The 44652-nt window shown below is 61.1% G+C and carries 40 protein-coding genes, 1 tRNA gene and 1 pseudogene (1 of these 42 only partly in view); 19 read left to right on the top strand and 23 right to left on the bottom strand.

Annotated elements, in window-relative coordinates; translation table 11 throughout:
- The 4 genes from JQC81_RS09905 to JQC81_RS09920 all read right to left on the bottom strand — a co-directional run.
- On the bottom strand, window positions 1-860 hold the beginning of the coding sequence (locus JQC81_RS09905; RefSeq protein WP_203271656.1) for a type I secretion system permease/ATPase. The gene continues 862 nt to the left of window position 1, outside the view; the window shows 860 of its 1722 coding nt (coding positions 1-860); it begins with the start codon at window positions 858-860; its stop codon lies off the left edge, out of view.
- 43 nt (window positions 861-903) lie between these two features.
- Window positions 904-2862, bottom strand: coding sequence for a hypothetical protein (locus JQC81_RS09910; protein ID WP_203271657.1), 1959 nt, complete (start codon window positions 2860-2862; stop codon window positions 904-906).
- A gap of 39 nt (window positions 2863-2901) precedes the next feature.
- Window positions 2902-3888, bottom strand: coding sequence for a calcium-binding protein (locus JQC81_RS09915; RefSeq protein WP_203271658.1), 987 nt, complete (start codon window positions 3886-3888; stop codon window positions 2902-2904).
- A 347-nt stretch (window positions 3889-4235) separates the two neighbouring features.
- A protein-coding gene (locus tag JQC81_RS09920) for an IS5 family transposase (protein ID WP_203271659.1) occupies window positions 4236-4987 on the bottom strand; the annotation gives its coding sequence in 2 pieces (ribosomal slippage) (window positions 4236-4654 and window positions 4654-4987; 753 coding nt in all).
- Window positions 4988-5844: 857 nt separating this feature from the next.
- Between JQC81_RS09920 and JQC81_RS09925 the strand changes: the two genes are divergently transcribed.
- The 12 genes and pseudogenes from JQC81_RS09925 to JQC81_RS09975 all read left to right on the top strand — a co-directional run bounded on the left by JQC81_RS09925 (window position 5845) and on the right by JQC81_RS09975 (window position 18348).
- Window positions 5845-6261 (top strand): hypothetical protein, encoded by a 417-nt coding sequence (locus tag JQC81_RS09925; protein ID WP_203271660.1) that lies wholly within the window; start codon window positions 5845-5847, stop codon window positions 6259-6261.
- Window position 6262: 1 nt separating this feature from the next.
- Window positions 6263-8047: a glycosyltransferase family 2 protein gene (locus JQC81_RS09930; RefSeq protein WP_203271661.1), complete on the top strand. Its 1785-nt coding sequence runs from the start codon at window positions 6263-6265 to the stop codon at window positions 8045-8047.
- Window positions 8048-8110: 63 nt separating this feature from the next.
- Window positions 8111-9382, top strand: a complete 1272-nt coding sequence (locus JQC81_RS09935; RefSeq protein ID WP_203271662.1) for a glycosyltransferase family 4 protein — start codon at window positions 8111-8113, stop codon at window positions 9380-9382.
- A 402-nt stretch (window positions 9383-9784) separates the two neighbouring features.
- Window positions 9785-10696: a beta-1,6-N-acetylglucosaminyltransferase gene (locus tag JQC81_RS09940; protein ID WP_203271663.1), complete on the top strand. Its 912-nt coding sequence runs from the start codon at window positions 9785-9787 to the stop codon at window positions 10694-10696.
- A gap of 428 nt (window positions 10697-11124) precedes the next feature.
- A complete protein-coding gene (locus JQC81_RS09945; RefSeq protein WP_203271664.1) occupies window positions 11125-11952 on the top strand; it encodes a polysaccharide pyruvyl transferase family protein in 828 nt (275 codons plus the stop codon).
- 704 nt (window positions 11953-12656) lie between these two features.
- Entirely contained in the window at window positions 12657-13871 is a 1215-nt protein-coding gene (locus JQC81_RS09950) for a glycosyltransferase family 61 protein (protein WP_203271665.1), read from the top strand.
- 246 nt (window positions 13872-14117) lie between these two features.
- Entirely contained in the window at window positions 14118-15245 is a 1128-nt protein-coding gene (locus JQC81_RS09955) for a toprim domain-containing protein (protein WP_203271666.1), read from the top strand.
- Window positions 15246-15345: 100 nt separating this feature from the next.
- A pseudogene (locus JQC81_RS33035) lies at window positions 15346-15447 on the top strand (transposase); the annotation flags it as partial.
- Between the two features lie 46 nt (window positions 15448-15493).
- Window positions 15494-15826: a hypothetical protein gene (locus tag JQC81_RS09960; RefSeq protein WP_203271667.1), complete on the top strand. Its 333-nt coding sequence runs from the start codon at window positions 15494-15496 to the stop codon at window positions 15824-15826.
- Window positions 15823-16287, top strand: coding sequence for a hypothetical protein (locus JQC81_RS09965; protein ID WP_203271668.1), 465 nt, complete (start codon window positions 15823-15825; stop codon window positions 16285-16287). Before JQC81_RS09960 ends, JQC81_RS09965 begins: the two co-directional genes overlap by 4 nt.
- A gap of 969 nt (window positions 16288-17256) precedes the next feature.
- A complete protein-coding gene (locus tag JQC81_RS09970) occupies window positions 17257-17514 on the top strand; it encodes a hypothetical protein (RefSeq protein WP_203271669.1) in 258 nt (85 codons plus the stop codon).
- A gap of 249 nt (window positions 17515-17763) precedes the next feature.
- Window positions 17764-18348, top strand: a complete 585-nt coding sequence (locus JQC81_RS09975; RefSeq protein WP_203271670.1) for an NUDIX domain-containing protein — start codon at window positions 17764-17766, stop codon at window positions 18346-18348.
- 7 nt (window positions 18349-18355) lie between these two features.
- Here JQC81_RS09975 and JQC81_RS09980 read toward each other — a convergent pair whose 3' ends face one another.
- Window positions 18356-20620 carry an AfsR/SARP family transcriptional regulator gene (locus tag JQC81_RS09980; RefSeq protein ID WP_203271671.1) on the bottom strand — a complete coding sequence of 755 codons (2265 nt, stop codon included), beginning with the start codon at window positions 20618-20620 and terminating at the stop codon, window positions 18356-18358.
- Window positions 20621-20995: 375 nt separating this feature from the next.
- Here JQC81_RS09980 and JQC81_RS09985 point away from each other — a divergent pair, with 375 nt between their 5' ends.
- A complete protein-coding gene (locus tag JQC81_RS09985) occupies window positions 20996-21271 on the top strand; it encodes a hypothetical protein (RefSeq protein WP_203271672.1) in 276 nt (91 codons plus the stop codon).
- Window positions 21272-21913: 642 nt separating this feature from the next.
- On the opposite strand, the gene JQC81_RS09990 is transcribed toward JQC81_RS09985, so the two are convergent.
- The 8 genes from JQC81_RS09990 to JQC81_RS10025 form a co-directional block, all read right to left on the bottom strand.
- The gene (locus tag JQC81_RS09990) at window positions 21914-22684 is read right to left on the bottom strand and encodes a nucleotidyltransferase family protein (protein WP_203271673.1); all 771 of its coding nucleotides are present in this window, start codon (window positions 22682-22684) and stop codon (window positions 21914-21916) included.
- Window positions 22685-22805: 121 nt separating this feature from the next.
- Window positions 22806-22881, bottom strand: a tRNA-Phe gene (locus JQC81_RS09995).
- A 102-nt stretch (window positions 22882-22983) separates the two neighbouring features.
- Window positions 22984-23187, bottom strand: coding sequence for a DNA gyrase inhibitor YacG (yacG, locus tag JQC81_RS10000; protein WP_203271674.1), 204 nt, complete (start codon window positions 23185-23187; stop codon window positions 22984-22986).
- 85 nt (window positions 23188-23272) lie between these two features.
- Window positions 23273-23923 carry a Maf-like protein gene (locus JQC81_RS10005; RefSeq protein ID WP_203271675.1) on the bottom strand — a complete coding sequence of 217 codons (651 nt, stop codon included), beginning with the start codon at window positions 23921-23923 and terminating at the stop codon, window positions 23273-23275.
- Between the two features lie 70 nt (window positions 23924-23993).
- On the bottom strand, window positions 23994-24833 hold the full coding sequence (gene pssA, locus JQC81_RS10010; protein WP_203271676.1) for a CDP-diacylglycerol--serine O-phosphatidyltransferase: 840 nt from the start codon (window positions 24831-24833) through the stop codon (window positions 23994-23996).
- A 110-nt stretch (window positions 24834-24943) separates the two neighbouring features.
- Window positions 24944-25645: a phosphatidylserine decarboxylase gene (locus JQC81_RS10015; protein WP_203271677.1), complete on the bottom strand. Its 702-nt coding sequence runs from the start codon at window positions 25643-25645 to the stop codon at window positions 24944-24946.
- 57 nt (window positions 25646-25702) lie between these two features.
- Window positions 25703-27616 carry an ABCB family ABC transporter ATP-binding protein/permease gene (locus JQC81_RS10020; protein ID WP_203271678.1) on the bottom strand — a complete coding sequence of 638 codons (1914 nt, stop codon included), beginning with the start codon at window positions 27614-27616 and terminating at the stop codon, window positions 25703-25705.
- Between the two features lie 121 nt (window positions 27617-27737).
- Complete coding sequence (locus JQC81_RS10025; RefSeq protein WP_203271679.1) at window positions 27738-29072, bottom strand: LysM peptidoglycan-binding domain-containing protein; 1335 nt, start codon at window positions 29070-29072, stop codon at window positions 27738-27740.
- Between the two features lie 129 nt (window positions 29073-29201).
- On the opposite strand from JQC81_RS10025, the gene JQC81_RS10030 reads away from it, so the two are divergent.
- A complete protein-coding gene (locus JQC81_RS10030) occupies window positions 29202-29810 on the top strand; it encodes an LOG family protein (RefSeq protein WP_203271680.1) in 609 nt (202 codons plus the stop codon).
- A gap of 9 nt (window positions 29811-29819) precedes the next feature.
- Here the strand turns inward: JQC81_RS10030 and JQC81_RS10035 are convergent, their stop codons facing one another.
- The 4 genes from JQC81_RS10035 to cysS form a co-directional block, all read right to left on the bottom strand.
- On the bottom strand, window positions 29820-30269 hold the full coding sequence (locus JQC81_RS10035; RefSeq protein ID WP_203271681.1) for a DMT family transporter: 450 nt from the start codon (window positions 30267-30269) through the stop codon (window positions 29820-29822).
- A gap of 156 nt (window positions 30270-30425) precedes the next feature.
- Window positions 30426-32021: a citramalate synthase gene (cimA, locus tag JQC81_RS10040; protein WP_203271682.1), complete on the bottom strand. Its 1596-nt coding sequence runs from the start codon at window positions 32019-32021 to the stop codon at window positions 30426-30428.
- On the bottom strand, window positions 32018-32527 hold the full coding sequence (locus tag JQC81_RS10045) for a GNAT family N-acetyltransferase (protein WP_203271683.1): 510 nt from the start codon (window positions 32525-32527) through the stop codon (window positions 32018-32020). The genes cimA and JQC81_RS10045 overlap by 4 nt, the downstream gene beginning before the upstream one ends.
- A gap of 136 nt (window positions 32528-32663) precedes the next feature.
- A complete protein-coding gene (gene cysS / locus JQC81_RS10050) occupies window positions 32664-34133 on the bottom strand; it encodes a cysteine--tRNA ligase (RefSeq protein WP_203271684.1) in 1470 nt (489 codons plus the stop codon).
- A gap of 107 nt (window positions 34134-34240) precedes the next feature.
- Here cysS and JQC81_RS33040 point away from each other — a divergent pair, with 107 nt between their 5' ends.
- Window positions 34241-34750, top strand: a complete 510-nt coding sequence (locus tag JQC81_RS33040) for a hypothetical protein (RefSeq protein WP_246520335.1) — start codon at window positions 34241-34243, stop codon at window positions 34748-34750.
- A 6-nt stretch (window positions 34751-34756) separates the two neighbouring features.
- Here the strand turns inward: JQC81_RS33040 and JQC81_RS10060 are convergent, their stop codons facing one another.
- Complete coding sequence (locus JQC81_RS10060) at window positions 34757-35653, bottom strand: LysR family transcriptional regulator ArgP (protein ID WP_203271685.1); 897 nt, start codon at window positions 35651-35653, stop codon at window positions 34757-34759.
- Window positions 35654-35747: 94 nt separating this feature from the next.
- Here JQC81_RS10060 and JQC81_RS10065 point away from each other — a divergent pair, with 94 nt between their 5' ends.
- A complete protein-coding gene (locus JQC81_RS10065; RefSeq protein ID WP_203271686.1) occupies window positions 35748-36359 on the top strand; it encodes a LysE/ArgO family amino acid transporter in 612 nt (203 codons plus the stop codon).
- A 5-nt stretch (window positions 36360-36364) separates the two neighbouring features.
- Here the strand turns inward: JQC81_RS10065 and JQC81_RS10070 are convergent, their stop codons facing one another.
- Together JQC81_RS10070 and JQC81_RS10075 are read right to left on the bottom strand one after the other, a co-directional pair.
- On the bottom strand, window positions 36365-36871 hold the full coding sequence (locus tag JQC81_RS10070) for a CreA family protein (RefSeq protein ID WP_203271687.1): 507 nt from the start codon (window positions 36869-36871) through the stop codon (window positions 36365-36367).
- A 62-nt stretch (window positions 36872-36933) separates the two neighbouring features.
- On the bottom strand, window positions 36934-37317 hold the full coding sequence (locus tag JQC81_RS10075) for a VOC family protein (RefSeq protein ID WP_203271688.1): 384 nt from the start codon (window positions 37315-37317) through the stop codon (window positions 36934-36936).
- A gap of 156 nt (window positions 37318-37473) precedes the next feature.
- On the opposite strand from JQC81_RS10075, the gene JQC81_RS10080 reads away from it, so the two are divergent.
- From JQC81_RS10080 to JQC81_RS10090, 3 genes are all read left to right on the top strand, one after another.
- On the top strand, window positions 37474-38592 hold the full coding sequence (locus tag JQC81_RS10080) for a DUF2865 domain-containing protein (protein ID WP_203271689.1): 1119 nt from the start codon (window positions 37474-37476) through the stop codon (window positions 38590-38592).
- Between the two features lie 141 nt (window positions 38593-38733).
- Window positions 38734-39681 carry an ABC transporter ATP-binding protein gene (locus JQC81_RS10085; protein ID WP_376772387.1) on the top strand — a complete coding sequence of 316 codons (948 nt, stop codon included), beginning with the start codon at window positions 38734-38736 and terminating at the stop codon, window positions 39679-39681.
- Window positions 39678-40439, top strand: a complete 762-nt coding sequence (locus tag JQC81_RS10090; protein WP_203271690.1) for an ABC transporter permease — start codon at window positions 39678-39680, stop codon at window positions 40437-40439. The genes JQC81_RS10085 and JQC81_RS10090 overlap by 4 nt, the downstream gene beginning before the upstream one ends.
- 115 nt (window positions 40440-40554) lie before the next feature.
- Here the strand turns inward: JQC81_RS10090 and gltX are convergent, their stop codons facing one another.
- The 3 genes from gltX to JQC81_RS10105 form a co-directional block, all read right to left on the bottom strand.
- Window positions 40555-41895, bottom strand: a complete 1341-nt coding sequence (gene gltX / locus JQC81_RS10095; RefSeq protein ID WP_203271691.1) for a glutamate--tRNA ligase — start codon at window positions 41893-41895, stop codon at window positions 40555-40557.
- Between the two features lie 262 nt (window positions 41896-42157).
- On the bottom strand, window positions 42158-43891 hold the full coding sequence (locus tag JQC81_RS10100) for an NAD+ synthase (RefSeq protein ID WP_203271692.1): 1734 nt from the start codon (window positions 43889-43891) through the stop codon (window positions 42158-42160).
- A 389-nt stretch (window positions 43892-44280) separates the two neighbouring features.
- Window positions 44281-44652 (bottom strand): 3-deoxy-7-phosphoheptulonate synthase (locus JQC81_RS10105; RefSeq protein WP_203271693.1); only part of this gene is annotated, 372 nt, incomplete at its 5' end.

Genomic DNA, 44652 nt, shown 5'->3' on the forward strand with positions numbered 1-44652 from the left:
GCGAAGTTGAAGATAAAGATTGCCGCAAAGACAACGCCAAAGGGGACCTCGCCATTGATCACCTGAACGGCGCCCACGGCCAGGAGCGTGCCCTGCATCAGGATGCGGGCCGAGCCGAGAAAAGAGGAGAGGAGGACACCGCGGCCGCTGGCAATCAATTGTTCCTGTAGAGCCTTGTTACGCTCCCGGCGCCACCGGGCCACCACGGCATCCAGCATCCCGAGGCCTAAGACGGCGCCAGCGGATCGGGTCGTTGCTTCGCTGAAGAGGTACGAGGCGTTGCCGACGACATTGGCCTTGATCAGCGCGCGCTTGGTCAGCACCGAGTTGACGATGGTTGCCGCTGCGGAAATGGCAAGACAGATCGCAGCCGTCACGCCGATCGCAAAATTAAGAACGAACAGAATGCCCAGGAACAGAAAGCCCCACGGCATCTCCATCACTGCCAGCCCGCCCTTGCCCGTGACAAACTGCCGCCAGCTGTCGAGGTCACGAACGAGCTGCGCATTCGCAGGCCCGACCCCGCTCGCAGAACGCTGAACCACCACGGCAAACAGCCGATCGGCGAGCCGCCCCTCAATGCGGGCCGAGGCCCGCAGCAGCAACGCCCCCCGCACCCACTGGAAAATCCCGTTCGCTCCGCCGGCGATGAGCAGGCCGACGAGGAGCGCCACCAGCGTCTCCCAGCTCTTCGCCGGAAGGACACGCTCATACACCTGCATCATGAAGATCGGGGAGGCTAGGAGGAGAACGTTGACGAAGCAGCCGAACGCGAACGCAAACACGAAGTGCTGGCGGCATGCCCGCAGGGCCGCCTTGACGTCGTCATCGCGGTATCGGGTGTCACTGTGCTGGCTCATGGATCGATGTCTTTGATGCCCGGTTTCGAAGGCCTGGCGCTCGTCAGCGCGCGGTCCGGCCACGGACCACGCGCCACCGGCGGGCTCCAGCAGAGAAGGATTGGACGAGCGTTTGCAAGCTGTATGCGTCCAGTCTTGCGCCAAACTCGTCGATTGTGGATGTCGTGCCACTCTGCACAAAGCGAGGGGCAGCGGCAATGGACAACACTGTCGCGTCGCGGGTCTCGCGCAGAACCTGTGCGAGGACAAAAGCCTCGAACGTATAGAAGCGCGGCAAGCCGGTGAGGTCAGGTGCGCCATCAGCGGAGATGGCGCCAGCAGCGACACGCCTCTGCCAACCACCCTCGGTCTCGGTGGTTGTCAAGCTCTCGAACGAATCATCAGCGGCGTCACTCGCACGTCGGTCGTGGGCACGCAGAACGAGTGTTGTCCGTCCCATTGCGAGGGAGGCGAAAACGGACTCCAGCCAGCTGCTGTCACCAGGAACCGCGCCGGCGCGACAGAAGAGCCGCGGACGGTCCCCCTCAAACACGGCACGGGCCACTTGAGCCTCCGACGTGCGGGAGCTGTAGCAGGTGATGGCAAGCGACAGTTCATAGCGTCGCGCCCACACCTGCGCGGCGGGACTTAAGGTGCTCATGAAGCGGGGATCGAAGACACACAAGCAAACGTTCAGTGTTGCCCCGCCGGAGGTCAAGGCGAGTGCCAGCAACGTGCGGTGAAGCGCCTCGAGATCGTTGCCAACGAAGACGAAAATGTCGGCGTCAGCGTCATCGGTTAGCCCGTAATCGACCACCTGCACAATGCCTGGCGGAACATCGTGGTTCGGCGCCGTAGCCAGCGGGTGCAGAACCGTTGAGAAGACATCGGCCCTGACCTGGGCCACCGGCAAGTACTCCCGCGCCAGGCCAACCCAGTCCGGGGTCGCGTCACCGGACGCGCGGATCCAGACAGCGTGATGCTGCCCGGCGCTGCTCCAGGACACGCGATAGCATCCGGTGGATGACTCGACCTGAGGGGCTCGCAGGATGATCTTCTGCTGCAGAGGCCGGTTCTCATCCTCAACATCACACGCGATGACGTCCAGCGTTTCGGGATCTCGCGAGCCGAAGACGGTCATGTCAAACGAGTGGACATGGTCGACCGTACCTGACACGTCAATGAAGATCGCTGCGTCTTGGGTGGGCAAGCGGACGGCCCGGCGGATGTCGACGGTCGTGTGCTCCGTTGAAACACGGACCTGTGGTTGACACAGGCCGGCGATCCAGGCCGTCAGCTCAGCGGACGGGCTCTCAACGGCCCTGTACAGCGCCTCTGCAATGGCTGATCCGTCGGTTCCAACGCTTGAAGAAGTCGGCTCTGGATATGACGCACCGGAGGCATGCAGGCGGGCCTGAACCAGCGCGCCGGCGACCTCCAGATAGAGGTGCTGGATGTCGGATTGCCCGATCCAGAGCAGCAGCGTGCCATTGTGCTGCACTAGCGGCTGAACCGTCATCCGTTCAAAGCTGTGGGATGTGATGGCGTAGGCGTTGGGCTCGGTGCGGGCGCCGTCAAGATCGACGGCCACGACGCAGCCGTCCGGGAACATGGCATCGAGACGGGCCGGTGCCTGCCATGCGCAGGTAAAGGTGAGATACCGCTCGAGGATCTGACGCGGCTCGGCCTGGGCGGGGCGGCTTGCGATCAGCTTCAACACCGCGCGTGTGTCAGGCTCGGCCCAGCGGGCGAGCCGCGCCGAGGTCCGCACGACGTCGACATCGCCGGCTGCCGATGTGACTTCGAGCGCGCACGTGGCGCCGTCGCGGAGGATCACCCCTCCGACGAGCAAGGCCTCCAGCCGTGCGCCCGGGCGGAAGAGCTTTTTGCGTTCGAGGATCGTGACGGTCGCATCGCCAACCTGAAGCGCGCTGATAGCGCCGCTCTCAGCGAGCGGGCACCAGACGAACGCCGTGTCCGACGAATACGGGATCACGAAAAGAGGGGGAGCGTCCCGGTCCATGACCGGGAGCCCCCCCTTCGATGACTGAAGGTTCATGCCTTAGAAGGTGAAGAAGCTGTCGTTGACGTCGTCCGGCGCATAGCCGATCAGCTTGAACTTGGTGTTGTCCGGCAGGGTGATGATCGTGTCCTGACCATCGGCCTCAATGACCAGATTGTCAAAGGTCGTCACACCAGCCTCGGACAGATCAATCACGTCTTCGAGCGCATCAAAGTCCGTGATGACGTCGATAGCACCCGCATCTCCGTTGTCCACCACAAAGGTGTCAGCGCCCGTACCACCGGTCATGGTGTCCGACCCGGGTCCACCGAACAGCGTGTCGGATCCAAGACCACCGAACAGCTCGTCGTCGCCCGCCATACCGAGGAGATCGTCATCGCCGGCGTCGCCGAAGAGCGTGTCATCGCCTAGTCCACCGTTCAACTCGTCGTCGCCGGCTTCACCCCAGAGGGTGTCATTGCCCGCGTCGCCCGACAGCGTGTCGCTGCCGTCACCGCCCGAGAGCTTGTCGTCGCCCGCGCCGCCATGCAGTTCGTCGTCGCCCGCGCCACCCAGCAGGACGTCGTTGCCGGCATCGCCGAAGAGGGTATCGTCGCCGATCCCACCATCAAGGCGGTCATTGCCGTCGCCACCCGCGATGACGTCGGCTCCGGCGCCGCCCTTGAGGCCGTTATTGCCGCTGTTGCCGGCAATGACGTTGTTCTCGCTGCTACCCGTGGCACCGATGTTCTTGTCGCCCGTCAGCACAACACCATCGAAGCCTGTGCCTTCGAGATTGACGGCTGCCTCGGCCTGAACCACGTCAAAGCCGTCGGACGGGCCGGCAAACTTATCAAGCCGGTCGCCGAGGCCCAGTGTGACGTAGTCAGAACCAGCGGTTCCGCCAACGCGCTCACCCGGATTCGCCGTGTAATCACGCGAAACCATATCCTGGGCACTCGCGCCAGATGCAGCCACTGCAGCTAGGAACGAAGCATAGGCATCAGACGAAACCTTGCCGTCGTAGGCGCTACCAATTGTTGCCATATTATTACCCCTTGCAGGACCTAAAGAGCCCCAAACAGTCTTATGGAGATTTGGGGGTATACCGGATTAGGTAGCCCAATTCCGTCACAGATGGATCACAGGCGCGGTTTCAATCAAAATCTTCGGCTGCTGAGGATGGTGTTGTCTCATTGCCACGGTGCCCCTTAGTTCGAGTGCAGGGCGATCTGAACTCTTATTGTGAGCACCTCCGCTACTGATCAGCGGGTGAGCGCCTGCACTCGCCCCATTACCACACTCGCGAAACATTACGTTATGTCATTATCGCGGTTCCAACGTACCTGTTGAGGAAGCCAAGATGGGTTCATGCAATTAAGGCGTGTGGACATTCATTTGAGGGCCCTGAAACTGGCGGCGAGATAGATCATGGCTGAGAAGCTCAGATCCGTCTTGTCGTAGCGCGTGGCGATGCGGCGGAACTGCTTCAAGTCACAGAAGAAGTTCTCGACCAGGTGACGCCAGCGGTACATGGCGAAGTCACACGCAATCTGGCGCGCACGATTGGATTTGGGCGGGATGACGGCAGTGGCGCCACGGACATCGAGCTCCTGGCGTAGCGCATCATTGTCGAAGCCCTTGTCGGCGATCAGAGCGCCAATCTCGATCCCATCGATTAGGGGTTCTGCCCCGACGCTGTCATGGCGCTGCCCCGGCAGAAGCAGAAAGTGCGCCAGATTACCCAACGCATCCACTAAGGCGACAATCTTGGTAGTCAGGCCGCCGCGCGAGCGCCCGATGGCCTGATGACAAGTCCCCCTTTAGCGCCCGTCCCGTGTTGATGGACGCGGATGATGGTGCCATCGATGAGCGCGTATTCGAAATCGGGATCCCCGGACAGCGCCTGGAAGAGCTGCTCGAAGATGCTGGTCTGAGCCCACCGGCTAAAGCGGCGGAAGACTGTATTCCAGTTCCCAAACATCGCGGGCAGATCACGCCAGGGCGCCCCTGTGCGGACCATCCAGAGCACTGCCTCCAGGAACAGCCGGTTATCCGCTCCCGAGCGGCCGGGATCACCGGCCTTGCCGGGCAGCAACGGTGCGACGCGGGCCCACTGCTCATCCTTCAGCACCAAACGATTCAAGTCTGACCTCCAGTTTGCAGTCTTGAATCAAAGTTCGAATGCGATGGGAATCCCTCAGGTTGTCTGAATGTCCACAGGCCTTAGTGCAGCGAAGAATAAAGGTACGCCTGAAATGACCAGAGGGCTGACGCTCAAAGACTGATCACAGATGCGCCCCTGCAACAGCTTGGAGATCCTGATATTTCAGGAAATCGTTTCCACCACTTAGCCCAATCCGATCAAGAGATACTGCTGCCTAAGTATGCCAGTTAGTCGAGTTGATGAGGCCAAAACAGCTTGACGAGAGCATGTGCGCTGTGGTGCCACACCACTAATCTGTGACGTATCCGTGACAGGATCTTCGCATTCCATGCCCTATATGTGCGCCGAAATCAGCCTGAACTTCAGCACCAATACTTCTGACTGATAGCAATAAGTGCGTCGTTCAAGGGCTGAACGGAAACCTAAACAACTGACGCGCCGGCTTAAGCACGTGTGTGGCGGTGGGGCAGCATTACAGGCGTTTTCTCGGGATTCACAGGATGTGTTGATCCGAACCGACTGCGCTGCCTCTCTTTCAGGGAGCGACCAGTGGCTGTCTCAGTAGCGCAGCGTATGACCCTAAGGCCCGATGATCTCGCCCATAGCGGTGCCTATGGGGGTTGGAGGCAGGCGAGGACTGACAGTGCTTTGCGGGACTGGTACACGTCCGTCTCGCGGCCCACCTATAGATCTACACCAGCAAATCTTAATTGTGTGTTGCGTCATGCGCCAATGCGTGAACCCGCAGCAGGAGAGCGCTCAGCTGTTATGAAGCTGACGGGTTGATGAGATACTGATAAAAAAGCAATTGGATTGCATTTCATCGGGGGCTATGAATGTCTTTTCAGACTTTTGCATCGCTGCAGAATCAGCGGATTCTGATTCTGGGCCAAACCTCAAAGTATGTTGCTGTGGCAACGGAACACCTGTACGCGCTCTTGAGGCCAGATATCTCGCGCATACGGGTCGACGCCGATTGGTATCTCTCAAAGCACCCAGATGTCCGGGAGGCCGTCGAGCGGGGCGAGGTTTCAAGCGCGGAGGAGCACTACCATACGTCTGGGTACTTCGAGCATCGCATGCCATACCCAATAGTCGTCGATGAGAGGTGGTATCTCGAACAATACCCTGACATTCAAAACGCAGTGTCTGAGGGGATCTTCGACTCGGGTCAGCACCATTTCGATGTCGCTGGCTATCGCGAAGGCCGGTATCCGTTTGCGCAGTTCAGACTAGAGCAGGCACAAGAGTAAAATGGAAATTGATGAACACCTCAAAGCGCTCCTGAGCGAGGGCGGTGTCGGCTCGAGTCTCGACGTTCATGCCTCTGGAGGGCATCAGTCGGCCGTGGTGCCGGCGCAGGAGCCATTTGGGCCCATAGAGTTTAACGAAGATCTCTACCTCTCAATTTATCCCGACGTTCTCTATGCCATAAGAGCGGGAGAGTTCGGCTCAGGGCTCGATCACTATGTTCGGAAGGGTAAAGGCGACGACCTTCTCCTGTCCGATGAGTACCTGGCAGGCCTTGGCTACCGCTCCCGGTCAAGCGCCAGTGCCGTTCAGGTTCCATCCGGCATTGACGCGGCACTGGTCTCAGAAAGCGGCCAAGCATTCATCGTCGGGTGGGTCGATGACCGGCAGCGGGCCATCAGAAGCATTTCTGTGGTTTCCGGAGCGGAGGGTTGCAACACCCGCGCCTTTGGACGGTGCCGCCGCGCCGATGTTGAAGACGTGCTCAAAGCGCCCGCAGGCCACTCCTTCGGCTTTTGGACGGTGCTTCAGCTTGTGCCGGGACAATACCTGACCAAGCCCTGGACCGTTCGGCTTTTGTTTGACGACGGCACCTTTGCAACGGCAGAGGTCCATGCCCGGTTGCTCTCTGAGACGGAGTTGCGGAGCACCATCCTCGGGCACTTTGCGGTCGCACAGTACTACGGCAACCGGGATATTGAGTCCTTCCATGCCCTCGACAGTGGCGTTGGACGTGAGCTGATTCAGCTCAACCGCCGCATTTCGTCCTCGATTTGCTCCGCCGCTTATGTGGAACGTTTCGGGTCCCGCGATCGACGGTTTCGAGCATCGCTGATCGTGTGTCTGTACGGCAAGCACGAGTTCCTGTTCCTGCAGAATGCCCTCTTTGCGAGGACGAAGGGCCTTTCCGACTACGAATTTATCTATGTCTCCAACAGCCCGGAGCTATCCGAGCAATTGCACAAAGAAGCTCGCATCGCAGAGCGCGTTTATGGGATCAGCCTCACACTTGTAACCCTGCCGGGTAATGCGGGCTTCAGTGCAGCGAACAATGTTGCCGCCCGATTCGCCTCAAGCGATCGTGTCGTCTTCGTGAACCCGGACGTATTCCCGATCGACATGGACTGGGCCGAGAAGCACCACAGTCTTGTGACGACTTTGCCGAAGGAGCAGACGGCCCTGTTCGGCACAACGCTCTACTATGATGACGGGTCATTGATGCACGGTGGCATGTATTTCGAGATCGACCGCGGCCTTTCGATCAAGCCGACTAGCATTGCCTCGAGAGAGATGGTCCGGGTCGAGCACTTCGGGAAAGGCGCGCCGTCCTGGTCCGATCAGTATACCCGCGCCCGACCCGTGCCCGCCGTCACAGGTGCCTTCATCTCAGCAGATCGCGCTTGGTTTGAGGATCTTGGCGGCTTCAACGAGGCTCACCTGTTCGGGCACTATGAGGACGCGGACCTGTGCCTGAAAAGCCTTTCCCGCGGTGTTCCTGTCTGGATACACGATATTCGTTTCTGGCACCTCGAGGGAAAGGGATCCATCAAGCGCCCGGAGCACGAAGGGGGATCCCTCGTCAATCGGTGGCTGTTCACGCGGAACTGGGGTGACACGATACAAACCACGATGGACGGGAAGCATCCCACTCATCCCTTGCTTAACCCTGAGGCGAGTGCTGTTGCGTCTAGTCAACTGACGGAGCAGGCATCCAGTGGCGAGCCGGCCACCTCGCGCCGCGCCAAACGGGGACCACTCGTGCGTCGCCGCGCTGCCTCCTTAAACTAACAGCTATTGACCAAGATGATTCAGTACAACGAACGATCCCCGTTGCCTGAGCAGAGGCAAATCGTGAGCCGCCAGAAGGTGCTGCTCGTGAGCCTGTTCCATCCCGAACTCATCCGGGGCGGTGCACAACAGATCTGCTACGAGCTGTTTGAGGGCCTGAAAGAGGAGCCGGGTATCGAACCGATACTGCTGGCATCCGTCACCAGCGACACCTACCCTGCCCTCTTCAAGAGTGGTGCCCGGATCACCGGATTTGACGGCCGACCAGGAGAGTTCCTGTTCCTGACGCAGGAATACGACTACTGGTGGCACAAGACCTCCTCCTCGGTGATGGTCGAGGCATTCGCCGAGTTTCTCGAGCTGATCCAGCCGGATGTGGTGCACTTCCACCATTTCTTCACGTACGGGATCGATCTGATTTCCCTGACCCGGAGGGTCCTGCCGAACTGCCGCATTATCTTCACGTTTCACGAATTCATGAGTATCTGCGCTGCGGACGGGCAGATGGTGCGCCGCACCGATCGATCCCTGTGCACACAGGCAAGCCAGGTCCGCTGCCATCAATGTTTCCCGGAGCGTGCGCCTGAAGAGTTTCTCGTGCGCAAGATGTGGCTTCAGGCTCACCTAGGGCATGTAGACGCGTTCACATGCCCCAGTCAGTTCATGATCGAGCATTATGTACGATGGGGTATCGCGCGCAATATGATCCGACATGTCACCAACGGACAGCGGGTGTACGGTGACCCTGCTGCTATTCCTGCTGCCGAGGGGCCGAAGAAGAGATTTGGCTTCTTCGGTCAACTGGTCGACAATAAGGGGGTGCACATCCTGCTGAGGGCAGTTCAGATTCTACGCTCAGAGGGGTTTACTGACTTTGTTGTCGAGATCAACGGTGACAATCTCCGGTATGCGTCCCCAACAGTCCGGGATGAAATCACAGCGTTCTTGGCCAATGAGCAAACCCTGCCACCTAATGAGCAGATTGTGTTCGATAACGGTTCGTACCACGTGGACGAGTTGCAGAGTCGGATGAGTCGCGTCGATTGGTGCGTCGTTCCTTCGATCTGGTGGGAAATTTTCGGTCTTGTTATCTCCGAGGCATGGATGTTCAGGCGGCCCGTCATCTGCTCGAACATCGGAGGGCCTGCGGAGCGCGTGCAGGATGATATATTCGGCCTACATTTCCAAGTCGGCGACCCACGTTCGCTCGCAAGCGTCATTCGTCGCGCGTGTACTGAACAAGGACTTTGGAACCGGCTCTCCGCGTCTATCCCACAGCCCCCGTCTAGGAGCGACATGATCGCCGGATTTCGGTCGTTATACGGATCAACGTGAGACGAGGATGCAATTTTGCTAGCCAGAGGATATTGAGGCAGCTTCAAACCTGCTTTGATTACTGTTTAGTCAGTGCGTAGCCCCTGCCATCACTACATCGCTGACTGAGCCCACTTTGGTCACCTCAAACTCCGCTTGAAGCTGAAACCACATTCAGATCCCACGATTTTCGGGATTTCAAGGAGCACTCAGATGTTCTGAGGATTGATTACTTGCCTTCTGTAGTCATTTTCTCCCTTTAGCGTTGGATGGCTACCACCTTTAAATGGTGGGACTATATAGGTTTGTTTCCACCACAGATCCGTTGTAGAGCCACCGAACCCCCACCTCGTGGGTCCGGTAAGTAGGGTATAATGAGAACGATGATCTACTCAATGCCCCGCCTGGAGAGATGATGGTACAATGAGAAAGATTGCGCTATTGGTGCTGGGTGCTTCAGCCCCGAGGATTGCTGGAAAGCTGGGCGCAGCGTTCGTTGATAAGGACCGCTACTCCATATATGTTCACGTGGATGCCAAACAGGACCTGGCGCGATATACGGCCGAAGCGGGCTCAGTTGCGAACCTTCGCTATCTAGAGACGCGTTTCAACGTGTTCTGGGCAGGATTCAACATGATCAAGGCCACTATGGCTTTGATGGATACTGCCCTGCGGGACCCAGATAACAAGTACTTTGTGCTGATGTCCGACGACACGTGTCCTCTGATGTCCCCTGGTGCTATGTACGAGCGCATCGTAACGCACGATATGGCATGGATCCATTGCTGGCCTGTCCCTCAAAATCACATCTTCCATTATCGGTATGAGCGCTTTTTTTACATGGACAGCAAATTCTCCAATCCACGTTGGTTCGAGAATGAGGAGCGTTTCTTCTCTGATGACGACGCTCAAGCGATAAGCGATCTTACAACTTTACAAGCAAGGGGAAAGAAGCCTCTGCGTCAGCTCTATGCTGGTAAACAATGGTGGATTTTGAAACGAATTCACATCGCAAGTATTCTGCAGGCCTATAAAGAGGACGAGCACTTGCGCGAGTCGTTTCGTTTTTCCGCTGTGCCCGACGAGACCTATATTCATACTATTTTCAAGATTAACTTCCCCAAGGAGGATACGTTCGGAACGCAAGTTTATGACGACTTCACCCGAAATCCAAAGCCTTATATCTTCAAATCCCGCGAACAGATCGATGCCGCCGCTCTGACTAAATACCTTATGATGCGCAAGATTGATCCAAATGCAGTTGAACTCTACGACGCGCTCGCGGGGCCAACCGGACTGGTCGCAGTCGAGGGTTTCGAAGGAATCGATGTTTGATAGGTGATGGGCTTATGGATGTCCGCCCTCGATGCGTAGCTCCCTCACAGCCAAACGTGAATTCTCTGTTATGCCGTCTAAATGTAACTCTAAGAGCGGAGACCATAAAGATCTCCGATCTGTAGTACCAGGATACCATGCTCTTGCAAGCCTCGGTCTGCGCTGAAAACGCGTAAGTGGTTGTACCCGTGGCTACACTAACCAAGCTGCTTTAATGGCTCCACTTCCTGAGAACCTTCTCATTCGAACTCAGAACGTCATATGTCTGCCAGCATTTGGCGGCGCAAGGGGAAGTTGCTTCATGTCCGACCGAGCTTATATTAGAACGTCCTACAAGCCTGCATTTCTAGCTGCATTAAAGATCGCATTCATTGAAGTGAGATTGGCGGACGACCACAATACCTTTGAGAAAACCGAGGTATAACAAGTTGAAACAAGACCCGATAGCTTATCTAAAATCTAGATTCGGCACCCAGTTTCACTTCCGGTACATGCCCAACGGTGGCAACTTGGGAGATAACCTGATTGCTGCTGCAACAGTGCAGGCACTCGACGCAAGCGGATTAGACTGGGAGTTCTTCCGGGATGACGAGCGCGGCAATACTGATGACCGTCGAGTTTTTATTTATGGAGGGGGAGGAAGTCTCGTTGATCTCTATGCTGGCGGCATTAATTGTATCAAGCACCTGATGAAATTTAGTAGGCCGATTGTCGTTCTACCCCAGACAATTCGCGGCCATAGTGACTTTTGGAGTCATGCTCCGAACATCACAGTATTTGCCCGAGACCTACAGTCATATGAATATGCGTTGAAATTCCCGCAGCTAACGTGCCTCCCGGCGGACGATATGGCAACGAACTTCAACATGTTGGAGCCGGCTTTTGCTGCCATACGACGCTACCATCATTCGATGACTGCAACCGCGCCGATCTCCATCGCTTTGAATGCCTTCCGTGAGGATGATGAGAGCAGGCGAGAACCCGATAGGATCAGGGGCTGCTCAATCGATCTATCGAATCTCATGCATCCGACATTAAAGAATCGAGCCGACATATATACTGCGGCCGTGTTGTTTCTAATGAGCGTCTCTGGTTTCCGTCTTGTAAGAACAGATCGCCTTCATGTGAGCGTTGCAGCAGCGTTAGTTGGTGCGAGCGTGGAGCTATTCGATAACTCGTACGGGAAGAATCAAGCAGTATTTGATTTTACTCTTAGGCAAAGGTTCCCCAACATCCGGTTCATGGGTGTGAAATAATGGCGATGTAGAACACTGTAGTTCGCCGACTACCACTCGTTACAGTAACGTAGAGACTCCTAGGTGAACGTGTTCGGGAAAGTGGAGAACCTCACATTATGTAGAAGGAATCCTGCGTCAAGCTTCTCAGACGCTCCACGCAGGAGTTTCAGAGGAGGCTGTAAGTCTTGCCCCGACGAGCGGCCAGAGCCAGTGCGAGGTCATCCCCCAGAGGAGATAACAGCCGAACTGAAGCGGCTGCGAGGTTCCAGCTCATCGCTTTAGCGATTGACGGCTTCCCCTTCCAGCCCATCTGCCAGACTCTCGATGCGAGTCCAAGGGGATCTCGCTTGGCAATGTCGTCCAGTGAGATGCCGCCTGCGCGGGATTGTGGTCCCTTTAGTCGTATCCTCTCCGCTCTTACATGTTCCAACAGGACATCGTCCGAAGGTCCGAATTAAAAGTAGCGGGACGGACCTCTCGTACGTGCGGATCCGCTAGGGCTAGCTGTATCTGACTACGTCCTGAATCTGTTCGCTCGTTGGCGCTTGGCTGGATCGCAGGCCGAGCTTTCCAGCGTGTAAGCCCACTCCAACACACTAGGCTGAGAAGGAATTGCACTCCTCTAGGGCGGATCCTCGCCAAGTGGTTGCATGCATGTCGACGCCAGTTGAAAAGCAGTTCTGCATGTTCAATAAGGCCACGAGTGGTACGGGAATTATACAATGTTCAATCCATCTCAAATTCAGGAGCTTCGGGAGGCTCTTACTAAGGATCCAACACTCAAGGGCTTTGCGGGGGCTCACTTGAACAAAGCCTCTGTGGTATATGGAGAAAGGCCGGAAATAGTCTGGACCGCTCCAGCGAGCTCTGGAGCAATGCGTGCTCCTGCACGTGTTTTCGGGTCTCCTGAGTATCCGTCATGTATGCATGGGATCATTGACGGGTTCTTGGCTCTGCCGGCTCCCATTATTCAGGCCGTTGATCACGCTCGGGTTATAGGCAATTCGGCCGTTATAGATGCTGACGGCAGATTATATCTTCCCAAATTAGTCACCAATGAAGATGACATACGTCACCTCATGGATAAGCGCAGCTGGATTGAGGACGGCTTTCTCGTCGAAGATGGTCTCTCTGGGCCACAGGCTGTATTTTGGGCGCCCTTTGATGAATCTATAATCAAAAAGACTGCGTTGTTTCTACATAACCTTGAGCCCGCGAACTACGGCTCGTTCCTGATCCGACAACTTCCTCAGATGCTCTTGGCGCGGCAGGCTGGGCTTGCCTTCGACTGCTATGTAACACCCACCCGGACGTCCTGGTTCATGGAGGCCCTCCGTGAAACCGGGCTCCCCGAGCTCCCTGTCTTCAGTGCGAGAGAAGTTGCAGGGCGCCCATTCCAAAAGATCCTGCTACCGTCAGCATTTGATGCCGAAGGCTTCTACTCCCCCGAGATGGCAGCAGAGATTAACGGCTTTGCGGAATCACTCGGTGGTGCACAAAGACCACCTAAGAGATTCTACGCGTCTAGACTCATGTCTAGCACATCGCGGCGGTGGTACCGCGTATTGCAAAATGAGCCGGAGATTGAGCGGATAGCGCACCGGGCGGGGTTCGAAGTGTTCTACCCTGAGACCCTATCATTTCGCGAACAGGTGCGAACTTTTGCTTCAGCCACTCAGATCTTTGGGCCTTCTGGGTCCGGGCTACTAAATGCCATCTTTACACAGAAAGGCGGCCGAGTCGTCGACCTTGAGAGCTTCCACGTGACGGTACGGCAGCACGCGAAGGTCTACGCCAGTACTGGGAAGATATACGGGTTCGGCTTCGGCCATTTCATCCCTGGGACTGAAGATAAGCAGCGCCATCATCGGCCGTGGGTGATGCCAGAGGATGATATTAATGCAATAATCGATTGGCTGGGAGCTAGTATAGATTAGTTTCATATTTGGTTATCTTAAAGAGCCTGTTGGACAATGGGCGACACATCCAACATGAAGGGGTGTATACCGAACCCAGACCTCGAGGTGTTGTGCCTAGAGTGAGTTCTCAAGAGGGCTCTTACGATCTTTAGAGCGGATGATAGCGACGTGCCAATGCCTTAGTCCAAAACGACCAAGCTTAGCTTGATCCCATCGATTAGTAGAACTCAAGTTCCTTTCCGACCACCAATAGAACACTTAAACATGGGCTTCGCGAAAATGAACGCGCTTACTGTCTGGTACGAACACAAGAGGATATCTTCTGATCGGAAGAAAGACTCTTTCATTGTTGAGGACTATACAACAGGCCGGCGGCTGGGGCAGCTAGACTTCGAATCTTTCGGCTCTAATCTTCGTAATCTCAGTTCCTTCAATGCCGCAGCAGTTGGTCTCGTCTTTTATGGCATGATACATAAGCAGGATATCCGATTTCGCGGCTTAGTGTCTAAACGCCTGCTCGAAAACCTCGAAGAGTTTCAAGCTGCATGGGGGAAGTGGCGTCCTGCATGGAGCCGAATTGGCCTCTCAGCGGACGTTGAGGGGTCGACGGATACTATCCGTGAGACAGAAGACGCTATTTGCACGTTCTCAGGCGGAGTTGATGCGACGTTTTCACTGTGGCGGCACCACTTCAAGAAGGAAGGACGGCACCATAAGACGATCAAGTCCGCAGTGATGGTTCAGGGGTTTGATATTGCCGGTGGCGACGAGACTGGGATGCAGGCTGCCCTCCGGTCAGCGCGCAATATGCTGGATCCTTTAGGGATCGAACTTTACCGTGTTCGCACAAACCTCAAAGACAAGTGGTTACCTGACTGGAATATGAACTTTGGCGCTGGCTGCGCTACTGTTCTTCATCTCTTCAGCCACGGACATAGTTTTGGGATAATAGGTGGAGACGAACCCTATGATCGTTTGATCACGCCTTGGGGATCGAACCCGATCACTAATCATCTCCTATCGAGCCAAGTATTCAAAATCCTTTACGATGGCAATGGCTTTAGCCGGACCGAAAAGATCGAGCGTTTGGTCAGCTGGCCTGAGGCAGTTAATAATCTAAGAGTGTGTTGGGAAGGTAATACGCCCGGCAAAAACTGCGGTTCGTGCGAGAAGTGTCGGCGGACAAAGCTAAATTTCTTGGCCGTGGGAATTGATCAGCCCGGATGTTTTGCTGAGCCTATACAAGCCGAGGACGTCCGTACCATTAAGATTTCGAATCATGCCGTTCGAACAATGTATGAAGAAATCCTTGAGGCAGCTGAGCGACGCAAAATCTCTGCGCCTTGGGTAACTGAAGTTCGTCAACTTCTTCAAAGGAGTATAAGAGGCTAGTGAGCAATTCTACTGCTCGATCCAAGTGATTGATTCACCCTCAGTTTGGAGCTGGCTGCTGCTGCGGATGTGGGCGGTTTGACGGTTCAGGAGCCCCGCCATGGATGTCAGTTCCTATGCCAGCGATCTCAACGATGCCGAGTGGGCACTGCTTGAGCCCCTCGTCCCCCGCAGCCATCCAGCGGGACGGCGGCAGACCGATGCAGCGCCTCCGGCGTTGGAAGACCGCGCTGCTTGTGACAGCACGCGTGCGCGTTCTGCAAAAGACCACCAAAGTGTCCCCTACCCTGATGGCTCGGTGGCAGGAGGGGGATCCTGATGCCCCCGCAACCGTTGAGGCCGCACTGGCGCAACAAGGCCTGACCTGGGATGCGGTCATGGGCGAGGTTCTGGTCAGCAACCTCACCGAGTTCGAGCAGATCGAGCGCCTGATTGCGAGCACCGATGCCCGCTGGGAACGGGCGCTCAGCAACATTGCGCGGCGACAGGAGGCCTTAGCGCAAAGCTTACGCCACATGGCCGGCTGTGCCCGTCAACGCTCCCATGAGCCCACTCTAAAGGGAGCGGGGAGCGTCCCATGACCACGGCAACCAGACAAGCCGCCAACCGCGCCAATGCCCGGCAAAGCACAGGTCCCCGCACGGTGGCGGGGAAGGCCCGCAGTCGCCTGAATGCACTCAGACACGGCCTCGCTGTTCCGACGGCGGCCATGCCCGAATGGACCGCAACCGTGGCAGCCCTCACTGACGCCATCGTGGGCGCCAACCCCACGGATGCCGCCATCCGCACCGCGGCCATGCAGGTGGCCGAGTCCACGGTGGACCTCGTGCGGGTGCGGACGGCCCAGCTGATTCTCCTCGAGCGCATTGCCCGTCACGGAGAAACGTCACCACAAGACGCAGGATCACAGGCGCCTCCGGAGAGGCCAACTCGCCTGAAGGTCTCCATGGCCACGCGCGTGAAAGCCTTCCGGGACGGCACACGCGGCGTTACGCCAAGCGGAGTTGGCGCAGATTGCTGCAGACCTGCAGTACGAGGCTGAGACCGCGCGCCTCAGGAAGCAGCAGGCGAAGGCCCGCGAGAGCAAACGACAGCACGCCTCAGACTGGGACCAACTCAGCAGGCTTGATCGTTATGAACGGCGAGCGTTGTCCCGTCCGGCTCGGGCCGTCGGGGTCTTCGATAGGGCCGCAGCCGCCCATTCAGCCTCGTCCTGGCAATAACCATGAGCCGGCCCCTTGTGCCAAACCGAGGACCACCCGACGGACCGGCCCGCGCTCCATCGCAAGCAAGGCCCGCTCACGCGTTAACGCGTTCAAGCATGGCCTGGCCCTCCCCACCTCCGCGCTTCCTGAGCTGGCGCCGGATGTGGCGCAGCTGGCACAAGCACTGGCTGGAGCAGCGGCTGACGAAGAGGCCGCCGCACGCGTGGCGGAGGCGGCGCTGTATATGTTGCCCGCCCGCCACGCCAAGACGGCCCAGCTCGAGCGCCCGGTGGATGAACTGGAGCGTTCGCCATCGGCTGAGACACCGCCGCCTACGCGCTCCGAACCACCGAAATACTCCAGAGCCGCTCACGCGCGCGCCATCCTCAATGGCACAGAGGAGGAGTGGCTGGATGCTTACTTCGCGGCGCAGGCCCTGCCCGCGCAACACCGCAGCCAGACCCAACTCGCCAAGCTTGACCGTTATCGACGGCGCGCCCTGTCCCGCCGCAATACAGCAATCATGGCGCTTGATGAGGTGCTCGCGGCCATTCTGCCAAGCCCTCTGCTCCAATCTGGCAGAACGAACCCAACGAGCCGAACACCGCCCCTGAGCCTCCGCTCACCGATCCATGCAGTTCCCCGTCCTTGCTCCGCAGGGCCGGCTATCAGGCTGACATCAATCGCTGTCCGCTCAGGAGGGCTCCGGAGAGGGACCGTGACGATCCGGACAGGGCTGTATTTGACGAACGGCCTCGCCTCGGCCACACGCGAGGATCCCACACTCTCTCACTAGGGAGAACTCCATGATGGTGCTCGGTCCAAGGTATGATTTTGCCTGTGGCTCCTGCGGCAGCCCGTCCATCCGGTTCCCGGATGACATTCATGATGCAGCCGAGCTGCACTGTGCCGGCTGCGGGACGGGACTTGGATCCTGGTCCGCATTCAAAGAGCGTGCCCGCCAAGTTATCCTGGAGGAAATCGCTAAGGGCCAGATCTCCGCCACGCCCGCCTGCAGTGACACTCTCATCGTGTTCGAAGGCCTGGACCTGTCCGCCCGCTGACGCCACGGACAGCCGGAGAACGTCCGTGCAATCGTGCTGCCGGAGGGATCCTCAAGGTCCTTTTTTCGTTTCACTGTGGTTGATGAATGACCTTTCCTCACCAGAGAGGGCTCATCCCGAACAGCAAGACAGGACTGCCATCGCAACCGACCTGATCATCCCAGCCTCGACGGCATCAGGAGCGCTGCGGCTGAACTCGGTGTGTGTTGAGGAACACTCCATAACAGCCTTCCTTTCAACAGGTTTACTATGCCTGATCCGAGCAACCCCTGGACAACCCTGTCCACCCAGCGTTTCTACGAAAGCCGCTACGTCGATGTGGATCAGGACGAGGTCCGACATCGTTCCGGCACGGACCACCCCTACACCGCGCTCCGCTTCCGCATCTACGGCATTGCCGTGCTTCCCATCTTCGCTGACGGCACCACCTATCTCATCGGTCAGTACCGCTATCTCGCCCAACGCTACAGCTGGGAGCTCCCGCGCGGATCCGGCCTCAAGAGCGCCGTGCCACTCGAGACGGCTAAGCGGGAGCTGAAAGAAGAAACCGGCGCCGTAGCCGGACAATGGCTTGAGGTGCTCCGCCTGATGGTGTCGCCCGGCATCACCGACGAACTCGCCCCCTGCTTCGTGGCCTGGGACCTGGAGCAGGGAACGGCGGAGCCCGACCCGCAGGAAGATCTCGCCGTCCGGCGATTGCCATTCGGCGAGGCCGTGGCCGCCGCGCTCGACGGAACGATTAGCGATGCGGCCAGCGTTGCCACCCTTCTCGCAGTGCAGGCTCGTGCAGCGGCCAACACCCTGCCGGCCGATCTCCTGACGCGTCTACGGTGACGGGCCTTCAGCGAGCGGCCGCTCGCTTCGTCTGAGCCGCCGTCGGCCAAAGCTGAGCGATCGTATCGGGCAGCCTCACATGGGGGAAAGCCGTTTGCAGGCGGTGCACGCGGAGCACCGTAGTGGGACTCGCGGGGTCACGCGCGATCAGGAAGCCAATGGCCTTGTTCACGACAATGCGCTCGAGCCGCTCCCGCTCCTCTGACACCTTGTCGACGGCCACCCCGGGCAAGAACGGACCGCGATACAGCCGCAGGGCCTGATCAAAGGCTGCCATTCGCTCAGCTTCCCGGAGGTGATCCGCACGCAATCGCCCCAAAGCCGCCAGCAGCCGCCCGAAGTCGGTGGCAACATGCTTCGGGTTGAGACGGATGTGATCGTCCTCCTGCAGGATCGCATCAGCCCCGAGGAGCTTGCGCAACCGATAAACAGTTGTGCGCAGCGTGTGCATGGCGCGATCGCCATCGAGCTCCGGCCAAAGCTGATCAGCGAGCAGATCCTGCGAAACGCCCTGCTCATGGGCCGGAATCAGAGACCACAGCAACTCCAGCGGCTTGCGCTGCGCCTTCCCCTGCCCGCCCCGAATTTTTTCGCCGTTGATCTTAATCACAAAGCCGCCCAAGCACTCGATCTCAACCGGAAAAGGCCATAGCTCATGAACAATGTCCCCCTCGGGCGGGCTCAAGGACCAAAGATCGATGAGGCGGCGCGTGATCGCAATATCGGCCCCCACACCCAGTGCGGCACTGGCCAATCGGCTTAAAGACGGAGCGTTCATGCCGGTGATCCGGCGGAAGCTCAAGGCACAGGCGGCTTTTGCTGTGCGCTCCCAATGCCCGACAAAATCGCTCATCCGCCCTTGAGCATGTGCCAGATAAGCCTCCGCCAAGGTTGCGTGCAGGGCGAAAATCGCATTGCGCGCGCTCTCCGCTAGATTGCGAAGCTCATCGATAGACGACCGCGCGCCCTCGTGACCCGTGGCAGCCATAGCCAGGGCCAGAAGCGAAATCTGGTTGCCAATCTCCTGGGACGATCCTGTGGCAATCGCGAGCTGGTAGGCTTTCTGGGCTTCCGCAATCGCCTGCCTATGATCTCCAGCACTGAGAGCCAAAGCGGCTCTCAAAGTGCGCGGGCCGGGATACTCAACCCGCCGGCTATGGTTGATGATCCTTTCGTACTGGTGCAGCGCTACCACCGCATCGTCGTGGCGACTGTCCGCTGCCAAAGCCTGAGAGAGAACCCAGTAGACGGTCGAAAGCCGATGGCTGATGCCCCATTTGTGCGCAAAGGCTTGTGCCTCGTCGGTGAGGCACCGCAGGGTCTCGCCATCGCCGTCACGGAAGGTCGCCGTCACGGCAGCATAATACCAGCTCAGGGTTGACAACGGCGGAATGTCGGCGCGTCCGACCAGCGGCCGCAGCGCATCGATCTGAAACCGACCGGCCTCGAGATCGCCGCGCCACCACAGGAGGTAGTTTGCGAGCAGGCTGCCGGTTGAAAGCTGGAGCGTCGGCGGCAGGAGCGGCATAACCTGCTTCAGCTCAGCTTCAGCGCTGGGTACGCCAGGATGCGTCGGCTCACCGAGGAGCAGCGCGAGAGAGCGTGCAACCACCAACTGGTGCCGAACCGGATCAGGGACCCCACTCATCCCATCGAGAGCGGGGCCGGTCTCCGCAACGAGCGCTACCAGACGGGTGTCCACTGACCAATCCGTCAGGGCTGCCCTGACCTCACCGTACACGGATTGCGCGTACAGGGATGCCTCGGATGCGGGGTCAAGGCTGCGCCGGAGTGCAGCGAAGTTCTCTCGGGCAGCTTGAGGCTCAAAAGGCAGGCGGGCATAGGCCTGAAAGATCCGTATCGCCGGCTCAGCCTGCGTGCGGTCGGGCATCATGGTAATGAGCTGGAGAAGCTCACGGTTTTGGCCTGTGCCGATGAGCTCCTGTGCCCGCTCAAGCACAAGGCTCATCATTTCATCATGCGCTTCGGCCTTGGCGATCAATTGGGCGCCAGCCAGTAGGTCGTCCCGCTCAATCAGCAGCCGTCCGGTCCTGAGGCGCGCCTTGCGTAAATCGTCGGGAGGCAGGTTAGTCTCGGCCGCCGCCATGAGCCAGTCGTGTAAGAGATCGTGCTTACGAAATGTGCCGTTCACGAGCCGTGTCACTAAGCTGCGTTCCTCGGCCAGGCGCGCTATGGCGACCGTCGCGTCGGGGCCGCCGAGCGCGTACCACTCCTCCTCTTGGCCGACCTGTAGGAATGCCGTTGCCAGCAAACCTTTCCGTTCACCCTCCCGATTGCTGCGAAAAAACTCCGAGAACTCAGGCGGGGGACGCGCTGATAGGCGCCTCAAAGGCAGTCTGGATGACGGCGCGACGACCAGATCGGCGATCCAATGGCCGGAGCGCCGCAACTGGCTCAAAAAGGCACTTTCGGTCAACTCTGAGGATCCGAGGTCGCGTTTAAAATCTTCAAACTCATCCGCTTGAACGCGGAGATCTGTAATCTGGCTCAGGCGTGATTTCGGCAGGGCCGCGACTAGGCAATCAGGCGGATTTTGCCGTGACAGACAAAGCACCTGATCTCCGTCGCGCAGCCGTTCTACCAAAAGCGGCAGAACACACAGCAGTGCAGCGTCTGGGGCTAGGCTGTGGAGATCATCGAAGATGAACAGATATGGGGGTCGCACCTCGTTTTGCAGCAGCGCCTCGAACCAACTCTCAGCAAACTCGTGCAAGCCTGGGAGAGCCTCTGGGGTGAGATTGGGAAGCGCATCAACAGGCGCATCCGGCAAATGCGCAACCGCTCGTTTGAGGAACTGGAAGAACAAACAGGGATCTGCATCGGTCTCGTCGAGACGGTACCAAACCCCATGCCCTTGCGACGCCTGATTAAAGCCAGAGTGCAGCCAGGTGGCGGCAATTGAGGATTTTCCAGCTCCAGGGGGAGCTGTAATCCAGATAAGGCTGCGTGGCGCTCGCCTGAGCTCTTCGAAAAAGCGACGACGTGAGACCAAGCCGCGAGGTTCAGGCGGAACAATTTTGCTGGGAAGGCTAGACGAAACCAAGATGCTATCCGAATACGTTCTTTAATGAGCAATCAAACTGGTCGTTGTTCTCCGAACAATGATCGATTTGCCGACTTTTGATCTGAGGGATAGCTGCCTCGCTTTTCCGTCCATGCGTGATATCCACATACTACTCACGGCAGCACACACAAACAAGCTGGGAGAGTGACGGATTGTAGCAGTGCCTGCTGAACCGGCCGGCGATGAAGTCATAAAATTGATTCGAGCTCTAGCCCGAGCGAGTTGCCTTGCAGTCCCCTCCCGATCGCTCAATAGACGACGCCATGTACTGAAGGGTAAGTGTCGCCGGACGTAGGACAGCGCTGCAAAATTTTAGTTTCGTGCCTCGCGGCAACAGCCGCTGCGCTACGGGTCCAGAACAACGCGGCTGACAAAACAGGCGCCATGGTTTTGTCTGCTAGCGAAATGCCGAAAAACTGCCGTTGAAGATGCGATCCCACAGGAGGAAAGCGGCAGGAGTGCCTCCACCAAAATTGAGAGTTACCGCCTCCCTCGACAATGCAGCTGTATCTCTGATTTTTGAGAGGGCCTCCATTTGATCAGGAGCCGTCTTACAGGGATGAGGAATTCTCCGTGCATCTTGGGACCAAGATAAGGCGCCAGGCTCGTGGCTGCGGTTGTCTCGAACACGTTGCGCAGATCGATATCGTAGATGATCGCTTCCTGTCCCCTCGCGTACTCGGCAGCGACAAGCTCGAGATAAAATGAGCTTATCGGTACACTGCGCAAATGCTTCCAGCCTTTGAGAAAACGGATCAGTGATCTCGCCCTGCCTCCATGCCCCGGATCGACAGCGCGCAAATATTCATTGTGAGCGTCGGGCGCTGCCGATATCCAACCGCCAGAGCTATCAGGTATCACGAACCGCCGGAACCCGCGCTCGGTCAGCCCAACGTCATAAACCGGCATGACCTTTGTCGACTCTGAGGGATCCTGGCCACAAGGGAGGACAACAGCCGGAGAATCGGAGCGGACGCCGGTGTTGGGGAACCTACTTCGAAGCGCAGCGGCAGCAGTGACGAGGAGCCGATGCGAGTCACAGCGGGGAGAAGATTCCGGGATGACAGCAAAATAATCGACGTCGCTGTATCCGAAAACGTTGGTCCCATTCTCAAAGGAACCAACGCGGAAGAAGCCTGTGAACCCGGACTCCCCGCGGAGCTTTTGGCTCGTGGCGGCTTCGGTTTCAGCGGGTGTGGCCGATAGACATTCGAGAAACTGGTCGAAAGCGGCGTTGATCGTCGTCGCCACGGTCACCCCTGAATAATCTGAGGCGCGCCGTTTTGTGCCCCCAGCGTGCCCCCAGACTTCTCGCGGAAGCTTCCAACCCACGAGCTCGAGAACAAAAGGATTGTATTTGTAAGGAGATAAGTGGTGCCCAGGGACGGAGTCGAACCGCCGACACTGCGATTTTCAGTCGCATGCTCTACCAACTGAGCTACCTGGGCATCCGATGCGCGGCAAGGCCGTGCGCGTCGTGGAGGGGTGTATAGTCAGACTAGGACCCTCTGTCCAGCGGGTCGAGGGAGAAAAATGCGAACGGGATCGGATCAGGTCTCCCGGCGATCCTCATCCGGGTCGTCGGGCTCGCTCTCGACGACCGGGATGGCATAGCTGCCGGTCAGCCAGCGGTTCAGGTCTACGTCGGCGCAGCGCCGGGAGCAGAACGGTCGGAATTGCGGCTCTGCGGGCTTGCCGCAGATCGGGCATTTGCCGGTGGAGGCCATGGGCTTGTTCTCGTTGGCGGCGTTCATCCCTCGCCTCCTTGTTCTTCACGAGCGGCAACGTGGTGGCCGCCTGCGCCCGATGCAAGACCGAGCTGTGCTTCGGGAGGTCGCGTCAGGCCGCATCGAGCCAGGAGGAGCGGACGGGGTAGCCCTCTCCGTCGAGCAGGGCGACGGATTCGTAAAGGGGCAGGCCGACCACGTTGGTGTAGGAACCGACGAGCTTGACCACGAAGGTGCCGGCGAGCCCCTGGATGGCATAGCCACCGGCCTTGCCGCGCCACTCGCCCGAGGCGATATAGCGCTCGAATTCATCCCGCGACAGGCGCTTGAAACGCACCCTGGTTTCCACGAAGCGTTCGCGGATCGTGTCCTTGGGGGTGATCAGGCAGACTGACGTGTAGACCCGGTGCTGGCGGCCCGAGAGCAGGCGCAGGCAGCCTGCGGCCTCGTCGGCCACTTCCGCCTTGGGTAGAACCCGCTTGCCGACCACCACGACCGTATCGGCCGAGAGAATATAGGAATTCGCCAGGTCCTCGCGGGTGCGGGCCACCCGCCGGGCCACCTCGGCCTTCGAGCGGGCCAGGCGCTTGGCCAGCTCCTTGGCACTCTCGTTCTTCAGGGGTGTCTCGTCCACGTCGGCCGGCAGGAGCGCATCGGGCTCGATGCCAGCCTGCTGGAGAAGAGCGAGCCTGCGGGGCGAGGCGGATGCGAGAACGAGCTTGGAGCGCGCGCTGGGATTCGACACCTCTGAAGACGACGCCACTTTTTTCTCCACGGACCGGGATTTCACGAAGGCTTAGACCGGTGACAACATGGCACCGGCAGGGTCTGAATCAAGCGGCCGGAGGCTCCGGCTCGGAGCTTGCTGGCTGAGGCTGCGCCGCATGGGCGCGGTCGAGTTGGCGATAGCGCATGACGCTTAAGGGGATTGAGCCGAGGAACAGCACAGTGATGGCGGTGAGCATCTCCCAGGGGAAGTTCGCCAGAAGCCCGAACACCGCTGCCGACAGGACGAAGATCGGCAGAACCCAATGGCGCGGCACCCTCAATCCGATGGTCTTGCCCGAATAGACCGGAATGGTGGACACCATTAGGAAGGCGAGCCCGAGCAGATAAACCAGCGCGATAGGAGCGGCTGCAGGGCCCATCGGCACGCCCAGGAACGAGAGGTAGAGGGGCAGCATCGAGGTCAGTGCACCTGCCGGGGCCGGCATGCCGGTGAAGAAGTTCTTCTTCCACTCGGGCCGGTGAGGATCGTCCAGCATGACGTTGAAGCGGGCGAGACGCAGCACCATGGCGATGGCGAAGACCAGCACGGCGATCCACCCGACCGCCTTCAGCTCGTGCAAAAGGAAGCTGTAGAGGATGAGGGCCGGCGTCACGCCGAAATTGACGAAATCCGCCAGCGAGTCGAGTTCCGCGCCGAACCGGGACGTACCCTTGAGCATGCGCGCCACCCGGCCGTCGATCCCATCCAGAAGCGCCGCCACCACGATGGCAACGACGGCCGGCTCGTAGCGCCCCTCGAAGGCCAGCCTGATCGCGGTGAGCCCCAGGCACAGGGCAATCAGCGTAATGATGTTCGGAATGATGACCCGGACCGGAACCGGCTTGAAGAGCCGCTTGCGCGGCTCATTCGGATCAGGGGCGAAGGGAGGGAAAAGATCGCTCATGCCATGACATCTAGGGGTTGCCAGCTTAACCGGCAACCGAGAACGGAGGTGTTTCCCCTGTTGTGGGAACAGCTCCGCCCCTTTCTGACACCCGTTCTCCCGAAAACGGACTACCCGACCCGGTACTCCCGTGCGGGCTCGTTGGCGGTCAGGTCCGCCAGCACCGTCTCGCCCGCAACGGCCGTCTGTCCGAGGCCGACGAGGACCTGGGCGTTGAGCGGCACGAAGATGTCGAGGCGCGAGCCGAAGCGGATCAGGCCGAAGCGCTCGCCGGTGCTCAGGTGATTACCCACCTTCACGAAGGACACGATGCGGCGAGCCACGAGGCCGGCGATCTGGACCACGCCGATCTTGGTGTTCGCCGTCTCGATCACGAGAGCGTTGCGCTCGTTGTCCTCGCTCGCCTTGTCGAGCTCCGCGTTGAGGAACAGGCCCGGCGTATAGAGGATCTGGGTGATGCGGCCCGTGACCGGCGCGCGGTTCACGTGGCAATCGAACACGTTCATGAACACCGAGATGCGGGTCATGGGCTCGGGCGGCAGGTCGAGCTCGGCCGGGGGCACCGCCGTGGTGATCAGGTTCACACGGCCGTCGGCCGGAGAGACCACGAGACCTTCACGGACAGGCGTCACCCGCGGCGGGTCGCGGAAGAAGTAGCAGACCCACACGGTCAGGATGGTGCCGATCCAGCCGAGCGGCGACCAGAGCCAGGCCAGCACGAGCGTCGCGAACAGCGCGATCAGGATGAAGGGATAGCCCTCCTTGTGGATCGGCACGAAGATGCGGCGCATCGATTCCAGGACATCGGTCATTTTTTACTCAAGCCTTAAAAGCGTTTGCGTGGGGATGGCAGGCGGGAGCGCCTGTTGTCAACCTGCCACGCTCTCGGGACTGCGCTCCTCTTCCTCAGCCCGCTTGAGGGCTTCGCGGGCCTGATCGGCCTCGCGCTGGCGGTTCCACATGGCGGCATAGACCCCGCCATGGGCCAGAAGAGTCGCATGGTTGCCGCGCTCGACCACCCTGCCATGGTCCAGCACGATGATTTCATCGGCCCCGATGACTGTGGACAACCGATGGGCAATCACCAGGGTGGTGCGGCCGCGGCTGACCCGGTCGAGGGCGTCCTGGATCTCCTTCTCGGTGAAGGTGTCGAGCGCCGAGGTCGCCTCGTCCAGCACCAGGATCGGAGGAGCTTTCAGGATCGTGCGGGCAATCGCCACACGCTGCTTCTCGCCGCCCGACAGCTTGAGGCCGCGCTCGCCCACGGGCGTATCGTAGCCTTCCGGCAGGAGGCCGATGAAGCGGTCGATCTGGGCGAGGCGGGCTGCCTCCTTTACCTCCTCGGGCGATGCGTCCCAGCGGCCGTACTGGATGTTGTAGCCGATGGTGTCGTTGAACAGCACCGTATCCTGCGGGACCATGCCGATGACCTTGCGCAGGGATGCCTGCTGCACCTCGGCGATGTTCTGCCCGTCGATGAGGATGCGACCGCTGTTGGGCTCGTAGAACCGGAACAGCAGGCGCGAGATCGTGGACTTGCCGGCGCCCGAAGGACCGACGATGGCGACCGTATGCCCGGCCGGCACCTCGAAGCTCACGCCTTTCAGGATCGGCCGCTCCGGGATGTAGGCGAAATGCACGTCCTCGAAACGCACCACCGCCTGGTCGACCTGGAGCGGCTTGGCGCCCGGCTTGTCCTGGATCTCGGGGTTGCGGTCGATGATCTGGAACATGTCGTCGATGTCGATCAGCGCCTGCTTGATCTCGCGGTAGAGCATGCCCATGAAGTTCAGCGGGATATAGAGCTGCACCAGCATGGCGTTGACCAGCACGAAGCTGCCGATGGAGGCCTCGCCTGCCATGATGTCCCGCGCGGCCAGCACCATCACGATGGCCATGCCGATGGAGAAGATCACCGCCTGGCCGGCATTGAGCACGGCGAGCGACGTGTAGGTCTGGGTCGAGGCCTTCTCGTAGCCCGCCATGGAGCGGTCGTAACGGGCGGTCTCCCGCTGCTCGGCGCCGAAATACTTCACCGTCTCGTAGTTCAGGAGCGAGTCCACCGCCTTGGTGTTCGCGTCCGTATCCGAGTCGTTCATCTGCTTGCGGATGGTGATCCGCCACTGGGTCGCCTTGTAGGTATAGGCGAGATAGACGACCACCATCACGAAGACGACGGCCGAATAGACCCAGTTGAACTCCCAGGCGAGCAGGCCCAGCACCAGGATGAATTCGAGGATCGTTGGGAGCAGTGTCAGCACCACGAGGCGCGACAGCTCCTCGATCCCTTCGCGGCCGCGCTCGAGCACGCGGGTCAGGCCGCCGGTCTTGCGCTCCAGGTGGAAGCGTAAGGAAAGGCGGTGCATGTGCTCGAAGGTCTGCAGGGCGAGCTGCCGCACCGCATGCATGGCGACCTTGGCGAAGATGCCGTCGCGGACCTGCGTGAGCACCGCCATGAGAATGCGCGTGAGGCCATAGATCGCCGTCAGGAGGATCGGCGCTTTCCAGATCCAGGACCCGGCGGTAGCCGCAACTTCCGTGGCCTGATTGCCGCTGCTCGTGACGGCCACGAGCGCGTCCGTGGCCCATTTGAAGGCAAACGGCGTGACCATCGTGACGCCCTTGGCGACGAGCAGCAGGCCAAAGGCCAGGAAGACCCGCCGCTGGAGATCCGGTCGGCCGTGGGGCCAGATGTAGGGCCAGAGCTTTTTCCAAGTAGCGGCCAAGCCGCTCGGCTTGGGCCGGGCTGCGCCTGTCGTCGGGACGGCGGTGGAGGAAGGCATTCGCGAGGATCCAATCGAAATCTTGGACCTCGATATAAGCGATCGGCAGGGCGAATTCACCCTGCCACGGCAATTGTCCTGTGCAGCCGGGTCAAGCGGCTGCCCGAGCGAGTGGCCTGAGCTAGTTGCTCTTGGGCTCCTGCTCACCCGGCAGCACGAACACCTGGCCTGGATAGATCAGGTCCGGATTGCGGATCTGCTCCTGGTTTGCGCCGTAGATCACCGTGTAGCGCAGGCCCTTGCCATAGATCCGCTGGCTGATGCGCCAGAGGTTGTCGCCGCGGGACACGATGGCCGTGTTGATGTTGGGAATCACCACCGTGCCGACGTCGGCCACCTGCCCCTGCGGGAGGGCCGAGGCCACGTCGCGCGAGGTCTGCGGCTGGGAGGGTGCCGGAGCGCCGGATAGACGTGGCTGAGCCGGTGCGGCAGGAGCCTGGGGCTGGGTCGACGCAACCTGAACCGGCACGTTGAAGCCGACCTCGGCCCGGGACCTGACCTGGCCGGAGACAGGGTCCACATCGTCGAGCCGGATGCGATAGTCGCCGGGCTTCACGCCGCTGGCGATCGAGAAGGACACCTTGCCGTCGCCACCGGCTCCGCCGGGAGCGATGAAGCTCTCGTTGAGATAGAGCCGAACGGTCGCCCCCGGCGAGGACTGGCCGGACACATAGAGCTTCCCCTCCTCCGCCTCGACCGTCACGATCTTGATCTCGGGCCGGGCCGTGGGAGCAGTCGGAGCCGCCGGTGCGCCGGGTGCAGGAGCTGCAGGCGCGGGCGGAGACACCGTGGGAGCAACGCCAGCCTGCTGCTGTGGCGCAGGAGGCGCAGCAGGTTCGGCGGGCTTCGGCGCCTCGGCCACCTTGGGGGCCGGCGGCTCGGGGTTCGACAAGACCACCGTGGGCGCGTCCGGCGACGTCAGGGTGACGAGCGGCCGGGTCTTGCCGTCCGTGATGACCACCGTTACGGCCTGAGTGGAGCGCTGGCGCGTGCCGTCGGGCGCAATGGATTGCAGCACCACCTGGTGGGACCCGGGCGGCAGGGGCGGCGGCACGATGGCGAAGAGGCCCGAAGCGTCAGCGGCGGCGCGGGCATGAACTTGGTCGCCCCGAAGAAGCTCGATGGTGGCTCCGGGGGCTGCGCGGCCGGCAATGACGCTCTCCCCGTCCGGCTCGACGCGCACCACGTCGAAGGACGGAACGACAGGGGCTTCCTTGGCCTGTGCCGGGGGGGCCTCGCTCGGACTTGGCGGCTTGGTGGCAGCCTGCTGCTGGCCGGGCGCGGGCTGTGCCGGCGGAACTGACGGCTGCGCCGTCTGGGCGGGCGCTGCGTTCTGCGACGTTTCAGGCTTTCCTGACCAGGACCAGTAGAGAACGCCGAGGAGCACCGCGACCACGGCCGCGGCGGCAGCGCCGAGAAGCGCGATGGTGCCCTTTAACTCTTTCGGTTGCGCCATGATGCTTTTTCTCAAACGCGGCACTTTCTGCCATTTAATCCGTTTATCTTTCAAAAGGCTACGGCCATAAAGGACAAAATAATGCTCTACGACTCAGCCAGGGAGGCACCCCGCCTCCCCGAAATGCCCATGTCATCTGCCAAACCGATCAAATCCATCTGTGTTTATTGCGGCTCCGGTTTCGGAGACGACCCCGTTTTCGCTGAGAATGCGGCGGCTCTGGGCCGTTTCATGGCCGAGCAGGGAATCAATCTCGTCTATGGCGGCGGCAATGTGGGGCTGATGGGCACCGTGGCCCAATCCGTCCTCGACCACGGCGGTTATGTCACAGGGATTATCCCGGAATTCCTGAAATCCCGCGAGAAGCTTCTGGACGACGTTCAAGAAACCCTCGTCGTGCCGGATATGCACACCCGCAAGCGGCTGATGTTCGAGAAGGCCGACGCCTTCGTGGCCATGCCCGGGGGAATCGGGACCCTGGAAGAGCTCGTCGAGCAGATGACCTGGTCTCAGCTCGGCCGCCACACCAAGCCGATCCTGATGCTGAGCACCAAGGGTTTCTGGAAGCCCCTGCTCACCCTCATCGCCCACATGCGCGAGCAGGGCTTCATCCGCCCCGGGCTGGAACTCAACTACCTCGTGGCCGAGCGTGTCGAGGAGGTGATCCCGATGCTGGAGAACGCCGCCCGTCGGGTGGGGATCGTCGGCAACGAAGAGGCCATCGAGAGCCGGTTCTAAGACAATTGGTTATCCTGCGCGGGACAGCACGAGCCCGCCCAGGATCATGCCCGCTGCCAGAAGCCGTTGCCAGGTGATCGCCTGGACGGGAAGGCCGAAGGCTCCAACGGCATCGAGAACCAGCGCGGCCGCGACCTGCCCGAAGATCAGGGCCGCCACGGTGCTGACCACGCCAAGCTGCGGCACACCCCAGATCACGACGGCAACGTAGAACGCGCCCAGAAGCCCTCCGAGCCAGGACCACCAGGGTGCCGCGGCCATAGCGCTGCCGGACGGCCATGCGCCGCGAAGGGCGCTCAGGACGGCCAGCACAACGAACCCGATCCCGAAGGAGATGCAGGCGGCCAGCACCGGATCACGGAGCGACTTCGCCAGCGCCGCATTGATCGGAGCTTGCGAGGCGAGAAAGACGCCACCCAGGAGAATGCCGAAAAGCGGCAGGAGGATCATGATGTTCATAAGGACGCCTTATGCGCGCGTTTCGAGGACGTCAATTTACACTCAACCTCATCCTGAGGAGGCGCGCAGCGCCGTCTCGAAGGAGGCTCCAGCGGGCACTGGACGATCCTTCGAGACGCAGACTGCGTCTGCTCCTCAGGATGAGGGTAGTTCCTCTTAGAACGCCGCCCCACCCTTCAAGAGCTTGTAGACCATCGAATCCGTCAGCGCCTGGAACGAGGCATCGATGATGTTGGGAGAGACGCCGATGGTGGTCCAGCGCTCTCCCGTGCCGTCGGCGAACTCGATCAGCACGCGCGTCACCGCATCCGAACCGCCCTGATAGATGCGCACCTTATAGTCGACGAGCTCCAGGTCCTGGATCAGGTGCTGGTACTTGCCGAGATCCTTGCGGAGCGCAACGTCGAGCGCGTTCACCGGACCGTTGCCTTCGGCGGCTGAGATCAGCACCTCGTCACCGACGCGCACTTTCACGATAGCCTCGGACGCGGTGACCAGTTCGCCGACCGCATTGAAGCGGCGCTCCACATTGACGGAGAAGCGCTCCACATCGAAGAAGGCCGGCACCTCGCCGAGCATGCGCTTGACCAGCACGTAGAACGACGCATCCGCGCCCTCGAACGCGAAGCCCTCGGATTCCTTGCGTTTCACCTCATCGAGCACGCGCGCGATGCGCGGATCGCCCTTTTCCAGCTCGAAGCCGCAGCGCTTGAGTTCGGCTAGGATGTTCGATTGTCCGCCCTGATCCGACACCAGAACCTTGCGTGCATTGCCGACGACCTCCGGCTCCACATGCTCGTAGGTGCGCGGATCCTTGAGCACCGCTGAGGCATGGATGCCGGCCTTGGTGGCGAAGGCGCTCGAGCCTACGAAAGGCGCATGGCGGTTCGGCTGCCGGTTGAGGATCTCATCCACCTGCCGCGACACATGGGTAAGCTGGCCCAAGGTCTCGTCGGTGACGCCGAGATCGAAGCGGGCGGCATAGCCGTCCTTCAGTTTCAGGGCGCCGATCAGCGTGATGAGATTGGCGTTGCCGCAGCGCTCCCCGAGGCCGTTGAGCGTGCCCTGGATCTGGCGCGCGCCTGCCTCGACGGCCGCAAGGGAATTGGCAACCGCGCAGCCGCAATCGTCATGGGCGTGGATGCCGAGATGCGCGCCCGGCACCACCTTCGTCACGGCCGTGACGATCTCAGTCACCTCGTGCGGCAGCGTGCCGCCATTGGTGTCGCAGAGCACGACCCAGCGCGCGCCCGCCTCATAGGCGGTTTTCACGCAGGAGAGCGCGTAATCGGGATTGGCCTTGTAGCCGTCGAAGAAATGCTCGCAATCGACCAGCACCTCGCGGCCTTTGGCCCGGGCGGCTTCAACGCTCTCGTGGATGCCTGTGAGATTCTCCTCAGGCGTTGTCTCCAGCGCCACGCGCACATGGTAATCCCAAGCCTTAGCGACAAAGCAGATCGCATCCGCCTCAGCCTCCAGCAAAGCCGCGACGCCAGGATCGTTCGACACGGACCGTCCCGCCCGCTTCGTCATGCCGAACGCCGTGAACTTGGCGTTCTTCGTGCGCTTCTCAGCAAAAAAGGCGGTATCCAGCGGGTTTGCCCCCGGATAGCCGCCTTCCACGTAATCGATGCCGAGCCGGTCGAGGAGCGTGGCGATCGCCTTCTTGTCCTCAAGCGAGAAATCGACTCCCGTCGTCTGCGCTCCGTCGCGCAAGGTGGTGTCGAAGAGGGTGACGCGGTCTCGGCTCATGATGACAACTTCCTGTCTTCCTGGGGCGTCAGGCGCTTTTCCATGGTAGTGGTGCCGAGCCATTCGTCGCCGAGCGGCACCGTGTTGCGGCGCTGCGGCTGGAAACCGTGCTTCTGGAAGAACGGCAGCGCGTTGTCGCTCACCTCGGCTACAAGACGCGGGGCGCCGCGCGCGCCGGCGAGCTTTTCGACGGCATCGTAGAGCATCGTGCCGATCCCTTGGCCGGCTACGGCCGGATGCACGTAGAACAGCTCGATCAGCTCGTTGTCTTTCAGCGCGATGAAGCCGACGGGCGAGCCTTCGACAGTGGCCACCAGCGTGAGGCTTTTGTTAAGCTGCTCGGCGAAGGCATCGTCCTCAGCGAGAGCCATCCAGGCCTCCTGCTGGCTCTCGCTGTAATCCTCGCCCGTCAGCTCAGCGATGCTCTCTTCATAAATGTCGACGAGCAGCGGCAGATCGGCCGGCAGGAAGGGGCGAAGCCCCGGCTTCGGCAATGCCTGTCCCATCAGCGCGCCCCTCCCACTTCGAATGCGCCACACACCTCATGGCCGCACTCGCTGCGGTCATCTACGTCTTTGCGCGGAGTCAAGACGTAGATCCCCGGGACAAGCCTGGGGATGACGGTGGAGGGTATAAGAACGCTCATCGCGCCACCTCCCAGGTGGTGGTGCCGTCCTTGTTGTCCTTCACCACGACATTGAGCGCCGCAAGCTCATCGCGGATGCGGTCGGACTCGGCCCAGTTCTTCGACGCACGTGCTTCCTTGCGCGCTGCGATCAGCGCCTCGACCTGCGCAGCATCGACGCTCAATGCCGATTGCTTGCGCGCCTTCCAGGCTTCTGCCCCTTCGAGCAGGAAGCCAAGCGCACGAAGGTTCGCACCGAGCTCCTCGTGAGCCCCCTGCCCGTCGAAGGCATGGAGCTCCGCCAGCATCTTCGGCGTATTGAGGTCATCGCTAAGCGCATCGACGATCTGGTCCGAGATGAAGGCGGCCTCACCCGTGCCGGCCAGCTCATACCAGCGGTCGAGGGTCTTCTCGCTTTCCTCAAGCCCCTTCGTCGTCCAATCGATCGGCTGGCGGTAATGGGTGCGCAGCATGTTGAAGCGCAGCACCTCGCCGGGCCACTCCTGCAAGAGCTCGTTGATGGTGACGAAATTGCCGGCAGACTTCGCCATCTTCTCGCCTTCCACCTGCAGGAAGCCGTTGTGCATCCACACATTGGCCATGCGCGGCGTGTTGAAGGCGCAGCAGGACTGCGCGATCTCGTTCTCGTGGTGCGGGAAGACGAGATCGATGCCGCCGCCGTGGATGTCGAAGATCTCGCGCTCCGTCGGGTCGGCGCAGGTGAGCCTGGTCTCGAAGGCCTGGATCAGGTGCCGCCATGCCATGGCCGAGCACTCGATGTGCCAGCCTGGACGGCCCGGCGTCTGGATGCCGGCCGGCGAGGCCCAAGCCGGATCCTGCGGACCTGACGGCTTCCAGAGCACGAAATCCATGGCGTTGCGCTTGTAGGGCGCCACGTCCACGCGGGCGCCCGAGAGCAATTCGTCGAGAGAGCGCTTGGAGAAGGCGCCGTATTGCGGCACACCACTGAGCTTCTGCATGGCCGCGACCGAGAAGAGCACGTGCTCCTCGGCTACGTAGGCCGCCCCGCGCGCGATCAGCCGCTCGATGATCATGCGCATCTCGTCGATATGTTCGGTCGCCCTCGGCTCGACGAAGCGCGGAGGCTGGCCCGCCTCGTTCACGTCATCCGGCATGAGCACGCCGAGCGCGCGAATATCCGCGTGGAACTGCTCCTCGGTCTTGCCGGTGACGACGCGGATCGCCTCGTTATGCGGCATTCCCGGGTAATCCCGGGCCGCGCGGGCGTTAATCTTGTCGTCCACATCGGTGATATTGCGCACATACGTCACGGCCTGCCTGCCGTACACATGTCTCAACAGACGGAAGAGAAGGTCGAAGACGATGATCGGGCGGGCGTTGCCGATGTGGGCGTAGTCGTAAACGGTGGGTCCGCAGACGTAGAGGCGCACGTTCTCAGGGTCGATCGGGACGAAAACGTCCTTCGACCGGGTCAGCGTGTTGTAGAGGCGAAGTTGGGTCGCCATGAAACCATACCCCTGTCAGGCCGCAGGCCGGAGGGTGGTTTCGATCTTGGAATGAGAACGAGACGGCTCCAGCCAGCGAAGTGCGCTAGCCGCAAATAATCCCGGAAATGAGGATCGTTGCCGTGTTCATGAAGCCATCAATGCCTTTTCAGGCTGAAGCCGTCAAGATTTCCGAATTGGTAATCATGTTTAATTTGCACGGTCGCATGAAACGCCTTCCGGCCAAGCGCGTTAGAGCTTTGTTCACGCACACTCGCGCCATAATGGCACGAGTTCAAACAAAGAGGTCTACGATGCGCCGCGCATTTGCCATGCTCGGAATGGGTACTGCCGTGTTTTTTGCAGCCGCGTCCCTGACGCTGCTTCCCAATGGTACCCAGGCCTCTTCGTCTGAGGCGACCTTCATGGTCCCTGCCGCTGACGGTTATGGCGTCGCAGAATGCCTCATAGGAAACCAGGCTTGTGGCCAAGTTGTGGCAAACGCCTGGTGCGAGGCTCACGGATACGCCAAGGCCGTCTCCTTCCGGCAGGTATCGCCCGAGGAGATCACCGGAACCATCCAGAAGGCCTCCTTCGGCCCCAAGGATCCGCCGGTTTCGGTGACCTGCTCGAACTAAGGCCGATCAGGTCTGAGAAGGCATCGGCGACAGCATGGCCCGAGCGGTTGCAAGAACGGCTCGGGTCAGATCAGCCAGCAGAGGACCGACGATCCGGCTCTGCTGCCAGTAAAGCGGCACTTCCAAAGGCTCCGACGGTTCGAGCGCCACGAGGCGGCCCTCCCGGATATGCTCCTGAACCGTGGTTTCCAGGTTCATCCCCCACCCCAGCCCTGCAAGGGCCGCGTCCACGAAGGCCTGCGATGACGGCAGCCAATGGACCGGCGGCGGAATATCCACTCCCAGAGCCCTTCGGAGCCAGAGCGCCTGGAGCTGATCCTTCCGGTTGAAGACGAGACAGGGCGCGCGGGCGGCCGATGGCTCATCCAATCCGTCCGGCAGCCAACGCTCCACGAAGCCCGGGCTGGCCGTCGCGAGATAGCGCAGGGTTCCTAAAGGGTAGCAGTTACAGCCCTGGATCGGCTTGCCGTGCGAGGTCACCGCAGCCACGACCTCGCCGCGCTGCAGCCACTCGGCGCTGTGGTCCTGATCGTCCACCATGAGATCGAACAGGAAGCCCTCGGCCTCGGCCATCGCCGGGATGAACCAAGTGGCGAGACTGTCCGCGTTCACGGCAATGCGCAGGGTCACCGGGCGGGACTCGGGCTGAAGTCCGGGCAGATTCCGGCGCAGGGAGCTTTCGAGCAGGGCAACCTGCTCCACATGCTGGCACAGGCGCTGCCCCGCCTCGGTGGCCAGACACGGCTGGCCCCGCACCACCAGAACGGCTCCGATCCGCTCCTCGAGCAGCTTGATTCTTTGAGAAACAGCAGAAGGCGTCACGTTCAACTGCTCGGCCGCCCGCTCGAAGCTTCCGGTGCGCACCACGGCGGCAAGCGCGGACAGGAGGGCATAATCCAGCATTGGATTAGTTTTTCTAAACCAGGAGCAGAGACTTTAACTGTCCTAATCCTAAGACAAAGCCTAGGAAGCGTCGACTCCTCTTCGGACCATCGACATGAACGCTCCCCTCCTCGCCGGCTTTCTCCTCGGCCTCAGCTTGATCCTCCCCATTGGGGCTCAGAACGCCTTCGTGCTGCGCATCGGCCTGCGCGGGGAGCATGTGCTGGCCGTGTGCCTCACCTGCGCGATCTCGGATGCCGTGCTCATCCTAGCCGGCGTTTCCGGTTTCGCGCAGCTCAGCGCGCAGGTGCCCTGGGCCGAGATGGTTCTGCGCTATGGCGGCGCCGCGTTTCTCCTCGCCTATGGAGCACGTAGTTTCATGGCTGTCTTCGGATCGGCCTCCTTAAGGCCGTCCGAAACCGCGCCGGAGACCTTAAGCCGGGTGGTTCTCACCTGCCTTGCCCTCACATGGCTCAACCCGCATGTTTATCTCGACACGGTGGTCCTGATCGGCTCGATCTCGACTCAGTTCGATGAGGGTAAGGGATTGTTCGCCACAGGGGCCATGCTGGCCTCCTTCGTGTTCTTCTTTTCCCTCGGCTTCGGAGCCCGCCTGCTGAAGCCGCTGTTTGCTCGGCCGGTCACATGGCGCGTCCTCGACATCGCTATCGGCATCATCATGTGGGCGACGGCCGCAAGACTGCTGCTCAGCGAAAGCGCAGGCTGAGCCCTTTAAGAGTTCATCCATTCCCCGCATTTCGGCGGCACTTCGGTGCCCCAGGGCATCAGCGGCACGGTCGAGGTGGAGTTCTTGGGCGAGCCTTCGATCGGCCGGTCCGAATAGACCATGTAGACCAGGGTGTTGCGCTTCACGTCACAGCCGCGGACGATCTGCATCTTCTTGAAGATGAGAGAGCGGCGCTCGCTGAACACTACGTCGCCCTGGCCGAATTTTTGCTTGAACTTCACCGGCCCGACCTGCCGGCAGGCGAGCGAGATGTCGGACACTTCCTCGGCCATCCCGAAGGTGCCGGCGATGCCGCCGCGTTCCGGAGTCGTGTAGTGGCAGGCCACACCCTCGACCACCGGATCGTCCAGGCCATAAACGGCGAGCTTATCGTCCGGGGTGAGCGCCCGCCAGACCGTGGACTTCTTGAAGATCAGGTCGGGTTCCTGAGCCGCGGCGCCGGTGGCGGCAGCCATGGCAAGGGTCAGGCCTAGGGCGATTCGGGCAAGCATCGTCGGTTCGTCTCCCACCGTTACGCTGTCATGTGGGGATGGCCTCGGCTTTTGACGAGGGTCTATTCGGCCTGATGGCAGACGACGCAGATCTTGTTGCCGTCGAGATCGCGAAAATAGGCGCCGTAGTAGTTCGGATGGTAGTGCGGGCGCAGGCCCGGCCTGCCTTCATCCGTCCCGCCCCGCGCGATAGCGGCCGCATGGCAGGCATCGACCACGCTGCGCCTGGGCGCCTGCAATGCGATCATAGCCCCGTTGCCGACGCTCGGCGCCTCGCCGTTGAAAGGCCGCGCCAACAGGAATTGCGGCGGTCCGCCGGGCGCTCCCCACCCGACGAGCATGTCGTCCGCATAACGCACCTCGTGCCCGAGTGGAGCGAAGACCGCATCGTAGAAGGCCCGCGCCCGGGCGAGGTCATTTGCCCCGATGGTCGTATGGGAGTACATGCTGGGTCTCATTTTCGGCCTTGCCATGACAAGGAAGCTAGACAGCTTCTCTTGGAGCGGGCAAGGCGTTAATCACAATAGGGTCAAATTCGGGCGTCACATGACGAGCCAACCCGGCATATGATGCCCCAACGGACCGGTTCTGCGATCAGCTTCATGACAAAGACATCCTTTCTCCGCTCCCTCATCGCCATGACGGCCTTTCTGGCCGCCGGAGAGGCAGCGCTCGCCCAGTCCGCGCAGTGCCAGCGTTTCCAGGCCGAACTGGCGTCCCTGGAGCGCAGCGGCGGCAGCGCGCCGACCGGCCAGATGCGCGTCCAGCGGGCGGAGATCAACCGGCTCGTCACCTATTACCGCAATATTGGCTGCGAGCGCGGCCCGCTCGGCTTCCTGGCGGGTCCCGCCCCGGCCGAATGCGGCTCCATCGCCACCCAGATCCGCCAGCTCGAGGCCGGCTATGCCCGCCTGGCCGCCCAGGGGGTCGACCAGGGGGATATCGAAGTGCGGCGTCGGCAGCTCCAGGCCGCAGTCCAGCAAACCTGCTCCACGGAGCCACGCGGCTTCTTCGAATCGCTCTTCGGCGCCCCGCGTCAGCAACAGCAGCAGGTCATGCCCGAGGGTCAGCCGATCATCGCCGATGACGAGCCGCGCTCTCTCGGCGGCGGGCGCCTGATCTGCGTGAAGACCTGCGACGGGTCCTTCTTCCCGCTCACCACGCCACCGGGCGGCGGCCAGAGCGCCAACGAGATGTGCCAGGCCCTCTGCCCCGGCACGGAAACAACGGCTTTTGCCTATCCAGGCGGCGACAACGGCCTCAGCCGGGCAGCCTCGCTCTCCTCGAACCAGCCCTACACGTCGCTGGCGAACGCCTTCAAGTTCCGCAAGAGCTTCGACGAGAGTTGCGCCTGCAAGAAGCCGGACGAGAGCTGGGCGGTGGTGCTGCGCAAGGCCGAGAGCATGCTGGAGCAGCGCAAGGGCGATCTGATCGTCACCGCCGAGAAGGCAGAGGAGCTGTCGCGTCCTAAGGTGCAGGCCGCCCGCAAGGCCGCCGACAAGAAGGCCGAGGAGGAGGCCAAGGAGGCCGCCGAGATCGCCGCGGCGGCGCCGACCGCGAGCAAGGAGTCGGCCGGTATCGGCCCGCAATCGATCGAGAACAGCACTGTCGTCCGCCAGGGCGAAGGTGCAAAGCGCGAGGTTGCTGCCGGCGGCGGCCAGAAGAAGATCGTTCGCGTGATCGCCCCCGATGTGATCCCGGTTCCGAACGTTCAGAACTGAGCGTTTCGCCCACATCTTGCGTTATGGCCGTCCCTGGACTTGTTCCGGGGATGACGGTGGAGGATGTCAGAAGCACCTCCATTCCTTGCGACGAACGGCCATGCTAATACGCCCGGCATGAAACCGCTCGATTCTCTAGAGATGCCCCGTCCTGCGGGCGCATCTGACCCGATCATCACCGTGTCGGGTCTGACCAAGACCTATGCCTCCGGCTTCCAGGCCCTGAAGAAGGTCGACCTGGAGATCCGGAAGGGCGAGATCTTCGCGCTCCTAGGTCCCAACGGCGCCGGCAAGACGACGCTCATCAGCATCATCTGCGGAATCGTCAATCCGAGCACCGGAACCGTCGTCGCGGACGGCCATGACATCATCCGGGATTTCCGGCCCGCCCGCACGAAGATCGGGCTCGTGCCGCAGGAACTCACCACCGACGCTTTCGAGAGCGTGTGGGCGACGGTGACGTTCAGCCGGGGGCTCTTCGGCAAGCCGCCAAACCCGGCCTATCTCGAAAAAATCCTGAAAGATCTCTCCCTGTGGGAGAAGCGCGACAGCAAGATTATGACGCTCTCGGGCGGCATGAAGCGCCGGGTGATGATCGCCAAGGCCCTGTCGCACGAGCCCACAATCCTGTTCCTCGATGAGCCCACGGCCGGCGTCGACGTCGAGCTGCGGCGGGACATGTGGGAGATGGTCCGGGGCTTAAGGGAAAACGGCGTCACCATCATCCTGACCACCCACTACATCGAGGAGGCCGAGGAGATGGCCGACCGGATCGGGGTGATCAACAAGGGCGAGATCGTGCTCGTCGAGGACAAGCATGTGCTCATGCAGAAGCTCGGCAAGAAGCAGCTCACCCTGCACCTGCAGAGCCCGCTTTCGAGCCTGCCGGCCGAGCTGCAATCTGCGAACCTACAGCTCTCCTCGGACGGCACCGAGCTCGTCTATACCTTCGATACTCAAAGCCAGGAGACGGGCATCGCGGGTCTCCTGCGCCGCCTGAACGAGCACGGCATCGACTTCAAGGACCTGCAGACCTCCGAGTCGTCGCTGGAGGAGATTTTCGTCAGCCTGGTGCGGGGGCGCGCATGAACTTTTATGGGATTAAGGCCATCTACCTTTTCGAGATGGCGCGCACCTGGCGCACGATCATGCAGAGCATCGCCTCGCCGGTGCTGTCGACCTCGCTCTATTTCATCGTGTTCGGCTCGGCCATCGGCTCGCGCATGGCCAGCATCGACGGCGTGAGCTACGGGGCCTTTATCGTGCCAGGCCTCATCATGCTCTCGATCCTCACCGAGAGCATCTCCAACGCCTCCTTCGGCATCTACATGCCGAAATTCACCGGCACCATCTACGAGGTCCTCTCCGCGCCCATCTCCGCGGTCGAAACGGTCATCGGCTATGTGGGAGCGGCCGCCACCAAGTCGATCATCATCGGCACGATCATCCTGATCACGGCGCGGCTCTTCGTGGATTTCTCCATCGCGCATCCTGTCTGGATGATCGCCTTTCTGGTGCTGACCTCCGTCACCTTCAGCCTGTTCGGCTTCATCATCGGCATCTGGGCCGACAGCTTCCAGAAGCTGCAGATCGTGCCGCTGATGATCGTGACGCCGCTCGCGTTTCTCGGCGGCAGCTTCTATTCCATCAACATGCTGCCGCCGTTCTGGCAGACCATCGCCCTGTTCAATCCGGTGGTCTATCTGGTGAGCGGTTTCCGCTGGAGCTTCTACGGCGTCGCCGATGTGGGCGTGGGCATCAGCCTCGGCATGACCCTGGTCTTCATGCTCCTCTGCCTTGCCGCCATCGGGTGGATCTTCAGGACGGGCTACAAGATCAAGGCGTAGGAACTCACCAAGCCGTCATGGCCGGGCTCGTCCCGGCCATCCACGTCTTTGGCCGCGTAAAAACGTGGATGCCCGCAACAAGTGCGGGCATGACGAGGAATGGATTGGTCTTGGTCTATGCTGATTGGCCGGCCAGCCGCGCCTTCGCCCGCTCCGGCCCGATCAGCGGCAGCAGCGCTGCCAGCTCGGGGCCGTGATCAAGCCCGGTCAACGCGAGGCGAAGCGGCATGAACAGTGCCTTGCCCTTCATGCCCGTGGCGGCTTTCACCGCCTCCGTCCAGGTCTTCCAGGTTGTGGCGTCCCAGGGAGCCTCCGGCAGAACGCCGGTCGCCGCATCGATGAAGGCATTGTCCTCGATGACCGGCGTCACCGGCCCGCGCACGACCTTGGCCCACTCCGCCGCATCCTGAACCTTCGTCAGGTTGAAGCGCACCGCATTCCAGAACGCCTCGCCCTCATCGGCGCCGAGCTGCGCCAGGCGCTCACGGGCGATCTCATAGGGCATCTCGTGGATGAGGCGGGCGTTCAGGTGCTCCAGCTCGCTCTCGTCGAACTTCGCCGGCGCGCGGGAGATGTGCGAGAAGTCGATGAGCTTGGCGAGTTCGTTGAGATCGGCGATGGGCCGCACGGCCTCGGCCGAACCGACCAGCACCGCCAGCGATGCGACCGCCTGCGGCTCGAGACCGGCATCGCGCAGGCCCTTCACGGACAGATGGCCGAGGCGCTTCGACAGCCCCTCGCCGCTCGCCGTGATCAGCAGGCTGTGATGGGCGAAGGTGGGAGAGCCGGCGCCCAGAGCCTCGAAGATCTGGATCTGCACCGCCGTGTTGGTGACATGGTCCTCGCCCCGGATCACATGGGTGATCTTGAGGTCGATGTCGTCCACCACGGACGGCAGGGTATAGAGATAGGTGCCGTCCTCGCGCACCAGCACCGGATCCGACAGCGAGCTGCAATCCACGTGGCAATGGCCGCGCACGAGGTCTTCCCAGGCGACGTTCGTCGGCTCAAGACGGAAGCGCCAATGGGGCTTGCGGCCCTCCTGTTCGAGCTTGGCGCGGTCTTCGTCCGTGAGCTTCAGGGCCGCCCGGTCGTAGATCGGCGGCAGCCCACGGGCGAGCTGGCGCTTGCGGCGGAATTCCAGCTCTTCCTGGGTTTCGTAGCAGGGATAGAGGCGCCCGGCCGCCTTCAGCTGCTCGGCGGCTGCATCATAGAGCGCGAACCGCTCCGACTGGCGCACGAGCACGTCGGGCGGGATGCCGAGCCAGTGCAGGTCGGTCTCGATGGAATCCGCATATTCCTTCTTCGACCGCGCCACATCCGTGTCGTCGAAGCGCAGGATGAAAGTGCCGCCCTCGCGCCGCGCATAGAGCGCGTTGAGCAGGGCCACGCGGGTGTTGCCGATATGGATGTGCCCGGTCGGGGACGGGGCGAAGCGAACGATGGGCTTGGACATGCAGATGCTATGGCGAAGCGCGCACGGCGGCGCAAGGGGTGACTGCCGCTTCAGTGTCATTCCCGGCCGGAGCGTCAGCGGAGGGGAAGGGAATCCATAGCGCCAGGCATGTGAGTAGATCCCCTTCCCGGCCTGCGGCCGCCGGGGATGACACTCACTGCCGTCATGGCCGGGCTCGTCCCGGCCATCCATGTTTAAGAGGCTTGAAGACGTGGGTCCCCGGAACAAGTCCGGAGATGACGTGGTGGATGTTTAGAGCGTTTCAAACATCCATCGACCCGGTGCGCGGCTTGCCGATGGCGCGCTCCAGGGCTTCGTCCTTCTGGTGGGCCGCCAAGCCCTGGTCCCGGTAGCGGTTAACGATGGGGTAGCGGCGATCGCGGCCGAAATTCCGGCGCGTCACCTTCACCCCGGGAGCTGCCTGCCGACGCTTGTATTCGGCGATGTAGAGCAGGCGCTCCACCTTCTTAACCACCTCCAGGTCGTAGCCCTTCGCCACGATCTCCGAGACCCGCAGCTCCTGCTCCACGAGCCCGCGCAGGATCTCGTCGAGATCCTCGTAAGGCGGCAGGGAATCCTGGTCCTTCTGGTTCTCGCGCAGCTCCGCGGTGGGCGCCTTGATGAGGATGTTCTCGGGGATGACGATCCCATCGGGCCCAAGCGCGCCCTTGGGCTTCCAGCGGTTGCGCAGAGCCGACAGGCGGTAGACCTCCATCTTGTAGAGGTCCTTGATCGGGTTGAAGCCCCCGTTCATGTCGCCGTAGATCGTGGCGTAGCCCACCGACATCTCCGACTTGTTGCCGGTGGTCAGCACCATAGAGCCGAACTTGTTCGAGATCGCCATCAGGATCGTGCCACGGGCGCGGCTCTGGAGGTTCTCCTCCGTGATGTCCCGCTCCCGCCCGGCGAACAGAGGCTGCAGGGCGGCTTCAAAGCCCTCAACCGGCTCGGCGATCGGCAGGGTATCGTAGCGAACACCGAGCGCCTTTGCGCAGTCCTCCGCATCCTTGAGCGACTCGCCCGACGTGTAGCGGTAGGGCAGCATCACGCAATGCACCCGATCCGCCCCCAGGGCATCCACCGCCATGGCGGCGCAGATGGCGGAATCGATTCCGCCGGACAGCCCCAGCACCACGCCGGGGAAGCGGTTCTTCTCCACGTAGTCGCGCAGGCCGAGCACGCAGGCGGCATAATCGGCCTCCTCGCCCTCCTCCACCGTCACCACCGGAGCCTCGCGGCAGACCCAGCCCTCCTCGCCCTTCTTCCAGCTGGTGAGTGCGATGGTCTCCTCGTAGGCCGGCAGCTGGCAGGCGAGCGAGCAATCCGCGTTGAGCACGAAGGAGGCGCCGTCGAAGACGAGCTCATCCTGGCCGCCGACCTGGTTGAGATAGACCAGCGGCAGGCCGCTCTCGGTCACGCGGGCGGCCGCGATGTTGAAGCGCTCCTCGGTCTTGCCGCGCCAATAGGGCGAGCCGTTGGGCACGAGCAGCATCTCGGCCCCGGTCTCGGCGAGGCACTCGACCACGTCACCGCTCCAGATGTCCTCGCAGATCGGCAGGCCGAGGCGGATGCCCCGGAAATTGACCGGCCCCGGCAGGGGGCCGGCCTCGAAATTTCGCTTCTCGTCGAAGACGCCATAGTTCGGCAGGTCGACCTTGAACCGCAGGGAAATCGCGCCGCCGTCGAGGAGCGCGTAGGCGTTGTAGAGGAGCCCCTCCTCCCGCCACGGCAGGCCGATGAGCATGCCGGGCCCGCCATCCGCCGTCTCGCGGGCGAGCCGCTCGAGCGCCGCCCGGCAGGTGTCCTGGAAGGCGGGTTTCAGCACAAGATCCTCAGCGGGGTAGCCTGCGAGGAACTGCTCGGCGAACATCACGATGTCGGCCCCCATCCGAGCCGCCTCGGCGCGGGCCTCGCGAGCCTTCTCTTCGTTGCCGGCCACATCGCCGACGATGGGGTTGAGCTGCGCGAGCGCGATCTTGAGAATGTTCTGAGCCATGGCACCTGTAGATTTAGCGCGCAGCCGGGTGCGCAGCAATGCAACGAGCAAAGCTTTCCCACGGCGGATCAACGCGCCTGGTGCCGTGCCGATCCGCCGTTTGGGATGAACTCTGGCAGGCCGCTCATAGGCAGCACTCCAGGCCTTGTGCAAAGCTCAAGCTTTGTGGGAACTCGCAACAGTCCAGTTCGTTATTTCCACACGAAACACTGGGAGACTGACATGTTGAAAGGCGGCCTGCTTTGGCTCATCGGCATTCCTCTGCCGATCATCCTTATCCTCTTCTTCATGGGCTGGCTGAGCTAAGCTCAAATACTTGTAGAGTTGCGTATGCGTAAAAGAAAAAGGGGCGCCTCGGGCGCCCCTTTTTCTTTAAGCCATCCAGCCATTCATTCGGCCGCCAGGGCGGTCGGCTGTTCCCTTGACTGGCGCTCGCGCTTGATGAGCTCCGAGGTTAGGAACGCGATCTCCAGCGCCTGCTCGGCGTTGAGGCGCGGGTCGCAATAGGTGTGGTAGCGGTCGCGCAGGTCCGCATCCGTCAGGGCGCGTGCGCCGCCGGTGCATTCCGTCACGTTCTTGCCGGTCATCTCCAGATGGATGCCGCCCGCGTGCGTCCCTTCCGCCTGATGAATGGCGAAGAAGTCCTGCACCTCGCTCATCACCTGCTCGAACGGCCGGGTCTTGTAGCCCGAGCCTGCCTTGATGGTGTTGCCGTGCATCGGATCGCAGGACCACACCACCGTGCGCCCTTCCCGCTCGAC

The organism is Microvirga arabica (assembly GCF_016811235.1).
GTDB lineage: Bacteria > Pseudomonadota > Alphaproteobacteria > Rhizobiales > Beijerinckiaceae > Microvirga > Microvirga arabica.

What these genes read in the sequence shown, in the direction of transcription:
- JQC81_RS09910 (WP_203271657.1), bottom strand. Translation starts at nt 2,862, where the DNA reads ATGGACCGGGACGCTCCCCCTCTTTTCGTGATCCCGTATTCGTCGGAC.
- JQC81_RS09915 (WP_203271658.1), bottom strand. Translation starts at nt 3,888, where the DNA reads ATGGCAACAATTGGTAGCGCCTACGACGGCAAGGTTTCGTCTGATGCC.
- JQC81_RS09925 (WP_203271660.1), top strand. Translation starts at nt 5,845, where the DNA reads ATGTCTTTTCAGACTTTTGCATCGCTGCAGAATCAGCGGATTCTGATT.
- JQC81_RS09930 (WP_203271661.1), top strand. Translation starts at nt 6,263, where the DNA reads ATGGAAATTGATGAACACCTCAAAGCGCTCCTGAGCGAGGGCGGTGTC.
- JQC81_RS09940 (WP_203271663.1), top strand. Translation starts at nt 9,785, where the DNA reads ATGAGAAAGATTGCGCTATTGGTGCTGGGTGCTTCAGCCCCGAGGATT.
- JQC81_RS09950 (WP_203271665.1), top strand. Translation starts at nt 12,657, where the DNA reads ATGTTCAATCCATCTCAAATTCAGGAGCTTCGGGAGGCTCTTACTAAG.
- JQC81_RS09955 (WP_203271666.1), top strand. Translation starts at nt 14,118, where the DNA reads ATGGGCTTCGCGAAAATGAACGCGCTTACTGTCTGGTACGAACACAAG.
- JQC81_RS09965 (WP_203271668.1), top strand. Translation starts at nt 15,823, where the DNA reads ATGACCACGGCAACCAGACAAGCCGCCAACCGCGCCAATGCCCGGCAA.
- JQC81_RS09970 (WP_203271669.1), top strand. Translation starts at nt 17,257, where the DNA reads ATGATGGTGCTCGGTCCAAGGTATGATTTTGCCTGTGGCTCCTGCGGC.
- JQC81_RS09975 (WP_203271670.1), top strand. Translation starts at nt 17,764, where the DNA reads ATGCCTGATCCGAGCAACCCCTGGACAACCCTGTCCACCCAGCGTTTC.
- yacG (WP_203271674.1), bottom strand. Translation starts at nt 23,187, where the DNA reads ATGAACGCCGCCAACGAGAACAAGCCCATGGCCTCCACCGGCAAATGC.
- pssA (WP_203271676.1), bottom strand. Translation starts at nt 24,833, where the DNA reads ATGAGCGATCTTTTCCCTCCCTTCGCCCCTGATCCGAATGAGCCGCGC.
- JQC81_RS10015 (WP_203271677.1), bottom strand. Translation starts at nt 25,645, where the DNA reads ATGACCGATGTCCTGGAATCGATGCGCCGCATCTTCGTGCCGATCCAC.
- JQC81_RS10020 (WP_203271678.1), bottom strand. Translation starts at nt 27,616, where the DNA reads ATGCCTTCCTCCACCGCCGTCCCGACGACAGGCGCAGCCCGGCCCAAG.
- JQC81_RS10025 (WP_203271679.1), bottom strand. Translation starts at nt 29,072, where the DNA reads ATGGCGCAACCGAAAGAGTTAAAGGGCACCATCGCGCTTCTCGGCGCT.
- JQC81_RS10030 (WP_203271680.1), top strand. Translation starts at nt 29,202, where the DNA reads ATGTCATCTGCCAAACCGATCAAATCCATCTGTGTTTATTGCGGCTCC.
- JQC81_RS10035 (WP_203271681.1), bottom strand. Translation starts at nt 30,269, where the DNA reads ATGAACATCATGATCCTCCTGCCGCTTTTCGGCATTCTCCTGGGTGGC.
- cimA (WP_203271682.1), bottom strand. Translation starts at nt 32,021, where the DNA reads ATGAGCCGAGACCGCGTCACCCTCTTCGACACCACCTTGCGCGACGGA.
- JQC81_RS10045 (WP_203271683.1), bottom strand. Translation starts at nt 32,527, where the DNA reads ATGGGACAGGCATTGCCGAAGCCGGGGCTTCGCCCCTTCCTGCCGGCC.
- cysS (WP_203271684.1), bottom strand. Translation starts at nt 34,133, where the DNA reads ATGGCGACCCAACTTCGCCTCTACAACACGCTGACCCGGTCGAAGGAC.
- JQC81_RS33040 (WP_246520335.1), top strand. Translation starts at nt 34,241, where the DNA reads ATGAGGATCGTTGCCGTGTTCATGAAGCCATCAATGCCTTTTCAGGCT.
- JQC81_RS10060 (WP_203271685.1), bottom strand. Translation starts at nt 35,653, where the DNA reads ATGCTGGATTATGCCCTCCTGTCCGCGCTTGCCGCCGTGGTGCGCACC.
- JQC81_RS10065 (WP_203271686.1), top strand. Translation starts at nt 35,748, where the DNA reads ATGAACGCTCCCCTCCTCGCCGGCTTTCTCCTCGGCCTCAGCTTGATC.
- JQC81_RS10070 (WP_203271687.1), bottom strand. Translation starts at nt 36,871, where the DNA reads ATGCTTGCCCGAATCGCCCTAGGCCTGACCCTTGCCATGGCTGCCGCC.
- JQC81_RS10075 (WP_203271688.1), bottom strand. Translation starts at nt 37,317, where the DNA reads ATGTACTCCCATACGACCATCGGGGCAAATGACCTCGCCCGGGCGCGG.
- JQC81_RS10080 (WP_203271689.1), top strand. Translation starts at nt 37,474, where the DNA reads ATGACAAAGACATCCTTTCTCCGCTCCCTCATCGCCATGACGGCCTTT.
- JQC81_RS10085 (WP_376772387.1), top strand. Translation starts at nt 38,734, where the DNA reads ATGCCCCGTCCTGCGGGCGCATCTGACCCGATCATCACCGTGTCGGGT.
- JQC81_RS10090 (WP_203271690.1), top strand. Translation starts at nt 39,678, where the DNA reads ATGAACTTTTATGGGATTAAGGCCATCTACCTTTTCGAGATGGCGCGC.
- gltX (WP_203271691.1), bottom strand. Translation starts at nt 41,895, where the DNA reads ATGTCCAAGCCCATCGTTCGCTTCGCCCCGTCCCCGACCGGGCACATC.
- JQC81_RS10100 (WP_203271692.1), bottom strand. Translation starts at nt 43,891, where the DNA reads ATGGCTCAGAACATTCTCAAGATCGCGCTCGCGCAGCTCAACCCCATC.